We start from the raw sequence: 57,671 nt of genomic DNA on the forward strand, positions 1-57,671 counted from the left end.
TTGGTGAAAGTCGCCTATACCATGCAGAACCACTGGGACGGCATTCTACGTTGGTTCGAGAGCCATCTGAGTAACGGCACTCTGGAAGGTTTCAACAGTCTGCTCCAGTCCGCCAAATCCAGGGCACGGGGCTATCGCACCCACAAGAATTTTATTAACATGGCTTACCTCGTACTGGGTAAGCTGGATCTCAAGCTACCCACTTAAAACAGCGAGGAACCCATATATCGTCCTTCGCGCCCGATTGTATCTTTGGATGAAGCTTTGATGCGAATCGGTCTGCAGGTGGTAGTTCGCATGGCGCTGGGCCTTACCCTGATCACTGAAAAACTTCCTGACGCTCCTGATTTTGATTTGAATCGTTTCTGGTCAGCCAGCTTGTTACGGGCGATTGCTATGCAGGCCCTGGCAAAAGAAATCGGGAACTGGCCCGCCGGTGAGATTTTTATTTTTGGCTTATTAAGTGAAATCGGCACTTTGATGATGGTCTGTACTGCTCCAGAAAAAAGCATCATATTTAACAATAAAGGCCTAAGTTTTGCTGAGCAGAAAATTCTGGAAAAAAATGAATTCGGATTTAGTCGTCATGATTTGACTGCCGCTCTGATGCGGCAGTGGCGACTCCCGGAAACCATGGTTATGGCTATTGAAAACTGCAGTTCCGGCACTGATTTCGAACTTGAGCACGCATCCAATAGCGCGCCAGATCGACTGCAAACCCTTATTCGCATTCTCGGTGCCGGACGTAGTATCACTGAATGGGCCATGTCTCCAGCGTCTGATCGCAGCCTGGAAGTCCTGCAGGAAAACATCCAAAGCTGGTGGATGAATACGCCGCACTTCGTAACCATGATTCACCATATACTCGCTGAGTGGAGAGATATCGCCGAAATTTTTGAATTGCCGCATTCTCCCCCGGGACTTGAAAACCTGGAGTCTATACGTAATACGTTGATGCGTTTACGAGAGGATCACCAAGATATTCGCAACAAACCACTACTTCTGGTAGATGACCAGGCCGGAGACCGAGCATTGTTACAGCGCACTCTCGAGCCTGCCGGTTATCAAACCCTTCAGGCTTCCACTGCAGACGAAGCCTTCACCATTATTTATAAAAATTCTCCTCGGATTATTCTGTTGGATTGGGTGATGCCCGAAATCGACGGTCTGGATTTATGTCGTCGGCTGCGCCGCGAGTTTGGCCCCCGACTGTACATTATTATTTTGACGGCTCATTACGATCAGAGCTATGCCGTGGAAGCTTTGCAAGCCGGTGCCAACGATTATTTGAGCAAGACTATATCCCGGAGTGTTCTATTAGCTAAACTTGCTGTAGCCCAACAGATAGTAGAATTCATTTCTTCACTTGAAAGTAACTGCGAAAAACTCATTCATCAAAATAACTCGTTACAATCCATGGCTATGAAAGATGCATTAACCGGTCTTGCCAATCGTCGCGGAGCGGATGAGTTTCTGAAGCAGCACTGGTCGAATGCCCTGCGCAGTCAAAGCATTTTAAGCTGTATCATGATAGATATTGATTATTTCAAACAAATCAATGATCAACATGGCCATGATCAAGGAGACCTGGTACTGGAAGCCATGGGAAAACTGCTTCTGGAAACGTCACGAGTGGGTGATCTTACGGCACGGGTGGGAGGAGAAGAATTCATGATTGTCTGCCTCCAATGCCAATTGACAGACGCAGCCGCCTTGGCCGAACGTATCCGTCGCAAAGCCATGAGTCTGTCTGACAAGCTGCCGCCCATTACCATTAGTGCCGGTGTTGCCGAATTAACTGAAGACATAACTGACAGCGAGACATTAATGCGTGCTGCGGATCAGGCTTTGCTTGAAGCCAAGCGAAATGGTCGAAATCAGGTGATTTGTGCGCCCAAAGCTACTGGGAGTGCTGCATAATGATCGGCCTGATTCAAAAACTGGTTTTGCAGAGGGTCGAGGGACCATAGCCCTATTGGCAGGTCTTCAAGTTGCGGATCATTGGCAATTAGGTGGTTTTCACCCAGGGCTTTTAGCGGGCGCGGCCAATGGCAATGGAAGCACTCCTGGAGTGGCTGCGGGCATACTCCCGGCAATAGTTGGCTTTTCGGCGGCGGCCCCACCGATGATTTGTTGAGCAGCACTGCTATTATCCACACTTTTTTCCATTTTCTGATTATTAACAATCCGCAATGCCGCTTTTTGACTTAATACTACGATGCTTACTCGTCTATTCAAGGGAGAGTCCGGCTCTTTAGGCACGTACAACACCGCCGATCCCATGCCGACTACTCTCAGTATTTTACTTTCATCCAGACCATTCTGAACCAGCACCTGGCGAACAGCGTTGGCACGTCCCGCCGACAGATTGAAATTACTGTAGCCTTTGCCGCCATTAGCATAACGTACGGCATCCGTATGCCCGGTAATACTGATCTGATTGGGTAATTGATTCAAGGTTGGTGCAATAGCCTTGAAAATCGTCTGAGCATAAGGCTCCAGAACAGTGCTGCCATTCGGGAACATGGAACGTTTGGCGCTATCCACCACCTGGATTCGCAATCCTTCCGGAGTAATATTGATCAATAACTGGTGACGAAAAGCCGCCAGCGCAGGGTTGCTGGCAATTTGTGCTTCCAGGGCTTTTTTCAAATGGTCCAGATTCTTACGATCCACTGCTTCTACAGCCGCAGTGAGGGTCGGATTACTGGCAAGATTTTGCCGCTTTTCGCCGCGCTGAATTTCGCCAACAGTTTTCGTCAGATTCTTGCCACCGCCGGGCAAAATGGAATTGGAAGATCCACTACCGGGTCCCCCCATCAATGAAACCCTCTCAGGATTTTTAAACCACTGGGCAATCCCTTGTAATTGTGCTTTGGTAGTGGACCCCAGTAACCACATCAACAAAAAGAAGGCCATCATGGCGGTGATGAAATCCGCATAAGCGATTTTCCAGGCACCACCGTGGCCTCCGCCGCCTCCTTTTTTGATGCGTTTTATGACAATAGGCTTATTTTTTCCCTCTTCAGCCATGATCTGTCATTTCCCCTTGAGCTCCCGCAAATGATTGTCCAACTCTTGAAAGCTTGGACGTTCTGTCGAATATAAAACCTTACGGCCAAATTCCACAGCCACCTGGGGCGGATAAGCATTCATAGTCGCCAGTAACGCCACTTTGATACATTCAAAAATTTTACTTCCTTCTGCTGCCCGATCTTCCATTCGCGAAGCCAAGGGCGACAAAACGGCATAACCCAGAAGAATACCCAGAAAAGTCCCTACCAAGGCTGCAGCAATCAACTCACCCAGCACGGAAGGCGGCTTATCTACGGAACCCATGGTATTTACCACGCCCATTACCGCAGCAACAATACCGAAGGCAGGCATTCCGTCGGCGGTACGAACCAGGGCATGAATGGGAATTTCCATCTCCCGATGATGGGTATCAATATCCACATCCATGAGATTTTCCATTTCAAATGCGCCAAGATTTCCGCCAATCATCAGGCGTAAGTAGTCGGTCAAGAACTCCATCACATGATGATCCGCAACAATACGTGGATATTTTTTAAATAATTCACTAGCCGTTGGATCATCAACATCGCCCTCGATAGACATGAGCCCACCCTGGCGAATCTTAATAAAAAGCTCATTAAGCAAACTGAGTAGTTCCATATAAACGGCTTTGTTGTACTTTGACCCTTTGAAGGCGAGTGGAAGGGCTTTAATGACGGCCTTGAAGGTTCGGGGAAATGTCGCAGCAAAAAAAGCACCGAAAGCACCGCCGCCAATCATGAGCAGTTCATAGGGTTGGATCAGTGCAGTGATGGCACCACCTTCCAGCATGAAACCACCAAAAATGGCACCCAGTGCAACCACATAGCCGATGATCAGAAACATGTGCTAAATCCCACTATTGTACAACAAAACTGGCAAAATACACGGCCGCTATAGGCGGGCTTTTCTCTGGTGTCGGTTTAGCCAGGGCGCCGCCATCTGTTTCCAGCACCTTGTTAACCAACTCTTTGATTTTTTGCAGGAGCTGATCACGCACTGTTGGCTGGCTGACCGTATCGGCATTCTGGGCACTCAATAATAGCAAAATGCCATTGCGAATTTCCGGCATATACGATTTGACTGAGGCTTCCACCGAAGGGTCATAAGTTTTCAGCTGAATCTGAACCTGTATGTAGTGGGTATTGCCATCTGTACTCTGCAAATTGGTTACCAGGGAGCCAAGATCAATGAACTTGGTGTTCTGGAGTTTTTGTTTAGCCTGTTGTTGGGCGATTTGTGCAGGGGTCGGAGCGACAGTGGATCGCATCATGAACCACCAGACAGCAGCACCACCAACTATCACCAGCAAAACAATGACTGCAATCAAGATGATAATGAGTTTATTTTTTCCTGCTTTTTCTGCCATGGCGTCCTTGCCTATATGTATTATTCAAAAATATAGATTTAACCAGCGAGCATATCATCAAAGTCTATTAATCTGGAAAACCGGACATTTTCATCTCTCTGATCACCGTGCACAATAGACCACTCCAGTCGCAAATCCGCAATGATCGGCTCACAACCGTAAAGTGCCTCCAGATCATTGAACATATTACAGTGGGCCAATTTGAGCAGCAGGTAACGATACAAGCGGTCCAGGCGCAGAATCACTGCTTTTTGGGTTTCTTCTCCTAAATGCAGAAGCAGATGTTGTACGAGTTGCTCGGCGCGTTCTACTGCCACACGTTTGGCCGTATAATCACGGTGCTCGAGGGCGTTCTGGATGCGCAATAAATAGGCTACAACGCCTTCCAGACCGAGCTGCACCAGTGAAAAATCGGTTTGCTCAATGGAATCCAGACGCTGGTCACGCGCAGATCGCTTTGATGTATGGTGCATAATGGATCTCCCCACCCCCGTAATAAACAGGATAACGGCACATCGCGGGGAAAACTTAAGGATGCCTCTTCCACAAAGACCAGAACTGGAAAAGTCGAAAAGTGGCATGGCTTTTGCTTTTAAATCTCCAACGGAGGTGAGTCATGACAGCACAATCACAAACTGAAACATACGCGCATCAAAATGATGCTTCTCAAGTTGACACTAGCCCCTATCTGGCTGACCTCGTTAATTTTTATGAAGCATGGAAATCATTCTGGCAGCTTTGGCTACGCGAGCACCTGCAAGGACGCCCATTACCTCGACAAGCTGAGCAGGACGTACTGCAATCCTTACATACACCGGAATCGCGGATCCCGGAAGCACGTCGAGTGTTTTGGCAGGACCTCCAGAAAAGCTACCACAACATTCTGCAAAGACTGCAAGATCTCAATTTCAATGAGGAACCTGCCAATAATTTATTTGCAGTGATGAATGCTGCCGAGGCTCTTGAGCGCCAATGTTTTGACGAAATCGTGGCTTTTAGTAGAAACCTGGGGGAAGTGGATCCACTCACCGGCCTGCTTAATCGTCGCCGTATGGAGGAAGACCTCTGTCGCGAACAGGCTTTGGTTGACCGTGGTGCTTCTGCATTTATTGCCATGCTGGATGTGGATCATTTCAAGAGCTTCAATGACCGCTTTGGACATCTGAATGGTGATCTTGTCCTGAAGGAACTTTCCCGCCGTTTGTACTCTGCTCTGCGCCCTTACGATGGATTGTATCGCTACGGTGGCGAAGAGTTTTTGACTATATTTCCGCAAATGCATAAAAGCTGCGCCCTACTAACTGCGCAGAGATTGTGTCAAAAAATCGCCTCCGCTCCCTTTCCGCTGGAACAACACGCCCCTGTTCAGGTAACCATTTCCATCGGGATAACCTCCTTGCTGCCTAATGTGCCATCCCATGAACGGATTGCCATTGCCGATGCCGCACTGTATCAGGCCAAACATGAAGGGCGAAACCAGGCGCGCCTGCTGCCTTGATCTTTCCTTTTTTCTGTTAAGTCATTACGATATTCGGCGAGCGTAGCAAGCATCAAAGGCACTATCAGCATGACCCACAAAACTCCCACAGAAATTGCCCGGGAAGCCCTCAAACGCCTTATGGAGCTTGGTTTATCACCGATCCCCGAAAATTATACGCAGTACTATCATGAAATTTCTGGAGCACACAGCACCCCCGAAATAAATTGGCAACATCTTATGCGCCGCTTCTGTACGGAATGGGAAAGATCGCAAGCGGGTTTATCGCATCTTCAAAAAATATTAGCTAAAAATCAGCTTCTGGACGAAAAAAATACCGGCACTTTAGCCATAAAAATGGAACAACTTCTCCAAAAATGGGAAAAACTTCCCACACGTCAGGTAAAAACCAGTCTCGAAGAAACCAATCATGGTGCTTCTGAAGAGGTGAATTGTGAAGGCTGGCAGAAATTATTCAAAACGGTTATCCGCCATTCTATACGGGACCAAGACCCGCCTGGCGCACTTCTTCTGGAGCAACTGGATGGGCTTCTCAACGAAAAAGAAATCCAAGCGGATGCTCTGTTTCCTTTAGCCAGAGATATTTTACAACACCAGCAGGAGCTGGATGAAAAAGAAATAAAAATACGCAAAGGATTACAGGAACTTTTGCAATTACTGCTGAGAAACGTTGCCGACCTACTTGATAATGATGCATTTTTGTCCGGGCAAATGGATGTGGTGCGCCAGGCCGTGCAATTGGCTGATAATCATGAAGAGCTGGATTTGGCAATCCATCGGGTAAAAGAAGTCATTTTTCAGCAAGGAAAACTCAAATCTGAAGTCAGAGAAGCCCGCGAGGCCATTCGTGATCTCGTGAATCTGGTGCTGATGTCTGTCGAAAGCATGGCCGGTGAAAACGGACGCAATCACCAGCAACTGGAGAGCCTGGTCAATGAACTGGACAGCACGACAGATTGGCAGCAAATACGAAAAATTGTCAGTAAGGTCTTAAATACCAGCAAGAACATCACCAAACAATCCATTGAAGCAAGAAACACCTTGATCCAGGCAAAAAATCGTCTGAGCGCTGCCCAGGAAAAAATTCGCAAGTTGGAAGAAGAAATGGAATCCATCAGCCAGCTCGTCCACGTGGATCCCTTGACGGGAACACTGAATCGAAGGGGGCTGAATGCGGCCTTCTTGCGGGAATCCGCTCGAGCCCAACGTCTCAATCAGCCACTGACCGTCGCCATTGTCGATATTGATCACTTCAAAAAAGTCAATGATCAGTATGGACACGATCTGGGTGATCAGGTGTTACGGGGAATGGCCAAGGTTTTACAGGACACCTTGCGCGCCAATGACGTCATCACGCGTTACGGAGGTGAAGAATTTGTCATTTTGATGCCCGATACAACGCCGGAAAATGCATTGGATATTCTGGAGCGTGTGCAACTCCAACTGGGGCGGCAGTTATTTCAAGCTCAAGACCGGCCACTGAAAATCAGTTTCAGCGGAGGAATCAGTGTCTGGCAAAATTCCTGTAGTCAGGAACAAAGTATAGCTGCCGCTGACAAGGCCATGTATCGCGCTAAAAAAGATGGGCGCAAGCGTATTTACCTGGCTGATCAGGCAAACTCATCCACTTGATGCCCAGGCTCGCCCTTCTTGCGCTTCGGGGTTTTGGGCGACTTTGGATTTTGCTTTTGATCCTGACTGACAGGACGCAAAGGTTGGACGGGTTGAGTGCCGGTTTCTACTGGACGAAAAGGAATATCAGCCATTTGGGTGCTCCTTATTCCGCATAAAAGCTTTGAAGTCGTCCTTCAATAAGTTTTGGATTTTCTCCTTCCGCAATGCCGACCAGACCTTCAATGATCATCTCCCGCAAATAATTCTGCTGGTGAACAATACCCTTAAGCTTGTTGGAAATGGGCAGAAACAGCAAATTGGCAGAGCCCACCCCATATATCGTGGCAACGAAGGCTGTGGCGATACCCGCTCCCAACTTAGCCGGATCGGCAAGGTTTTCCATCACGTGTATCAAACCCAAAACCGCACCGAGGATACCTATGGTCGGTGAGTATCCGCCCGCTGACTCAAATACCCGCGCCGCCTGACGTTCAATTTCCGAGCGGGAATCCATATCCACTTCGAGGGTAGCACGGATTTTGGCAGGCTCTGAACCATCTACCAGCATCTGCAGCCCTTTACGCATAAATGGATCGGTGACGCTCTCCAATAATCCTTCCAAAGCCAGCAGGCCATTTTTGCGCGCTGTATTACTCCATTCCAGAAGCTCTTGAATAATCGGTTGAGGATCTGTTTTGGGGGGCAAAATAATCCACGGCACCATTTTCAAAGAACGTACAAAAACCGGGAGCCGATACTGCACCATCACGGCACCCATGGTGCCGCCAATGACTATGATAAAAGCCGTAAGCTGCAAAACAGAACTCAGCTTACCGCCCTCCAGCAATTGTCCTAAAAATATCCCGCCAAAGGCCACCACCAGCCCTATGATTGTCAAAAAATCCATGTAGCACCCATTTTACGGAGCATCATTCCAATCACCAAGATTACTGCGCAAACGCAAAATCGCCTGACGCATAATCTGGCTAACCCGGGACTCCGTGACTTCAAGCACAATGCCGATTTCTTTCAGGGTCAACTCTTCCTGATAGTACAGGGCTAATACCTGCTGCTCCCGTTCGGGGAGGCATTTTATGCTACCTTGAAGATCTCGAGCGAATTCCGCAGAACCCAATATGGTGGTCATGTCAGGGGTTTTGTCGCGCAAATAACGTCCCGCAAAAACATCCTGATCCGCGCTTAAATCTTCCAGATAAACAATTTGTCCACCCGTATCCTGCAAAGCCGATTGATAGGTTTTGAGATTCCACCCCAAAGCAGCGGCAATTTCTTCTTCTTCAGGCGCGCGCCCCAGTTGCTGTTCAAGGCGCGTAATGGCTTTGCGTATAGATTGCTCCTTGGCCCGCGCACGCCGGGGAAGCCAATCCTGATTACGCAGCTCATCCATGATACTGCCACGGATACGCAAACTGGCATAAGCTACAAAAGCTTCACCCGGATTATTTTCCTGGCCGGAAAGCGCATCCATCAAACCAATCAAGCCCGCCTGAACCAGATCCGCCAATTCAATATTGGCCGGCAATCGGGCCCACACCCGCTGGGCAATGCGCTGCACCAGTGGCGTGAAACGCGCCACCTCTGCACTCATTGCAACGGATGGTTCCACGGCCCGCCGAGCGCTCATCAGATGGATATCTCAGGATGTTTCATCAGTAGACGCTCCATGAAAAAAGCCATATGTCCTGAAGCATTATAGGCGTGTGGCCAACGTTCAACCGCCATAGCCAAATCCTGCAGTGCGCGCGAAACCGGGGCATCCGGATACATTTCCACCACCGCTTTCTGGGAACGAACCGCCGCGCGCAGGGCAGGATCCAGCGGAACACTGCCAATCTGTTCCAAGGTCACATCCAGAAATCCGTCGGCTACTTTGGCAATACGCTGGAACAAGGCATCCCCTTCTCTTCGATCCCTGACCATGTTGGGCAACACCTTGAAACGACGCACTCCGTGATTACGGCTAAGCACCTTGATCAACGCATAGGCATCTGTAATGGAAGCAGGCTCATTGGACAGCACTACCAGAACCTCCTGTGCTGCCTGACTGAATGTCAGCACATCACCGGCGATACCGGCTGGCAGGTCTATCAACAGATAATCCATATCCAGACTCAGATCACCAATACCCTGAATCAAATTGGCCTGAGACTGTGTATCCAGATTGGCCATCTGTGCCACTCCACTGGCAGCGGGCAGGATGCGGATATTCCAGGGGCCGGTAATGAGCACTTCTTCCATGCTTTTTTCGCCGGAAATGACATGCGACAGGTTATAGCGTGGACTGAGCCCCAACAGCACATCGACATTGCCGAGACCAAGGTCCGCATCAAAAAGCAGGGGCTTGGCCCCCTGTTGCGCCAAAGCCACCGCCAGATTAACGGCGATATTGGTTTTGCCCACCCCGCCCTTGCCACTGGCAATGGCGATCACCTTGATTGGTTTTCTTGCCCGCATTCGGCGCAAGCCTTCTGCTTGATCTACTCTGTATTCGTCCTGAACCATTGGATTTAATCCGGATTCATTCATAACTGGGTGCCATGGTAACGGCTCCCCGGATCATCTGCCAGTCTCTCCTTATGGAGCGCGCCATTCATTTTGAGCAAGTTCATTATTTGCTCCCACGGCGCCTCATGCATATCTTCCGGGACTTTCTGGCCGTCGCTATACCAGGCAACGGGCAAATGCTGTGCGGCAAGCCATTCCAGCACTGCCGCAAAGGCCGGAGTTTCATCGATCTTGGAAATGATGGCTCCACTGAGAGGAATATCCGTATAAGGTTGCAGGACAGTAGCCAGATTTCGCCCACTGAGACTGGCAGGAATCAGTAAAAATCTTTGCGCATCAGCGCCCAGCGCCGCAAACCACTGGAGTTGTTCATTCAGGCGGGGATCCCTGGGTCCCATGCCGATGGTATCAATGAATATCCATGAGCGGTCACGATGCTTTTCCAGGGATTTCAACAGATCCTCGGGACCTTTGATCACATCAAGGGGAACACCGAGAATCCGCGCATAGATTTCGAGCTGTTCAACACCGGCAATCCGGTAAGTATCGGTAGTCAGAAGGGCCACCGAGTGAGGTCCATGACGGAGAACCTGAGCAGCAGCCAACTTGGCGATGCTGGTGGTTTTACCCGAGCCTGTTGGTCCCAACAAAACAAACAAACCTGGTTTTTCCAGAGATGTCTGGCTAATCCCGACTTTTTCCTGGAGAGTGTTGAGCAATTTCAGCTCCCACTCCCGGCATTCGCCCTGCTCCAGAAACTCCGAAATCCATTCCTCCGAAAAGCCCATCTCCCTCAAGGCTTCCTGAGCAGATTGCTGCACGGGTTGCGGCCCCCAACGTCTTTCCACCAGCTGTTTGAGGGCTTGCAGTTCATCTCGCAATGGTGCGGATGCCAGTGGCTGAGACATGGCACGTGGCGAGGCATTTGTCGAAGATTGTGACGGTGCTATTGTAGCCCCTTGCGCCGGTAGCTGTGCTGGCTGGAATGCTTCCGTTTTTTCCGGATGGGTACGCAAAGGCTCCGGCCAGGCCGGGATGGATTGGGTTTCATTCCATTGTTTTTCATCAAAATCAATGGCGGCAACTATTTCTACCGCTCCGTCAGACTCGCGATTGGAGAGTATTACGGCTTCAGGACCCAAAGTGCCCCGAATCTGCTGGAGAATTTCTCGGGTGTTGGCACCACTAAATCGTTTGATTTTCATAAAAACTGACTCCTGTTAGACGTTCAGGCACCATCCTGAAAAATCAGGCACCCAGGGTAGCCACCACCCTGATTTTTTTACTTTCGGGTATTTCCGCATAAGAAAGAACCCGCATCCGGGGCGCACTGCGCGCCAGAAAACGCGCCAAAAACGTGCGCATGGGGGCCATGGCCAACAATACCGGCTGCATCCCCCCTGCCTCCATTTGCTGCATCAAGTCCCCTGCCTTTTCCAGTACGCGTTGAGCCAAACCCGGCTCCAAAGCTTCGCCGTTACTATTGCGCAGACTCTCTTGCAATAAGTGTTCCAACTGCCCGTCCAGCACGGCAACAGGTAGTTCGGACTGCCCGGGAAACAGCCCCTGAACAATGTAGGGACCCAGAGCGGTGCGCACGGCTGCCGTCAATTCGTCAACATCCTGGCTTTGGAGTGCATGCTCCGCCAAAATTTCGACGATAGTGCGCATATCGCGAATCGGGACGCCCTCATTCAGGAGGTTTTGCAAAACTTTTTTCAGCTTGTCCGGGGAAAGCATTTTGGGAATGACATCTTCTACCAGTTTGGGAGAACGGCTGGCCAAATGAGAAAGCAAGCCTTCCACTTCTTCCCGACCCAGCAAGTCCGCACCATGGCTTTGGAGAATCTGGTGCAACTGGGTGGCAATGACGGTGGCCGGGTCCACCACGGTATAGCCTAAAGCCACGCTTTTATCGCGTTCATCCTTATCAATCCAAACAGCGGGCAATCCAAAAGAGGGATCAGTGGTCGGGGTGCCCGCGATTTTTCCGAGAACATTTCCGGGATCAATCGCCAGCAGCAAATCCGGAAACACCTCCCCACCCCCCACCTCCACGCCTTTGACGTTAATACGGTAGGCCGTCGGCCTCAATTCCAGATTGTCCCGAACATGGACTGCCGGTACCAGAAATCCAAAATCCTGGGCAAATTTTTTGCGAACCCCGCGAATTCGAGCCAGTAATTCTCCACCCTGGCCTTTGTCCACCAGCGGAATCAAACGATACCCGACCTCCAGTCCCAAAGGATCCAATGGCTCCACACTCGCCCAGGTCACCTCCTCCGGCTCTGTAGCACCAACAGGGGGCTCGACAACTTTTTCCGGCGCTTTAACCTGTTTGCCATACCAGACGATTGCGCCCAGCAAGGCTGCCGCACCCAGGAAAGGCAAATGAGGCATCCCTGGAATCAGACCCAGAATGGCCAAAATAACAGCCACAATAGTCATCACTTCTCTATTTTGAAATACCTGGCCGATCAGCTGCTTGCCCAAATCCTGACCGGTATTGACGGTGCTGACCACAATACCGGCCGCTATGGATATGACCAAAGCCGGAATCTGTGCAACCAGGGCATCACCAATACTCAACAAGGTATAATCGTGGGCGGCTGTACTCAAACTCAGACCATGCTGCCAAATGCCAATAATCAGACCACCAATCAGGTTGATAAACAGAATCAAAATGGCCGCTACCGCATCACCGCGTACAAATTTGCTGGCACCATCCATCGATCCGAAAAAGTCGGCTTCCTGCGCAATTTCGCTGCGCCGCCGATGAGCCTCTTCCTGATCGATAATTCCTGCATTTAAATCGGCATCAATGGCCATTTGTTTGCCGGGCATGGCATCCAGGGTAAAACGGGCGCTGACTTCGGCAATACGACCAGCCCCTTTGGTAATCACCACAAAATTGATGATCACCAGAATGGCGAAAACAATAATGCCAACGACGTAATCTCCACCCACCACAAACTGACCGAAAGATTCAATCACCTGCCCTGCGGCGCCCGGACCATTCTGTCCATGCAGGAGAATAATTCGCGCAGCAGCCACGTTCAGGGACAAGCGCAGCAGAGTCGTCAGCAATAAGGCCGTAGGAAAGGCGGCAAATTCGAGGGGCCGCTTCATGTAAAGGCTGACCAACAGAATAATCAACCCCAGGGTAATATTGAACGTAAACAGAATATCCAGCAGAAAAGTGGGTAGCGGGATAATCAGCATGGCCAGCACCATAATCACCAGTATGGGCGCGGCCAGGGTATGCCAGTTGAGTTTTTGCAAGAGACGGCTGATAAAATTCATCGCTTAATCCCGTTTGTCCAGTTCTGCCGGAACAGACCAGGTCTCCGGCAATGGCGGATACTGCTGCGGAGCAGCCACCCGTAATTGATATAAATAGGCGAGAAGTTCTGCCACTGCCCGATACAAGCTCAAGGGAATTTCCTGCTCCAGTTCGACATGATGAAACAGAGCGCGCGCCAATGGTGGTGCTTCGACAATAGGAATGTGGTGTTCGGCGGCAATTTCACGAATCTTAGCAGCCACCAGATCGGCACCTTTGGCGAGTAACATGGGGGCACGTTGTTCCCCTTCTTTATATCGCAGGGCAACGGCATAGTGGGTTGGGTTGGTCACAATGACATCGGCTTTAGGAATGGCTGCCATCATCCGCCGGCGCGCCATTTCCCGCTGCATGGCGCGCACTTTGGATTTGATTTCAGGATTACCATCCGACTCTTTCATTTCATCCTTGATTTCCTGACGGGACATTTTCAACTTCTGATTCAGGGTCCAGATCTGGAAAGGTACGTCAAAAAGCACGATCAACAGTGTGGTGGCGGAGAGGATCAAAAAAACCAGTCCGCTCATTCGCATCAGATGTAAAAGAGCATGATCGGGGGTTTGCGCTACCAGGCCGAACAGTGCGTTACGCTGCGCCCAAAGCAGGGTCACCCCGAAGCCACCGATCACCAGGGTTTTCAAAACCGCTTTCACCAGTTCCAGAGCACCATGTTTGGAGATGATTTTCTGGGCACCGCTGATTGGATCCAGCTTGGTAAAATCCGGTATTAAGGATTGGGTACTGAAAACCCAACCGCCGACCATCAGTCCCGACGCAATAACTGCCACCAGCAAAATCAGGAAGTAAGGCAAGGTCATCCAGGTAGCCATCATTAACATACGTGCAAAATGTCTGAGCAAATCACCAGAATCCGTCATTTCGGGAGTAGACAAATGTAGGCCGGCATATAAAAAAGTAGAAAGATTTTGATAAATATGGTCCGCAAACACATAAAACAAACTCGCAGAAACCAGTAACAGAGCACTGGTAGACAGCTCCCGGGAGCGCGCCACCTGGCCTTTTTTGCGGGCGTCCTCCTGACGTTTCGGCGTCGCCGCTTCAGTGCGTTCCTGCGCGTTTTCTTCCGCCATCAGACGGCCTCTCTAATGAGGTGTGGCTGAATAGTCATGGCTGTGCCGCCGTCAACATGGTTTTACCGGCAAAGCTCATGGACATGCTCAGCAAATGTTCAACCAGCATCTGCATGGCGGGCATGAATATATAAATGGCCAGCAGCCCAAGTCCCAACAATAGCGGAAAGCCAATTACGAAGATGTTCAGTTGAGGTGCCAGCTTTCCCAATATCCCCAAGGCAATATTGACCAGTATTAATGTACCCAATACCGGCGTGGAAATGGCCAGGCCCAGGGAAAATATCACGGCACCTTCGCTGACCAGCAAATGCCAGGTTGAGGGGTTAAGGCTGAGGCTGGCGCTGACCGGCAACAAGGTAAAGCTGCGCATCAAGGTTGCGAGTACCAGCAATTGTCCATTCATCCCCATGAACAGCAGCAGCACCAGCAAATTCAGAAAATTGGACAAGGTCGGGACTTGCACACCGGTAACAGGGTCAAAAAAGCTGCTGAAACCAAGCCCCATCTGCAAACTGATCACCGAACCAGAAAACTGGATCACGCTGAAAATCAGGGTAACGGCAAAACCCAGTCCAAAACCAATCAATAATTGCTGAATCAGGAGAACCACCCCTTCGCCGCTCAGGAAATGCACGGCGGGCATGGCCGGCAATGCCGGGGCAATAGCCACGCTGATCAGCAGCGCCAAGCCTACCCGAACCTGCACAGGTACTTGCGTCGCACTGAATACCGGGGCAGTGGAAAGTAACGCAAGCACCCGTACGAAAGGCCAGAAGACCAGGCCGATCCAGTGCTCTAATTGCAGACTGGTAAAGTGAATCATTGATCAATAAGATGAGGAATATTATGAAAAAGCTGGATGGTATAATCCATCATCAAATGCAACATCCAGGGTCCGAGAATAACCATGACCAAGCCCATGGCAATCACCTTGGGCACAAAACTCAGGGTCATTTCGTTGATTTGCGTAGCCGCCTGGAAAATGCTGACCAGCACCCCGACCACCAGAGCAATACCCAAGAGCGGAGCAGAAAGCAGGAGCGTCGTCCAGATAGCCTGTTGCCCCACATCAATAACACTTTCAGGAGTCATAATTAGGTTCTCCTCAATGCACAAAACTTTGTACCAGCGAACCAATTACCAGATCCCAGCCATTGACCAGCACAAAAAGCATCAGCTTGAAAGGAAAAGAGATGGTGACGGGTGACAACATCATCATGCCCATGGACATCAGCACCGCTGCCACGACCAGATCAATGATGACAAAAGGAATAAATATCAGAAAACCGATCTGAAACCCGGTTTTCAGTTCGGAAGTCACAAAAGCTGGAACAAGCAAAGTCATGGGCGTATCGACAGGGGCCTGCAACTGCTTATGTCCGGATAATTTGACAAAAAGCGCCAGGTCATCCGGTCTGGTCTGGGAAAGCATAAATGTTCGCAGGGGCCCTTCGGCACGAGACATGGCCTCGGTGAGGTTGATCTGGTTTTTGGTTAATGGCTGCAGGGCCTGAGTATTGAGCTGCTGAAAAACTGGCGCCATCACAAAAAACGTCAAAAACAGGGAAAGCCCGACAATAATTTGACTCGGAGGCATCTGGGTAGAACCAAGGGCTTGCTTGAGCAGGGATAACACAATGATGATGCGGGTAAATGCGGTCATCATCAGTAACATGGCTGGCAGGAAAACCAGCACGGTCATGAAAATCAGGGTTTGGATGCTGAGGCTGTACTCGGTAGCGCCCCCAGCCTGTGGCGTTGCGGTCAGGGCCGGGAGCCCTCCTGCCAGAGCAATCCCCGGCAGGAAAAAAACCATCAGTCCGGTAAAGAATCTCCTGAAGGCGGATGTTGATCGCCGGTTTTTACATTTCCCTTGGGGGCTGGGGTGTTTGGGCTCCATGTTCCTTGCTTACGCCTCTCCATCGCAGTACGTAACCAGCTGGCAAAAGCCGTTGCTGAATTACTGGTCGTATCCGGCAGCGCTATCTCCAGGGTATGCAACAGATGAATGCCTGTTGGTGTTACCCCGATTAGCAATTGCTGCTCTCCGACCTGTACTAGCAAAAGACGTTCCCGCGTACCCAAAGGCAGGGATGTCACTACTTTGAGCCCGGCAACCGGGTTATTCATTGCGCCCGGCTGGAAATGTTTGAGCATCCAGATCACCACAAAAAATATAGCCAATACAAACAACAAAGCTGCAAACAACTGCAATATGGACATCCAGGAAAAGGGGCTACCCGTGTCCATCACGGCGGGAGTACTGGCTTGGGCCAAGGGACTGAACCCGGACAATACCCAGAAGATCAGCCAAAATTTTGGCGCTTCAAAAAGACGTTTCATCGCAATTTTTTGGCGCGCTCTGCCGGGCTGACAATATCGGTCAAGCGGATACCAAATTTGTCATTCACCAGCACGACCTCGCCCTGGGCGATCAGATAACCGTTGACCAACACATCCATGGGTTCACCGGCAAGCCGCTCCAACTCGACCACAGAACCTTGGGCAAGCTGCAACAAATTACGAATCTGAATTTTGGTTTTCCCCAATTCCACCGAAAGGGTTACTGGAATATCCAGTATCATATCGAGATTTTGTGCCTGGGTTCCGGTCGATCGGGAAGCTTGTAATTCCGGCATGGGCACGGGTGTTGCTGTTTTTGCAGATGCGGCAGAAGAAGGAACACTCTGCTCTGCAGTGGCCCCTGCCTCTCCGGAAACAGATCTGGAAGGATTCTCAGCAGTTGTTTCTGCAGCCTCCTGTTCGCTCATTGCTGCCGCCCAATCAGCCATAATATCGTCAGCCTGAGCATTGTCAGCAGACTCTGTTGCAGACGCCGCCGGGGTATTCTGTTCTTCAGCCATCTTTTAGTTCTCCATAGCGGCCATAGCTGCCTGCCCGGCAATCATTTCCGGACATAAATGTTTTTCCAACTGCACAGCAATTTTTCCGTTAGAAACCCCATAACGCCCGGAAAAAATCGGGATTCCATCCACCTGAGCAAAAACCTCCTCGGGCATTTCTACAGGAATAATGTCTCCATCACGGAGCGCCAATAATTGCCGAAGAGTCAGTTGCGTTTGCAGAAAGTGTACTTCCAGTTCCAGAGAGGCCTCCTGCATTTCGTCCTGCATGGATTGTACCCAGCGTCGGTCAATTTCCGAGCGGTCGGCCGTCGTTCCGGCGGTCAACTGATCGCGGACGGGTTCTACCATGCCATAAGGCAGACAGATCTCAAACGTACCACTCCCCGACTCCAGCTCAACATTGAATGTACTGACAATCACTACTTCCGTGGGTGTGGCAATGCTGACAAATTGCGGGTTCACCTCGGAACGGGTTAATTCTGGATTTAATTCGGTTACGGGTGTCCAGGCATTTTTAAAGTCCTTAAATGCCAGGTCCAGTAGCCGTTTAATAATTCTTTGTTCCAGAGGCGTGAATTCACGGCCTTCAATACGCGCATGAAAACGTCCATCACCGCCGAAATAATTATCTACCACGGCGAAAATCAGGCGCGGATCAAAAACAAACAATGCCGAACCACGCAAGGGTTTGATTTGCACAATATTGATATTACTGGGAACGACCAGTCTGCGTATAAATTCACTGTATTTAATTAAGCGCACCGGACCCACAGAAATTTCAGCGGTGCGGCGGAGAAAATTAAACAGACTGACCCGCCATAGTCGTGCAAAGCGTTCATTGACCACTTCCAGAGTGGGCATGCGGCCACGCACAATCCGATCCTGATTCGCCAGATCATAGGGACGAATACCGCCCGGATCAGGCTCAGGTTCAGCGTGTATTTCGACATCACCATCTGACATGCCCTTAAATAGGGCATCCACTTCATCCTGAGAAAGAATATCCTGTACCATGGCGTCACCGTATATGGAGTGTCAGGACATTGCAAGATTCATGCAAAAGCATTGATCAGACCCAAATGCACTTTAAGAACAGTGGAAGGCGCCGTACTCTCCAGCGGCTCTGTCATGGATTTGACAGTGTCCGCCGGGGTTGATCTGTTTTTAGAAAAAAACCGTCCACCGCTATCTGCACCTACATTGGCTTGACCAAGACTCATCCCCGCAGCGGCAAAGCTTTGTTGTAACTGCGGGATGGCCGTACTAATGGCCTGCAGAACCTCCGGATGGGGCGATATAAAAGTCGCATTTGCCTGTCCATTGGCCTGAATATCCAAATGCACTTCCAGAGGACCTAAATGCGGCGGATTGAGTTGTAATGTTGCCTGCTGAATCCCCTGCCCCAACAGGAACTGAACCTGCTGCCCCAGAGCTTCGCCCCACTGCGGATTCGCACCGACCGGGGCGGCCACAACCTGCGCAGTAGGCGTAGATGCAGCGGGTGGTAACATAATCGTGCTGGCAAGTAACGGCGCTGCGCTATTACCCACAAGACCGACTCCCGAATCAGAAACGGTCTTCAATAATTGCGTGGAAGGATCGACCCAGGAATTGCTGAAAGCACTTGATGCGATAGATTGTGGGCCGGTAGTGGAACTCGCAGCGAATGCCTGGGCGAGATTCTGCAGAAAATGTCCGACAATTTGTGATGCTGACCCATCTTGGATGGCCGAACGCGCTACTGAAGCAGTCAATTTTCCGTCCGTAACCGGGTGATCAGCATCTGCCACCTGTAAAAGACCCGGTTGCGAAGACCGGGGCAAGACAGACTTTTCTGATACTTGTGCTGACTGATTCCCGCTACCACCCATATGGGTGGCAGCGTTATCCTCTCCAGAAAAGTCAACAGACGAAAGCGTCTGACTGGAATCCGGCGGTATGACGACAGGTAATGGCAGCAACCCGCTTGGCAAATTTTCTGTCATTACAATAGATGAATTGGCTGGTTGATCTTTCGATTTTTTAGGGTCACTGTCTTTGCTAACCGTCCCATTTTGAGCTCTAATATTTGACTGTGGCTGCGGCAAACTTTTGCCGCTTACAGGTTGCAGTGAATTTGCCGCGTCCGCCTGTGTTGTTTCAGCAGAGGATTGAGAATGTCCACTCGGGTTCGCACCGATATCGTGCTGAGGGTGCTCTGTTGACTTTTGCGGCGGCGGCGTTTCCCGTGATTGCTGTTTTGCCATGACCGCAGCAAATTTTGTACTGTCAGACTTTTCCTTGCCTGCTGGCGCGCTGCCCTTACCCACGGGGTTTGAGGCAAGACTTGATGAAGACACGAGGTTGACGATGCTTACGGCTGCCATCCGGATAAATCCTCAGCTTAAAATTATCAGACAGTACCCAAGCAAATTTCACACCAGCTCATTGACAGCCAGGGCGACGATTCGCCCACTCATCCAGTTCTTTCTGAATTTTGCGTAATTCCAGCTCATGTTGTTCAATCTCGATACGGCGTGCCAAAGCGGCAAAGCCTTTTTCCTGGACACGGGCAGAAGCCCATTCAGACTGGATTTGCGCCACGCTTTGCTGTTGACGTAGAGCATTTTCCTTCTGAATCTGCAGGACCTGCTCCAGTTGATGAATAAAATTGCGGGTATCCAGAGCCTGCGCACCGAGGATTCCTGAAGTCTCAGCTGCAATCGCCTGATTTCGATACTGCTGCAGATAATTTTCCAGGAGTTGCAACTTCTGCTGCACTTCACTCAGTAAACTTCGCTGCTTTCCTAGACGAACAGCTATTTCTTTCTGTCTTTTATCAGCATCCTCCCGCAAAAATAACAAGACGTTCTGGCGACTCATCATCTATAACTAACCCTCTTCCAGATATGTTGCCATGATCTGCGCCAATTGCTCCTGACTGCTCTGCAAAGACACGGACTGCTGCTGATTCTGGCGGAGAAATCCCAGAATGGCCGGATAAGCACGTACTGCCTGATCCAGCAATGGATCCATGCCCGGCGTATACGCACCCACCGCAATCAGATCCTGATGTTCCCGATAACGGCTATAGAGACGTTTTAGACGGTGCAACTGATTGATCTGAGCAGAAGACACGATGTTGGGCATGACCCGACTGATGGATGCTTCCAGATCAATGGCCGGATAATGGCCCTGCTCCGCCAGACTGCGTGACAAAACCAGATGCCCGTCAAGAACTGCCCGGGCATTATCAGCAATAGGGTCTTGTTGATCATCCCCTTCCATCAAAACGGTATAAAAAGCCGTAATACTCCCGCCGCCCACCGGACCGTTGCCCGCCCGTTCCACCAGCGCTGGCAGCCGCGCAAAAACCGAAGGTGGATAACCCCGAACAGCAGGTGGTTCGCCCACGGCCAGGGCGATTTCTCTTTGGGCCATGGCATAGCGGGTGAGTGAATCCATGAGCAGCAAAACATGCTTACCCTGGCTACGATAATATTCGGCGATGGCTGTGGCCAGATGGGCCCCACGAATCCGGGTCAAAGCCGGAACGTCAGCAGGGGCTGCGACTACGACAGCGCGACGCAGCCCCTGCGCACCAAGAATATCTTCTATAAATTCCTTGACTTCACGACCACGTTCACCAATCAGCCCCACCACAATCACGTCAGCATCGGTGTTTCGCGCCATCATACCCAATAAAACACTTTTGCCGACGCCACTCCCGGCAAAAAGCCCCATGCGCGCGCCGCGACCAATGGTAAACAAGGCATTGATGGCGCGCACCCCAACATCCAGGGGGCGCTTAACCGGGGCACGCTGCATGGGATTGATGTTGACACCCAACAGAGGCACGCGGATGAGTCCTGACACCGGGCCAAGACCATCCAGAAACTGACCCTGTCCATCCATTACGCGACCCAGAAGACGTTCGCTGACACTCGCCTGTGCTTCCCCGGACAAGGGCTGTACCCGGGCACCGGGCCTGACTCCGTGCAAATCACCGGCAGCCATCAACTGCAGTTTTTCGTTGTGAAAACCGACCACTTCGGCATCAATACCGCGTTGATTGCCGGCTTCCACCCGGCAGCGGGTGCCGACACTCACATCAAACCCTTCGGCTTCCAGAACCAACCCCACCATGCGCACCAGGCGGCCGCTGGGCAGCAAGGCGGGGAATGTTTCAGGTAATCTTTGCGTATAATGATTCAGGGTATCTCCCCACAATTTTTGCCGATCAGCAAAGCGCAACATCATACCGAAAGCTCACCAAACAAGCGTTCGAGAACGGCACGCCAGCGATTTTCCAGGCGCAAATCAAGCTGAGTGGCCGCATGATCAATATCCCGATCCTGCCAACGGCGGTCGGGTCTGGCCGCATTATCATCCAGACCCGCAGAAACCAGGACGCCTCCCCGTTCGATTTGGGGATCAGCAAGCAAATCCACTCCCTGGTCGGCAAGCTCAGGCATAAGACGCTGCAGCATATCCACATCATCAGGATGCAAACGAATAACCGGGTTCACACTCCGCAGAGGTACCGCGCGCAATGCTTCCTTCAACAAGGGCAGCAAGACTTGCGGGCGGAGCCGCAATTCGTGACGAATAACCTGGCGGGCGATTTCCAGAGACAGCGCCAGCAAAGATTGCTCAACACTGGCATCCAGGGCTTGTAAGGGCGAAAAAAGACCGGAAAGAATATCCTGCAAAGAACGTCTTTCAGCTTCTGCGCGGGCCAGCCCCTCTTGATAGCCTTCGGCCTGCCCTTCTTTAAAACCTTGCTGATAACCCTGCTCATGCCCTTTCTGCTCACTTTCCGCATAAATGGCCTGGAGTTGTTCAGCGGTTGGTAAAGCGACGGCGGCAGCAGAAAGGGTTTCGCCCTCTTCCAGTGACGAGCCCGTGGCACCTTGGGAATCAGGTGAAAAATTTTTGACCTCCGGCAATTGCCAGCGCTGTACCTGAGCACTGCTGTCTCTGGAGATGATCTCCGCACCCTTGTTCACAGGGGCTGCCCAATCACAACATGGCCTCGCTGCTGCCACCACCCAGACTGAGCTGACCGGCGGCATCCAGTCGCGTAGCTATCTGCAAAATCGCCTTCTGACTGCTTTCCACCTCACTGACCCGTACCGGACCTTTGGCCTCAAGATCATCGCGCATCATTTCTGCCGCACGTTTGGACATGTTGGCAAAGAATTTTTCGCGCAGTGCGGCATTGGCACCCTTCAGCGCCGTCACAAAACCATCCGAGGGTATTTCACGCAGTAACACCTGCATGCTGCGGTCATCCAGCTTGATCAGGTCGTCAAAGACAAACATTTTTTCCTGAACCTTGTCGGCCAACTCATCGTCGGTCTCACGCATGTTGTCGAGAATGCTGGATGAAAGACTGGTTTCCAGGCGGTTCAGAACATCAGCGGCGGCTTTTGGTCCGCCCAGGCTGGCAACCTGCAGGCTTTGCGCTTCACCGGAAATTTGTTCCTCCAGAATTTCATTCAACTCGCGAATGGCCGCAGGCTGCACCGTTTCCAGGCTGGCCAGACGCATCATGGCTTCACTGACCAGGCGATCAGGAAGATGATGAATGACCTCTCCCGCCTGCTCCGGCTCCATATAGGCAAAAATCATGGCAACCACCTGGGGATGCTCCAGTTTGATCAAGTCGGCTATGGAACGGGCGTCCATCCATTTCAGATTCTCCAGACCACTGGCATCACCACCATGAAGAATCCGATCAATCAGATTACCCGCTTTATCCGCGCCCAGAGCCTTGGTCAACATGGCCCGAATATACTGGTCGCTGCCCACGCCCAGAGAAGTCTGGCGCTCCAGTCGGGAGCGAAAATCCGAAAGAACCACCTGTACCTGGTCCGTGGAGATATGCGACATCCGGGCCATTGCCGCACCAAGCTTCTGCACTTCTCGCGGTCCCAGGTGGCGCATGACTTCAGCAGCTTCATCCTCACCGAGACTCAACAAAAGAATGGCACTACGATCCATGCCACTGAGATCTTCACTCGTGCTCATTAGACAACCATTCTTTGACAACCTGGGCTGCTCTGGCCGGGTCTTGCATGACCAGCTGCCGGGAGACATACAAATCGGTTTCCAGGGGATTACCGGGAATGTTGACCTGCTCGCGAATGGCTTCAGCATTAGCCATTGCTGCTGCTGATTCTGGAGAGGCAGCCCGCGCCTCATTCACGGATTTTTCTCCAGATTCTATATCCGCACTCTCCATGCCGGGTTCCTGGCGCGCACGACGTTTTAAAAGCGGGCGGACAACACCAAAATAGAGGAGCAAAGCCACAAAAAGAATGACCAGATAACGCAGCCCGCTGTTCAGGAGATTCAGGAACCAGGACTGCTGCCACCAGGGCAATGCGCTTGCTGCTGACTGGGTAGTGAAAGGCATATTGACGACCTTGACCGTATCGCCCCGCTTGGCATTATAGCCAATGGCATCTTCCACCAGCTGCTGGATTTGCGCCAATTGCGCCGTCGATAAAGGTTTTGCCTTGACGGCACCCAGAGAACTTTCGGAAACCTGGTCATCGACGAGCACGGCCACTGACAGGCGCTTGACGGTTCCTACCGGCTGAACCGTGTGCACAATGGTCTTGTCCACATCGTAGTTGGTGGTTGAATCCGCACTGCTTTCAGTAGGCGCCAGCATTTTCAGCGTGGGGGCCAGAGCAATAAGCGCTCCAGGTGACAAATCGGAAGCCACCGGCGCAACCAGGGGAGCTACCGCCACTCCGGGAGGCGTGTTGGAGAGTGCTCCAGGAACCCCGTAAGGCCCGGAACCACCGGTTCCAGAAGTGCTATGGGTCTGCTGGCTGAGAATCTGACCTTTACCATAACTCACCGAACTGCTTTCACTTTTGGCGAAATCAATATCTGCCGATACGGCTACGCGCACGCCTTTGGCACCGACAATAGGGGTCAGAATAGCCTGAATACGTTTTTCGTATTGCTGGTCCACGCTACGCTGGTAAGCCAGCTGGGAAGGTTGTAATCCATTATCCGCATTGCCACGGGTGCTCAGTATATTGCCATGCTGATCCACTACCGTAACATTTTTGTCCATCAGCCCCGGCACGCTGGCAGCAACCAGATGAACAATGCCTGCCACCTGGGCACCGCTGAGTTCGCGACCGGGATACAGGTTCAGCATCACCGAAGCCGTGGGTTTTTCCTGCTCGCTCAGGAATACCGAGGGCTTGGGCATGGCCAGATGTACTTTGGCTCCCTCCACAGAACTAAGGGAGGCGATGGTTCTCTCCAGAGAACCTTCCAAAGCACGCTGGTAATTCACGTGCTCCACAAAATCACTGGTCCCCATGGGTTCATGGTCAAGAATGGCAAAACCCACACCGGCACCTTTGGGTAACCCGTCTGCGGCCAATTTCATGCGGGTCGCATAAACCTGATTGGCGGGTACGGAAATCACTGCACCGCCATCACCGATTTGGTAGGGCACATTCAGCTTCTGTAACTCGGCAATAACCTGCCCACCATCACGATCCGAAAGATTGGTGTACAAAACCTTGTAGGAAGGACTTCCGTTCATGAAAATCACGGCAATCAGAACGGCAAGCACGGCAGCCAGAGCCACCAATACGCCCAGACGGCGATTCGGCGGCAGCTCCTGCCAGCGTCGCTGCACTTGTGCAGCTCCGCCCGCCAGGTTGAGATTCGTCGCGGCTTCAGTCGCCATCAGCAGAATCTACGCAAGTGCCCGAAACGCAAGGAATCATGCCTGGATGTTCATGATGTCCTGATACGCAGAAACCAGCTTGTTGCGCACCTGAAGCATGGTCTGAAAGGAAAGATCCGCTTTTTGCGAAGCAACCATCACCTGACTGAGACTGACCGACTTGTCGCCACTGGAAAAATCCGACTGCAGTGCATTCGCCTGACTTTGTTGATGATTGACCGACCCAACCATGCTTTTCAGGGTGTTGGCAAAGTCGTCGGGACCGGTAGTGGATTTATCCGGCACTTTGACACCCTGTGCCTGATCGGCCAGAGCGCGCAACTGCGTCATCAAGGAATCCAGGGAATCTACACTACTCATGGTCGCACCTATCGTTTATTTTTCCTGAAACTTACAAGCAATATCCGAGCCAGTTTTATCCCAACTCATAACCGGCTTCCCGAAAGCGCTGGATTTTGTGACGCAAAGTCCTGGGACTAATGCCCAAACGCTCTGCGGCCTGAGCCCTTGAACCGCGACTTTGGCTCAAGGCCAAGGCGATGGCTTCACGTTCATGGTGGGCACGCAGATCATCCAGGGCCACAACGGGGTCTGCAGTTTCTACCGCCAATGTAGGACTCACCCCAGGTAAAGGTATGCTTGCAGACGATCCCTGTAAACCCAGATCATCTACCTGAATGTCATTTTCTACCGAGAGAATGAGCGCACGTTGCAGGGCATTTTCCAGTTCGCGCACGTTGCCGGGCCATTCATAAAAGTAGAGCTGCTGTTTTGCTGCCATACTGAGCCCTTTTACGGAAAGCCCCATCTGCTGACAGTGCCGCCTCAACAAGTGCTCGGAAAGCGGCAAAATATCCGCCTGGCGTTCGCGCAATGGCGGAATCTGTATAGGAAAAACCTGTAAACGATAATACAGATCTTCCCGCAGAACTCCTTCCGCTACGGCCTGACGCAAATCCCGATTACTGGTGGCAATCAGCCGAATATCGAGGGTAATGGTCTGCTTGCCGCCGACCCGCTCCAGCTCACGTTCCTGCAGCACCCGCAGTAACTTGGCCTGTAATTGAACAGGCATTTCTGTCACTTCATCCAGCAGCAGCGTACCGCCTTGAGCCTGCTCGAACTTTCCAGCACTACTTTGCGCCGCACCCGTAAATGCCCCTTTTTCATGCCCAAACAAAGTGGCTTCGAGAAGGGTTTCAGGAATGGCCGCACAATTAACAGCAATAAATGGCCCCGCCTGACGGCGGCTTTGCTGGTGGATATAACGTGCCAACACTTCTTTCCCCACACCACTTTCGCCCATCAGCAATACGGTGGCATCCGTGGAAGCTACCTTTTTGGCCATTTCCAGCATCGCCAACATGGCCGGAGACTGCGCTACAGGTCCTTGGCTATCGGCTGGCAAATGTGGAAGCGCGAACTTGCGCAACTTTTCCAGCAGAACATCCACCGTAAAAGGTTTCACCACATAATCTACCGCACCATTTTGCAAAGCCTGCACCGCCTCGGAAATCGTACCCCAGGCGGTCATCATCAATACCGGCGGTGCGTCATGTTGTACGCTCAAGGTTTTCAAAAGGGTATAACCATCCATAGGACGCATCTGCACATCACTGACCACCAGATCAAAAGACTTAGCCGCCAACAGGCGTAATGCCGCCGTTCCATCTTCGGCCCATTGCACGCGATAGCCCTGATCCTCCAGCGCCTCCTGCAAGGCTTCAGCCAGATATTCATCATCTTCGACCAGTAAAATACGGGCCTGGTATTGCTCCATGCTTCCTACTCCTGACTCATTGAACCGCTGGGCAATGGCTGAGCAACCTGCCATAACGGCAGAAGCAGCACCAAGCAGGTACCAGGAGATACCTTTTCCAGCTCCATACTCCCCCCCATGGCTACCACAAAATTACGGGTAATAGCCAAACCCAATCCGGTGCCATCCCGGCGAGTGGTATAAAATGGGATGAAAATCTTTTCCTGATCCGCTTCAGCAATACCCGGGCCAAAATCCCGAATGCTCAAGCGCAGGGTGCCTTGAGTAACTTCTTCAAGCCTGATGCTGACTGACTGTCCAGCGTTGCTGAAAAGCAGCGCATTATGCAGGACATTGGCCAAGACGCTGACCCAGGCAGCCAGGGTTCCCGTCAAAAACCAGTCATCCCGTGCATCGCCAATTTCCAGAGTGACATTTTTTTGACGAAATTGTGCTTCCCATTCCCGCTGCAAGGCTTGAAGAATTTCGATCAATGCCACAGAGCCACTTTCCTGCTCCGCACCGCGCAAAAAACGCAGCATGGCATCAATGGTCGCATCCAGATGATGCAATCTTTCCAGCGCGCGCTGCTGTTGCCGAGCAAAATGTTCGGGACCACGTTCAAATTGCAGGTGTGAAACAGAGAGCAGCGCCGTGGCCAAAGGGGTACGCAATTGATGCGCCAGTCCTGCCATCGTTTCTCCCATGGCAGCCAGACGTTCCCGTCGCTGGGCAGCCTCCTCACGAGCGCGCGCCGCTGTCACATCCTGCAATAAAATCACCTGTCCACCCTCGCCCGGCAACGCATTGACAGCAAGTGTCACCTGTACGGACTGATCCCTGGAAGGCCCGCGCAGCAACAACCATTCATTCCCGGAACCTGACATGGGTCTGGGTTGCAAGGCCTGCCAGTCCGAACCTCGCAAATCCGCTCCCAGCAAACGAATTGCTTCCGGATTCATTTCCACAATCAGCGCCGCATGATCCACCACCAATACCGCGCCGGGGAGTATTTCCAGAAGGAGGGCAAGGCGTTCGCGCATTTGTTCCTTGGCTTGCAGTTCGGCGCGAAGACGCACGTTCGCCTCTGCCAGTTCTGCGGAAAGGCGTTGGACTTCCTGCTGCAGGGCTCCGTAGGCTTCCGTCAGTTCTTGTGAAGTTTGGTTGAAGAGTTTGAACGCTTCGATAAGACTCGAAGCATCAGGCAAGGGCGGAGAGCCTGCATCAGACATTAATGATCCATGTCCCTGATCGTGCTCAGTCCGTATTTTTTCAGTTTCTCGACCATGGTCGTCCGGCGCAGTCCCAAACGTTCTGCAGCACGGGCAACCACCTGATCGCACTTAGCCAGCGCTTGCAGCAGGAATTCCTTTTCTATTTCTTCCAGATGCAATTTGAGATCAAAGGGCGGCTCCGGCAATCTCACCGAAGGCTCTGCCCACACGGCGGCAAGACTTTGCCGTTCATCCTGCAACTCCAAATTTTCCACACTGCGCATGCGGGCGGGCAGGTCTGCACAGGAAAGTGTCTCACCACCATGCAAAATTACCAGCCTTTCTGCCAGATTGCGGAGTTCCCGGACATTCCCGGGCCAGTGGTAGGCATCCATGGCCCGCAGGGAATCCCCCTCAAGCTTAACGGCTAAATGACCTTCCGTGATCAACTTATCCATAAAATAAGCAAACAACAAATGAATATCGCCCGGGCGATCGCGCAGGGGGGGGCACGTGCACCGGAAAAACATTCAGACGATAATACAGGTCCTCTCTGAAGCTGCCTTCCTGAATCCGTTCCTCCAGATTACGATGCGTAGCGGCCAGTATCCGCACATGGCTCTCCATCACCCGCGCACCGCCCACCCGTTCAAATTGTTTTTCCTGAAGCACACGCAGCAGTTTCACCTGCATTTGCGGACTCATTTCGGCAATTTCATCCAGAAAAAGGGTGCCGCCCTCGGCCAGCTCAAAACGGCCTTTACGCGCGGCCAAAGCCCCCGTAAAAGCCCCTTTCTCATGCCCGAAAAGCTCGCTTTCCATCAATTCTTCTGGAATAGCTCCACAATTAACTGCCACAAAAGGTCCCTGACTACGTAAGGAGTGCTGATGCAGACAGCGGGCTATCACTTCCTTGCCCGTACCCGATTCACCCAGAATCAAGACGGTACTGTCCGTTTTCGCCACCTTGGCCAGCATCGCCGTCATGCGCTGAATAGGCACACTGTTTCCAACCAGTCCGCAACTTTCGCGCGACAGGCTGCGCCTCTCCAGAGTTGATCCGTTTTCCGTGCTTACTTCAGTGTACATAACAAACGCCTGTCATTCTGCGGACAAATGATGATCCTTTTGCCGCGCTATGGAACGCCGATGGTGACGGAATATTAGTCGATCCAGTGATTCTTGCACGCGCGCGTCTAGCTGAAAGTGCAAATGATAACGAGATAGCGTTTCTGCGCTACCCTCCGGCTGAGTCACTGACATCTGGAGGGTACCCGGAAGAAACAGCGGCATGGCAATCCTGGGGCGCAAAAAAAGGGCCACGCAGACCGGGCCATGCTCATGGGGAAACTCTGCCGAAGATGTAGTCTCCCAATACAGATCTTCTGCACCCAGCGCGCAGGAATAAGATGTTGGCAAAGGTTCCAGCCCTTGTATGCCCTTACCTACCAACAGCAGCAGCAAATCAATTTTGGTTTCCAGGCTGCTGATGGCTTCCCGGTTGTCATCCTCCATCAGCAAGTGATCATCCATCACCAGCAATGCCTTGAGAAGCGCCAAATTATCCAACATCAGACGACCGCGTCGCGCAGGATCTACTTGACCCTTCTCCAGGCTCAGGGGAAGCACATCTTCCAGTACCACGGCATGCTGCTCCAGCATCAGTCACTCCTTCAGATGCGGAAAGTTATGCCTCAGGAATGACCCAGCAGTCCCCTCCACGCGTCGCGCAGATCCACCAGCACCGGCTGGCAGGCATCCAGCGCCTGCAAATCATCAAAAATATTGGCTTGTGCCAACTGATTTAACAGGAAACGATAAAGACTGTCGAGATTTTTGGCAATTTCACCGCCCTGCTCGAAGTTCACACTGGCCAAAAGGTGGGCGGTCAGCTGGTAGGCTTTGTCCATGGAATCCGCCTTGACGCTCAGGTCCTTAGTCTGAATCGCCAGACGGGCACGCCGGATATATTCCAGAATTCCTTCCAGCCCCAGCAACACCAGACGATCACTGGAAATCCCCTGATTGCCGACCTGCTTATAAGCCTGCATGGCCGCCGCTGTCGCTACACTCATAGCTTAAAACCTCCCTTAACTACTGGAGCTCGAACTGGAACTGGACGAGCTGGAACTATTGGAAGAATAAAATGCATTCAGATACTGACTGGTAGACTGCAGAGAAGACAGTTGTGACTGCATGGCAGCAAACTGCTGGGTAAGCAACGCGGTCTGATTGGAGGCTGACTGCTGCAATGTTGTAATCTGCGCCCCCAAGCCATTGATGGAAGAAGTGATACCGTTCTGGGCGGCGCTCACAAAACCACTTTGGGTGTTCAGCGCCGAGCTCAGAAGCGCACTCATCTGTTGATACAAACCCTGACTGAGGGTTACCGAACCAAGATTGCCGGTGCTGTTTCCGGTAATGCTGACCTGCAAACCCGAAGCATTCCCCGGTCCGGTGACGGTCATGGTTTGACCGGAACCGCTGGTACTTTGGCCATTAATCGTCCCCGCTACATCGGTTCCGGTAGCTGTCAACAAGCTCGTACCAATTCCGGTACCGCCGGAACCTGCCGCCACGTTGGATTTTACGGTGAAAGACTGGGCGCTCCCGTAAGCATTGGACTGCAATTCGAGATAACCATTATTGGCGCTGGCGGTAATCCCCGTCATACCCGACTGCTGCAAGGTATCATTAATAGTACTCACAATATCATTGAGGGTGCTGCCCGAACTCAAGGACACCACCACCGAACTGGCCCCCGACCCAAAAGTCAGGCTTTCGCTCTGAAGAATGCCACCGGAAGGAATGGCGGCACTCCCCGAAGTGCTGGCCTGGGTCGCGGCCTGACTCACATTAATGGCATAAGTCCCTGCCTGCGTTGCGCTGGTCGCGTTCAGATACTGAACATTGGCGTTGCTGGTACTACCCGCCTGCCCGAAGAGGCCCGCTACCGTATTGAAATCAGCAGAGAGCGCCGTAGTCAAAGTGCCGGTATTCAAACTGATCGTACCACTGCTGGTGAGTCCCAAACCCACACTGCCCAGGGAGTTATACGAACTACCCGAAGAGATCCCGATGCCCTGTCCGGAAATCATATCCAGCAACTGGGTCCGCAAACCCTGCACCGAAGCATCACCCAACAGAGGACCACCGGAACCAGCCTGAGCATTATAAGCGGTCAACTGGTTGATAGTGCCCATGGTCTTATTGAAAGCACTCACAAAGCTCTGCACACCCGTCACAAAACCGCTATTGCTGCTGGAAACCTGCAAGGTTGCACTACCGCTGGCCTGCAGCAAATTGAGCGTTACTCCGGGAATAGCTCCGGAAATCGTATTGGTCGTACTGGTAACCGGCAAACCGTTAATGCTGACACCGGCATTTTGAGCCTGTTGGCTCAAGGTCATGGAACCAGATGCGCCATTACCATTACTGTAGCTGAGCGAAGATAAGCTGCCCGTTGCACCACTGGTACTGACCGAGAAAGCACTATTCACCCCTGTACCCTTTCCGGTCAAAGTCAGGCGATAGCCGGTGCCATCATAGACAACGGCGGCATTCACTCCGGTGTTGGCCTGATTAATGGCACTGGCAATGCCATCCAGACTGTCATTGGAAGCATTGATAGCCACATTCTGGACAGCACCACTACCCACCTGAATTTGCAGGGTACCGGTACCCACTGAATTATTGGTGGCGCTGGTAAAATTGCTGGAATAAATACTCTGGGACTGCGCCAGAACCATATTACTCAGACTGTAACTTCCCTGCGGCGCATTGGCAGAAGCCGTAGCCGAGGCCGCATTATCATTGGAAAGAGTCACGCTGCGATTATTGGTATTACCCAGATTCTGCAAACTGCTCATGGCCGACTGCAAACCGGATAGACTACTCTGCAGGGTACCCCAGGCACTTAAAGTCGTTTGATAAGATTGTTGCTGATTTTGCAGGATAGTAATAGGGGCCTGATAAGCCGCACTTAAATTCGTAATAAGTGACTGGACATCAATGCCACTGACCAAACCAGATAGTGAAGCGGTCATAATCTTTACTCCTGCATAATAAATTTAAAAAATTCAGGCCTTGGTATTCATCAGGCTGCCGGGTTGCAATGCGTCTCCGGTTTCAGCACTTTTCACGACCTGTTCGGCCGGGACGTAATATTCAAAAAATGTTTGTTTGGTGACTTTATCACTGAGTTTCACCAGAACCTGTCCGGGATGCGTTCCGTCCGGGTCCAGACCAGCTTGTAAGGTAACAGAAGCACTTGCTGGTAAATTATTTTGTAATTTCTGAATAGCCTGTTGCACTTTTTCAGGATGCAATGTTTTGTTTTTGGGTGTTGTTGAAGTGCTTTCTAAAGTATTTGGCTGCGCTGTTGGCGGCCGGGTTGGAGGAACATTCGCCTCACTCCCTTGCTGCGTATCAGACGCTGCACTTCCGGGTATAGATAACGAACTCGTTGCCATAGAGAGAGCATCCATATTGATTCTCCGCTGATAAAACTCTCCCACCCTGCAGAAGTGGGAGAGAAACTGATTAAAGCATCATTACCTTAGGGCAGAAGCTTGAGGTAGCTCTGCTGCAAGGAGTTTTCCTGCGCCAGGGTAGAAATACCTGCCTGCTGCAGAATCTGATACTTGGTCAACTGCGAAGTCGCCTGCGCGATATTCGCATCCTGAACCACCGATTGCGCAGACTGCAGGTTGGTAGCCGTAGTCTGATCATTGGAAACCGAAGCCTGAATCCGGTTCTGGATAGCACCAAGACTACCGTTTTGCTGGTTCAGATAGTTGATGGCCTGATCAACAATACCGATGGCCTGCTGGGCACCGGCGGCGGTGGTAACATTGATGTTTGACACCTCTGATCCACTCAAGCTGGTTGCCTGAGCGCTAAACCCAATATTACCCCCATTGCCAATGGCGTAGGAGCTAGCAGACTCAAATTGCACCGCCCCCTGAATCAGGGCGTTTGCAGAACCAGAAGTAATGGCTGAACCGACAGTAGATGGTGTACTTCCGCTAACAGCGGTTAATGAACCTGTTGACCCAGAAGCAAGTCCGGATCCAATCAAAGCCCCGCCAGATGTAATACCAGCCGAAATGTTGATGTTATTACCGTTCGCATTGGTCAGCACTAATTCCGTTGAACCATTGACGGTCTGAGTACTTGCCGATACCCCAGTAACAGCCGCTTGATTATTGATGGCCGTGACCAGCGAACTAATATTAGCCTGACCATTGGAACCCTCAGTGACATCGGCAGATACATTAACTGCATTAGTCGCAGCACCACTGCTACCGTTACTAAGAGTAAAGGTGTACGTACCTGTTGTAGCTGTGAAAGCCACACTGGTATAAGCCTTAGCCGTAACCCCTGTCTGAGCAGAAACACCGTTCACCGCAGCGGCAAGATTGGCTGCGGACTCAGTCGAAGAATTCACACTCACTGAAGCGTTACCGACGCTCCCCTGGATGATCAAACCACTTGCCCCTGAACCGGCAGTAAAATTACCCGTGCCACTGGCACTGATCGTAAATGATCCACCAGGGGTATAACCACCATTCTGAAAAGATCCACTGCTCGTATATGTACTCCCAGAAGCAGTCGCTGAATAATTTCCCATCGCATTCGTTTTGGTATCGCCAACCGCAACGTTAATGATTTGGTTAGAGTTGGCACCTACCTGAAACGACGCACCCGCAAAAGTGCCATCCAGCAGGTTTTGACCATTGAACTGGGTCTGGGTGGCAATGGTTTGTACCTGCGCCAACAATTGGCTGACCACACCCTGCAGAGCCTGGCGGTCTGATGTGGTGTTGGAAGCGTTAGCTGCCTGGACCGCTGTAGTCCGAATCTGCTGCAAAAGGCTGGTCTGGTTCTGAATGGCACCTGTAGCAGTCTGCACCAGAGAAACGCCCTGGTTACCGTTGGAAACCGCCTGATTCAACCCGTTGATCTGGGTCTGAAAACGCTGGGCGATGGCGTAACCCGCAGGGTTATCCGCCGGGCCATTGATACTCTTGCCCGTGGACAACTGCTGAAGGTATGTATTGAGACTTCCTTGCGTACCATTTAATGCATTCAGCGTACTCAATGCTGAGGTATTGGTATTGATAATTCCTGAAATTGCCATGATCGTGCTCCTTTCTTAGGGTTGAAATGGCATCCTTGCCAAGCTGTACTTACTTCGTACATTCCTTATAACGACACTCCAGCGAAAAAACTTGAATCGACTCAGTTAGTGGGGAAGCGATGATGTTTATCGCTTTGAACATCTCAGCCTGATGGCAGAAGCTTGAGATAGGCCTGCTGAAGTGCGTTTTCCTGAGCCAGGGTCGAGATGCCTGCCTGTTGTAAAATCTGGTATTTGGTCAACTGTGAGGTTGCCTGGGCAATACTGGCATCCTGGACAGTCGATTGGGCCGACTGCATATTGGTGGCCGAGCTCTGGTCATTGACTACTGAAACCTGAATCCGGGTTTGGGTGGCACCCAGCTCACTGGCTTGCTGGTTCAAATAGTTCAAGGCTTGATCCACAATGGTAATGGTCCGTTGCGCCCCCTCTTGGGTGCTCACATCAATATCGGCCAGAGCCGAACCACTCTGCAGTCTGCTGACCTGGCTGCTGAATCCGATCATATCGCCATTATTGATCCGATAGGCGCTGGCCGAAGCAAATTGCACCGCCCCCTGGATTAACGCGGCATGAGATCCACTGTTGATGGGGTAACCGATAAGGGCCTGAGTGCTGCCACTTACGGCTTGCAAACTGCCGGTGGAGCCTGCGGCAAGGGCCGTGGATGCCAACTGACCATTGGCTAACCCAGCTGAAATATTGATATTCTCGCCATTGGCATTGGTGAGAATCAGCTCGGGTTTACCATTGATTACCCGGCTACTGGCAGCAATGCCGGTTACTGCCGTGTGCTGGTTGACGGCCGTCAACAAGGCATTCAAATTGGGCTGGCCGTTGGCTGCATTGTTCACACTGGCAGAGATGTTCACGGCATTTCTGGGTAAACCACTACTCCCATTACTGAGGGTAAAAGTATAGCTTCCCGTAGCCACCAGAAAAGAGGCACTGGTATAGGCCCGGGCCTTGACCCCCGTCTGCTGGGATACGGCATTGACCGCCGTAGTGATGCTTGCTGCTGATTCTGTCTCGGTGTTGACATCCACTTGCGCGCTACCGAATGGACCTTGGATGCTCAGTCCGCTACTCCCCGTTCCGGAACTGAAGGAGCCATAATAGGTGTTGGGGGGGATAATCGCCTCTGAGGCAGGCGTATTACTGGTGATCAGCGTTCCTCTGGAACTGAAGGCATCATTCTCTATGTGAACCTCCTGAAACATTCCGGTTGAGTCTGGAGCCATAGCCGACCCGCCATTATTCTGGGTGTACGTTATACTGCCGCTGCTACTATTTATAATTGGCGGATTCTGGGTAATGTTAGAATCTTCTATGAAAGCATATCGTTGCCCACTGGCAGGATATGTCAGCTGGGTAGATGAACCGGTTTTAGTTACGGAAACCACATTTTGGTTCACGGCGCTGAGCAGTGAATTCAGATGCGGCGCGCTATCAGGCAATGTTACGGTGATTTCATTTGTTTGACTGTTATAATCATAACTTCCACTGGTTACATAGGGTGGGCCGCTAAAGGAAATGCCCTTGTCGTTGGCAGGATAGGTCAATTTCAGTACAGGTGTGCCATTAACCAATTGCGTTGTGCCAGATATTTTGATTCCTGCGCTACTGATGGCTGCAGCCATTTTATTCAGTTCCTGCGTATCCGGCGGGTTTCCCGTCAATGTCACTTTGATTTTGCTACCGATTTCTCCACCATTCTGCAGACCGCGAAATATGTAGAAATCATAAGAACCACCGCTAAAAGTAAAGTAAGCACTGGTCTGGGCAGGAGTGATGGTAAAGGCACCTCCGGGCGCAAAACCGCCGCTCACAAAGGAGCCATTACATCCGTAGCTATCGCTGTACGGAGAAACTGCGGGTATATGATCGCCCATGGCTGAAGTCTGCGCATTTCCCACCGCCGCATTGATTATCTGGTTGGAGTTGGCACCCACCTGAAAGGCAGTACCCGCAAAAGTGCCATCCAGCAAGTTCTGACCGTTGAACTGGGTCTGGGTCGCAATGGTCTGCACCTGGGCCAGCAACTGACTGACCACGCCCTGCAGAGCCTGGCGATCTGAAGTGGTATTGGAAGCATTGGCAGCCTGCACTGCCGTGGTCCGAATCTGCTGCAATAAATTGATCTGATTCTGGACGGCTCCAGTAGCGGTCTGTACCAGGGAAACGCCTTGATTGCCGTTGGCAATCGCCTGGTTCAGCCCATTGATTTGGGTTTGAAAACGCTGGGCGATGGCGTAGTCTGCCGGATTATCAGCCGGGCTATTGATACGCTTACCCGTAGATAGCTGTTGCAAATAAGTATCAAGGCCACCCTGGGTGCCATTGAGTGCGTCCAGCGTGTTCAAAGTCGAAGTATTTGTATTGATCACACCTGATATAGCCATTGCCTGTCCGTCTGTTTGCAGCACCAACACTCAAGACTGGAAGCAAAATCAGTACCATATTTATTTAATACCGGAATATCAGCAGGATAAAGCTGATCAAGGCATATTTGATGGTAGTTGCGCCAAGATATGACATTAAGCCGACTCAAAAGTGGCAATATGTTGCCGCTCTTCTTTCCGGGCAAACCGGCCATTTCCAGAGCTTGAGGATCCAGTCCCTACAAGCTACATTCATCGCCAATGGCCCCCTTCATCACCGAGGTAACCCATGAGCGCCTGTACCGAGCATCGAAGCCTGAGCGAAACAGAGTACCTTGATGCCGAAGCACTGGCTGATGTTAAAAGCGAGTATCTGGCTGGCGAAGTGTTTGCCATGGCCGGTGCCAGCGAGCGACACAACCGTATTGCGGGTAATATTTTTTTTCATCTACGCGCAGTCAGCCGTGGTCACCCATGCCGTGCCTTCATGGCGGACTTGAAGCTGCGCATCTCCACCCATCAGGCCTATTATTATCCTGATGCCATGCTGGTCTGTGATCCAGAAGACAATTATCCCTTGTACAAAAGCGCGCCCTGCTTTCTGGCCGAGGTCTTATCTCCGGCTACCGCCGCCATCGACCAGCGGGAAAAATGGCTCGCCTACCGGGATACCCATGCTTTACGGTACTATCTTCTGGTAGATTCTGAGCGGGTTTACGCCCGCCTGTTCAGTCGCGAAGGGAGCACTTGGGGCGAGCAGATTCTCGACCCCGGCGATATCCTCCAGTTGGACTGTGGAGGGTTATCCATCAGCCTATCTCTGGATGATCTTTATGAAGATAGCGGGCTTTGAGCCTCAGGGCAGCCAAGCCGCCAGCCAGTCGTCCAGATGCTCCTCCAGTAGCCAGTGGGCGCGCACATGTTCCCGCAAGCAGTCGCCCGCCGCTTCCAGCGCCTGCCGATCGGCAATCTGCTCACGGATGGCCCGTACCCAGTCGCGATAGCGGTTGGCAACCCGGGTGACGGGGAAATCTCCCTGATAGGGGAAAATGTCTGAACAAATCACCGGATAGCCGAGAATCCCGTATTCCAGAATCCGCAGGTGGCTTTTGGCTTCATTGAACGAATTATTCTCTAAGGGCGCCAAAGCCAGATCCAGGTCCAGACTAGCCAATTTGTTGGGATACTGGGGTAAGGGTACCCCAGTATGAAACTCGCGGACATAAGGACGCAGGGCATCGGGACAGAGGCCGAAAAACACCCAGTCCACTTCGTCGGCCAGATCGCGCACCACATCGGCGATCATTTCCAGATCACCCGTGTGCCCTACACCACCGGCCCAGCCTACTCTGGGCTTGGCCTCAGCACGTCGGCGGGGCTGCAAGGACCCCCAAATGGCGTCTTCAATACAGTTGGGTTGAACGCGCAGCTCATCGGCGAATCCTTTATAGGCTTTGGCGAGGGGCTCCGTCGCGACCACCAGACGGTTACACAAACCCGCTGCCTTGCGGAACCGCTTGGCGATATCCTTGTGTATCTGGGCCTTGTGCAGGCTTTTCACCGGCAAATTGGTGATTAAGTCATCAATTTCAAATACCCGGAAGGTTTTCAGCAGTTTTTTATGCCGTTCCAGGGCATCGATTTGCGGCCATTCCATCTGCCGCTGCAACACAATACTTTCCGGAGAAAAACGTTCCATTTCTGCCGGTTCAAATATCCGCATGGTTTCCCAGCCCTGTGCCCTCCCCGCCTTTTGCAGGGCGCGCATAGGGGAGATGATCCGGTACTCTCCACAACCCTCCCGGTCCGCCGGATGCACCAGAATGCGCGGACGCGGACGCCATTCCGGGTCCCAGGTCAGGGCGGCCTGATCTTCAAGCAAGAAATCCGTACTCGCCAGACTCAAATGGCGATTATAGGCGGGATCAAAAGCCAGTTGCGGCAGCCATTTCTGATAAAAAGCCATTTTTTCGCCGGCAAAGCGTTTTTCTTTTTCGGGGCTGGGTTTTTTCTCGACTTCACCGCGCTGACTGGCGGAACCTTCATGGAGGAGCATCGCCCAAGGGGTGAACACAATTTTATGTCCGGCTTCGCGTGCTTTCAGGCAGAGATCAATGTCGTTGTAGGAAACCTGAAACTGTTTTTCATCCAGCCCACCCAACTCTTGATAGAGGGACTTCCCGATCAACAGACAGGCTCCTGTTACTGCCGATAAATTCTGGGTCAGCATGGCCCGGCCGAAATAGCCCCGATATTCGGGTGGCTGAGCAATGAAGGGATGTTCTGCCGGCCCGCGCATTCCCAGAATCACGCCGGCATGCTGAATTTTGCCATCGGGAAAGAGCAACTTTGCGCCAACTATACCCACCTCCGGACGCAAAATCTGGCTGACCATTTCATCCAGCCAGTCGTCATGCAGTGCAGCCGTGTCGTTATTGAGCAAAAGGACGTAATCGCCCCGCGCCTGTTCAACTGCCCGGTTATTCATGGCTGAAAAATTGAATGGACCGGGATGCCTGAGTACGCGCAACCGACCACCCAGTTGCTCCTCCTGGGCCGCAAGCATATCCAGATAAGTGCGCGCCTCGGCATCATCGCTGTCATTATCGACAATGAGCATTTCATAATGCGCATACCTGGTTTTTTCGATCAGAGATTCCACGCAGCGCTGCAAATAGCCCAGTTGATTGCGTGTGGGGATAATGATGGAAACCAGAGGCGTGCCAGTCAGGGGATAACGCACCCGAGTGGCTGGCGGGAAAGGTCCGGGCAATACTTCCGCCGCAATATTCAGGCGCTGTAAATGCCTCTGCAAAGCAGCCTGACTGACCTGGAGGATTTCCTCAACGGACTTGTTGCAGTGCCCACCACCCTGCAAGCGATGATAAAGCACTTCAGGAATATGACCGATACCAGCGTCGCCGATTTTTTCCCAGGCTCGCAGGACGAAATCATAGTCTTCTGCACCATCAGCTTGCAGATCAAAACCGCCCAGCGTCTCAAAAAGTTCTTTTTTGATGACCAGCAAGCCACCTATGTAGGGGAGGCTTCGCAGGTAGTCGATGTTGAAATCGGGCTTGCAGTGAGGATTGAGGTGCTGGCCATCGGCCGTGAGAGAGTCCTCGTCGGTATAGATGAGTTGCCATTCGGGATGATTCTGGATAGCCATCTGAATGCGGAATATGGCATCGGGGGCTAGTTGGTCGCCGGCGTCCATGAAGGCGAGCCAACCTGCATTCATCTCAGCAAAGGTAGTGTTTATAGTAATCACCGGGTCATTCCCGGCAATTCCAGTCCCTACTCGCGCCAGCGACCATTGCTGCGACAGGCTGGCTTGCGTGGCCTGCAAGTAATACTCCCGACCATTTTCTATCATTAGCACAGAAACAACCAAAGACGAAATTCCATTCACCAGCGCTTGTTGAGCCCACAAGCTTTCTTGCGGGGAACAGCGCTGTGCGGCCAACCACGGCAGCAGCGGACCCAACGGCCTGAGACATTCATGGCCTGTCGTATCTTCCACCACAAAACCAGCACGCTCCGCAACCACCGCGAATATTCTCTCTATGGCATGGGCCAGCGTGCCATCAACCTGGCCGCATTCTTCCTCAAAATCGTCAGGCTTCAGATCCAGGGCCAGCAGTGGTGCAAGCGCTTGTGCACGTGCCCAGAACATACTACCCGCGAAAAAACCGTAGCGACGTGGATCTATCATAATCCCCAAACTGTCCAACAGCGGGCCGACTTGCGGACGATTCGCATCCACCCCCATATCCAAGGGTAACCAGAATCCTGCTGGCCCGATCATCCCAACCCACTGCGCACGGTTGAACCGTTCGCGAACGTGGTCCACCACCGAAGGTGACAATAAATTATCCAACAATTCGCGACGCCAGCGATCACCATCTCCATGGGACAGGAAGTCAACATGAATCTGCTCCGGCTTCATTTTCTGCAAATGCGGGGACTTTTTGCTATGAATAAACAGCAAGAATTCGTGTCCAGCAGCTACTGCTGCCTTGGCCAGCGCCAGTCTCGGCGCGATGTCGCGGCCCCGGTTAGGATGGCGAATCACTACCGCGTCCGGGCGATCTTGAAGTATCTGAGCAAGCCCATCCTCACGCCCCTCGCTTAATGATATGTAGAGAGCGCACGAACTGGGAATACGGGCGATGGCTTCCCGAAACTCCGGCCAAAGATCAGGATAATACAAGTGCAGAAGGACGGCGTAACTCGTCCGCTGAGGATCACCTGCGTGCAGAAGGGACTTTCCGACCAGAGATTGATGTAAATGTCCCTGAAATGGGCTTTGTGGCGAGACTTTCGAATCTGCCATAGGCCGCAGAGCGGCTGACTTAATCGGAGTAGCACGATAGAAGATTTGCAGACTAATCAGTTGTTGGTAGCTGTCATAGTCGATATTTTTGAATACAAGATGTTCCATCTCGATATTGGCTGGAAATTTCTTTGGATGCGGGGTATTAATGAAACGACTATCGGCTCCATAGCCTATGGCTTCAACCGAATAGCCCGTTTCTTCAAGCATACGTAACCCTTCTTCTTGGGTAAAGAATCGGAGATGGGTAATATCGAGAATACCAGAAGACTCATAGGTAAAACGGCCGGCTGAAAGCTCATTAATGAGCCAGAGATTCCGCGCATTTGGCAAACTCACAAGCACCTGAGCATCGGAGGTCAACAACGACCTGAGACGCACCAAAGTTCGCCATGGATTAAAAACATGTTCTAATACGTCAGCTAAAACTAGCGTATCAAAACTTTCATTCCTAAGCCCACATTCGGAAAAATCAACTTCCTGTATATCTCCAACAATAACATTCTCATAAACAGCATGTGCAACTTGCGCCACTTTTTTATTGGATTCGATACCCCATAATTCAACTTCCGGATATATGCTTTTCATCCAAGCCCCCAGGGCACCGGATGCGCAGCCCACATCCAGAAACCGACGCGGCGACCGACTAAGTAACGCCATCAGATCGGAACGAGGATTGCTGTGGTAAGCTCCTATTTCTGAATCATTATCCACAGTATCAAGGGATTCCCATACGTAAGAATTCCGAGTCATATAGGATTAGCCTCGCTCCCAGTTTTCATGCCAGAAAGCTCAGCGTCATTAAAGTCCCTAAGCCGTTTTTTACAGTACCAGCGGTTTCTATCATTCTCTACCCTATTAGCATGATTATTTCAAACTCACGAAATATAATTAAACAAACTCAACCCCTGCACCTGCACAAAGGCCTTCTGTGCAGCCTGCAACGCCGTTGAGCTTTCCTGAAACTGGGTAATCACCTGAGGATAACTCACATCGGCAATATTACCCCGGTCGGTCTGGAATTGCTGGGTCAGGTTAGCATTCAGCGATTGCACACTTTGGGCCTGCTGGATGTTCGAACCAATTTGCGCCTGGGTACTCAGGAGCGTGGTCTGGAACTGGTTGAGATTTGCCAGAGCATTGCTAATGTCTTGCGAACGACGTGTGTTAGCGCCGGGAGATCCAGAACCGCCGGTAAAGGCGGCAATCAGATCACTGAACGTCTGAAAAATGCTTTGGGGCTTTGCAGCAGCCAGAGTAAATTGGGCGGTATGTCCCGATACCGGCTGCCCATTGGTCGAGACCGTCATAAAGGGGCTGCCGCCCAAGGTGCTGGGTATGTTAATACTTTGCCCGGGCGTATAAGTGCCGCTGACAACGGTTCCGGAGCTGGCTGACCATCCTGTACTGTCAACCGCACCTGTGCCACTGCTGACCGTATATGTCAGGCCGCTGGAAGTATTACTGATACTGACTTCGTATTGAGCATTATCGGCCACAAACTGGCTATCCGCCGTCGCCTGATTCAGCACACTGCCCGGCCCTAAAGTGGTATTGCCTACATCCGTGGCCGTTGCTCCGGAAGTTGCCGGTATCAAATAATTACTGCCGGACGCCGTTACCGTAAAAGTGCCATTTCCTGCCGGAACATTCATGAAAATCGCATTACCCGCCTGAGAAACAGGCGTTGTCAGTCCCGGGCCGATTTGCAGGGTTTTCTGACTGGAATCGCCCATGTATTGAACAGTGCCATCACTCTGTAGCTGAAACGGCGGCGTCTGGGCATTGGACCCACCATAGATGTAAGTACCATTGGCATCCTGCGTATTGGCCAGTTGCACCAGTTGCTGCAGGTTTCCCTGCATGGTCGTTACAGCATTTTGCAGGTCATTGGAATTGACTGTGGCATTATTCATCTGCACCGCCAGTTGCTGTACCTGATTCATCAGGGTACCGACACTTTGCAAGGTACTGGAACTCATACTGAGTCCCTGTTGAGCATAAGTATTACTTTGTTGATAGCTACCCAGATTGGCAATTTTGGTATTGAGATCCAAAACCTGAGCATTACCCACAGGATCGTTGGTAGGGTTGATCAGCGCATTGCCGGTGGACAGCTGCTGCGAAAGATTATTCAGCGTACTTTGTTGGTTCAACAAGGAATACAGGCTGCTTTGGTAAAATTCCTGGGTACTGACGCGCATGCTGTTCTCCTTATAGAGCCTGTATCAATGACTGAAACAAAGTGCTGCCGACCGAAATGGCTTTTGCCGCCGCCTGATAGGCCTGCTGATACTGAATCAGACTGGCTGCTTCCTGATCCAGATTCACCCCGGAAACCGCTTGCTGCGAGGCTTGGGCCGACTGCAAAACCGTGAGCTGGGCCTGAGCATTATTCTGGGCCTGAGCGGCCTGATTGGTCACCTGAGTCAGTAATTGCGCGGCATTATCATTAAAAGTTGCCGTTCCATTGTTCAAAACCTTGCTGGTGGCCAACGCGGCCATCGCCTGGGCATTGCCGTTACTCCCCGCCCCGCCGGGACTCAAGGTAAACGCATCGCCGGAAGCCGCCAGGGTGCCACTGAGATTCACTTGCCAATATCCTCCTGGTGGATTGGGATACGGGATGTCGATGAGCGTACCGGAACCACCCAGGCTGACAGTTCCAGTAGTTATCACCGAGGCCGTAGTACCTGAACCAGAAGTAATCTGGAAAGTCGCCGAACCTCCCTGACTAGCACCGCTGGTCATGGTGATCTGCAAATTAGTCGGAAATGACGATATGTCGCTAGGGGAGACTGCCACGCCGGCGGCACCGCTGACATATTGTCCGGCAGAAAGGGTCATATTACCCAGATTATTATTCTGCAGACTGCCGCTGACTAACACGCCGGGGCTGCTTACAAAAGGACTGGCAGCGGCGATGCCCGCAGGATCAGTCAGCACCGTTTGCATACCTACGGCACCCTGACGCGTCGGCTCTACCAGAAAGCTGTCCCCTGCTGCCGCAGTTCCGGACACCTGCAACTGGAATCCTACCCCGGAAAAATTCAGGCTCGTCGTACTCGCACCCGAAGATACAGAACCAGAAGTGCTTGCCACCGTTGCTCCCGTACTGCGGTCCTGCAAAGTCCATACGGAACCTGAGCTTTTGGTCAAAATATAATCATTGCCACTCAGATTTCCGACGTTGGTAATAGTGCCCAGCACCGAAGCAGCGCCACTACTGTTATGTGTATTTGCGAATACCTGCACCGCACCTGTGCTGAACAAGGCTGAACCGCTGCTACCGTTCAAATTCAAGCCCTGCGCCTGCTGGGCATTCAAGGCAGAGGCAATACCATCTGCCAAAAGTCCCAAGCCATTTTCGGCAGGGTTCAACGATTGACTGCGAAATTGCAATAATCCGCCCAGGGTTCCACCAGTGAGGCTTTTGGAGATGTCCGCGCCGTTGTTGGCATAACCTACATCCAGAGTTTGCTGGTTATATGGGCTACTCTGGGTCTGCAGGGCAAACGATTGACCACCCGCCACCAACACCTGTCCATTACTCAGAAAAACACTGAGCTGGGAATTCTGCTGTTTAAGAACCTGCACACCCACCTGACCATTTAATTCGGTAATCAGATGATCGCGCTGATCCAGTAAATCATTGGGTGACCCGTTGGGATTACCCTGCGCGGCAGAAATCTGAACATTCAATTGTGCAATCTGCTTGCTGATGCTGTTGATCTGGTCAACGGACTGGGTAATCTGCTGATTAACCCCGCTGCCAACACTGGCCAACTGCTGACCCAATGACTGAAATGTCTGGCTGAGGGTCTGTGCATTACTGAGCATACTCTGGCGGGCGGGAATGTCATCCGGGCTGGCAGCCACTTGCGCGACCCCGGAAAAAAACTGGCTGACCTGGGAGCTGACGCCGCCATTATTGAGCATACCCAGAATATTCTGGAGGGAACTGGATAAACTGGCCTGCCCGCTGGCGCTGGCACTGGCCGTCCAGACCTGACCCTGCAAAAAGCTGCTGTAACTGCGTTGCACGGAATCGATCTGAGTGCCGTTTCCGTAATAAAGGCCGCCAATGGCGGTAGGGATAGCCGTTGACTGCAAAGCACTTTGTTGACTGTATCCGGGCGTATTTACATTGGCAATATTGTCCCCAACCACCTGCAAGGCGGATTGGGCAGCCTGCAAACCGGTCAACGCATTATTCACCAACCCACTGATTCCAGACATGATTATGCACTCCCCAATGAACGACCCGTATATTCCCCGCTACCATAAACAATGCCGGCTTGTTGACGCAGCACAACCAGAGCCTCCCCTAAACCTGAACCGGCAACCCGCAAAGCATGATCCAAGGCGCTGTAACTTTCCTGAAGTGCCAATACCGCCTCACCAAGCTCTACTGAAGTCACAACCTTTTGATTACTGGCGCGAAGCGCCAATAGACGCTTTCCCAAACGTTCGGGGGCATCGGCCTTGGGCATGGGCCGGGTCCAGTCACCTCGGACAAGCCACTGTCTTTGCTCTTCAAAGACCATCGTCAGCTGGATAACGGTTTCCAATTCTTGCCCCAACGATTGACTATCCATTTTCTGACCCGGTCCCCGCACTATTCTATATTCTTGTAACGACACAAAAAGGCATAAAGTTTAGCCACTGGCCTTAGCCAGCGACACGTCTCCCATCACTTCTTGCATGAGCGGGCTGTCTGCCACTGCCACCAGCTTGTTCGCATATTGCGGATCGGTCGCATAACCGCCCTGCTGCAAGGCTTCGGCAAATCCGGCAATATTGTCACCCTGCCCTAATGCCCCGCGATAACGGGGATTATTCATCAACAAGCTGGCGTAATTGCGCACACTGTCCCCGACCGACTGGTAAGCGCGGAAAGCAGCATTTTCCACTTCATTCACGCCGTTTTCGAATTCATGCGTCAGACTATCCACCGAACTGCCCAGCCAGGAACCGCCCCCCTTGATGCCGAAAAGATTGTTACCGGCCACATGACTCCCCCAACCGGTTTCCAGGGCAGCCTGGGCAATAATGGCAGTAGGTGCCACGCCCAACTTCTGTGCCGCAGCCTGCACGGCAGGCATTATGGATTGCACAAAGGACTTGGCTTGTTCCAGGAGCGTCTGTGAAGGTTTGGCCCAGCTTGCCGAAGTCATGACCGGAGCCGATAAGGCCGCATTACGGGCGGGCATAGTCATCGCCTTGTCCCCGGCCGGTGATGCGTTCTGCTTACCCCAATGGAGGTTGTAACGCGTAGCAATTTCCTTGGCCAGGGTCTGGGCAATACCTATGCCCTGCCCCTGACTGACGGTTTGCGCAATCTGCTGGTTAAACAGAGACTTCAGCATCGGCCCGGAATTTTTTCCAGTTAAATCCGAACCGAAGGAAGTGGCCGACATGGAAGAGAGCATCTCCTGCAGCAAAACGGCCTCAAACTGTTTGGCGACGGCCAGAATGGTTTGGGGATTGTGGGCTTGGGCCTCACTACGCAACTGGTTCAGTCCGGAAAAGTTGAGGGCGTCACTGGCAGTAGCTGCCGCAGCCTGTGGACCAACCTCCGCAGAGCGCGTTGTAGCGGTCAGATTGATGGCAGCACTCATATGACTTCCAGTTGCGCGTGCAAGGCACCCGCCGCTTTCATGGCCTGCAAAATGGCAATCAAGTCTGTAGGCGTTGCTCCCACTGCATTCAGGGCACGTACCACAGCTTCCAGACTGACTCCCGGTTCAAACATCAACAACTTCGCCTGGGGTTGCTGAACTTTCACATTGGCCTGCGGCGCCACCACCGTCTGCCCCGCGCCCAGGGGATTGGGCTGACTGACCAGATACTTTTGGGAAATGGTCACCGATAAATTGCCATGTGCAACCGCACAGGCACCCAGCGTGACATTTTGTCCTAACACGACCGTACCGCTGCGGGCATCAATAACTACCTTGGCCAGTGGTGTTTCGGGACTGACATCCAGATTTTCAATCTGTGAAAGAAAATTGACCCGCGCTCCGGGCGAACCGGGTGCATTGACCCGAACATCTCCGGCGTTCAGTGCTTCTGCCACCCCATATCCCAGCTGCTGATTGATGACATTGGCAATACGTGCCGCCGTCGTAAAACTCGGATTATGCAATTCGAGCATCATCGGCCCCGCCTGATCAAAACCCGACGAAACAGACCGCTCCACATTGGCCCCGTTGGGAATAGTTCCAGCCGTCGTGATATTTACCTGTGCCGAGGAGCCGTTACTGCTGGCCCCAAAACCGCTGACAATCAGGTTTCCCTGAGCTACTGCATAGGTTTGGCCATCGGCGCCCTTCAATGGCGTCATCAGCAAGGTACCACCCGCCAGACTGCTGGCATTACCCACAGCAGAAACTGTTACGTTAATAGTTTGTCCCGGTTGCGCAAAAGGCGGCAGATGTGCGGTCACAATCACTGCAGCCACATCTTTGGGTTGCAGGTTGGTGGCAACAGAGGCGGGTAAATTGATCCCCAAACGCTGAAACATATTGAGCAGGGACTGGGTGGTGTAGGGCACCTGCGTAGCCTGATCACCCGTTCCATTCAGCCCGACTACCAAACCATAACCGACCAGCTGGTTGCTGCGCACCCCGCCTACCGAAACCAGATTGCGGATTGTTTCGGCCTGGGCGGAAAACAATCCGGTAAATGTCATCAGTACCAGCATCAGGATGATTGCAGAAGATGATCGCAAGAGCTTGGGCATCTGTTTTTTCCTCAGAAAGGCCATAGCGACAGGAAAAAGCGCGCCAGCCAGGGCATCCGTGCGGCTGAGTAAATGCTGCCATTGCCGCTATATTCCACACGCGCATCGGCAATTTGCGTGGATAAAATGGTATTTTGTGGCGTCACATCAGCCGGCCGCACCACTCCCGCGACCCGGATATACTCATGCCCACCATTGAGCAGCACTTCTTTGGAACCCTCAATGACCAGATTCCCATTGCCCTGCACTCTCACTACCGTTACTTCCAGAGTGGCGGTAAAAGTATTGCTTTGGGTAGTTGCACCGGAGCCCCCAAATTTCTGGGCACTGTTTGCCCCCATACTGGGACTGAAGGCCTTACCAGCCACGCTACCAAAAGCAGGGGTGATCCCAAAAAAGTTGGTAAGCGCTGCACTCAAGGAATCTGAAGAGTTAATGGCGGTGTTGGTGTTGTTGCTGGCACTGGAGTTTTCCTGAATCAACACGGTAATCAGGTCGCCCACCCGATTGGCCCGGTTATCACTGAACAAAGATACATTGGTACCCGCCTGCCAGATGGACCCGTTGGGGGCATGGGCCGCCAGTGATTCCGGTTCTGCGGGAATGGGTAAAGGTTTGAGCGGCTTGAGATCATGATGCCCCTGCAAGGTGGCACAAGCCGTCAAGCCCAACACCAGCATCATCAAGAAACCCAGACGCAGCAAAACCATCCAGACTTTTCCGAAGGATACTGGAAAATGCATGGGAACCTTGTGGATGGCTTGCGCAGTCATGTTATCAGCCTCACAAATTCTGGGTGAGATACCCGAGCATGGAATCCGAAGTGGATACCGCCTTGCTGTTGATTTCGTAGGCACGCTGCGTGGCGATCATATCCACCAATTCCGACACCACATTGACATTGGAAGATTCCAGGTAGCCCTGCTGCACAGAACCCAAACCATTGAGGGTGGGCTGTCCCGTTTGCGGCGCGCCGGAAGATCCCGTCTGCAAATACAGGTTGTCGCCAATACTTTGCAGGCCGGTGGGATTGATAAAATTGGCGAGCTGGATGCTACCCACCTGCTGAGGTTGGGCCTGCCCCGGCAGCACCACCGAAACAGTCCCGTCACTACCAATCGTAATGCTTTGGGCATTGGGTGGAATGGTTACCGGTGGCTGCAACAGATAACCGTTGGAGGTGACCAGTTGCCCCTGATTATTCATCTGAAAAGTACCATCCCTGCTGTAAGCAATGGTCCCGTTGGGCTGCATGATCTGGAAAAAGCCCTGGCCATTGATCCCCACATCCAGCGCATTGCCGGTCTGGGTCAAGTTGCCCTGGGTCATCAGGCGTTCCGTGGAAACGACGCGCACCCCGGTGCCAAGCTGAAGTCCTGAGGGATATTGGGTAGTCTGCGAAGACTGCGCACCCGGTTGCCGCAGATTCTGGTAGAGCAAATCCTGAAAAACTGCGCGGGACTGCTTGAATCCGGTGGTGTTGACGTTCGCCAGATTGTTGGCAATAACGTCCATTTTGGTCTGTTCACCTTCCAGGCCAGTCGCTGCTACATAAAGAGAACGCATCATGATTTATTGCTCCTGATTGTTCATGACAACACCAGCAATTGATTGGCACTTTGCCGATCCTGGGAAATGGTTTGCATCAACTTGGTCTGCATATCAAACTGGCGGGTATCTTCGAGCATCTGAATCATCGCATTGACCGGATTCACATTACTGCCTTCCAACGCTCCAGGCTCAAGCACCACATTGCCATCTTCAGCTGCCGGTTTGCCATCACTATTCTGAAATAGTCCATCGGGATTTTTCTGCAAGCCTTTTTCCGAAGGATTCACCAGCTTGATCTGGTTGATTGTGACAACAGCATTGGGTTGACTGCCTACCGGCACCCCGGAAATCACCCCGTCACTGCCAATGACCAGAGACTGCATCGGCGGCAGGGAAATAGGCGAGCCATTCACACCCAGCACCGGATGCCCGGTCGCGGTCATGAGGATACCCTGGCCGTTGAGTTGCAGATTCCCGTCCCGGGTGTAAGCTTCCTTGCCATCAGGCCCCTGAACAGTCAGCCAGCCCTGGCCATTCACCGCCACGTCCAGAGGCCGTCCGGTGCGTACTACGGGGCCTGACTGAAAATTCACACTGGGGGTTTCCGTAGCCGTATAGGCGCGGGTCGGTAAACCTTGCCCATACACCGGCAAGGCACTGAACTGGGCTTCATCCGCACGATATCCGGTGGTATTGGCATTAGCCAGATTATTCGCCGTAACCGTCTGCTTTTGCAGAATGGCATTGGCGCCACTCATGGCAATGTAAAGGGTATCCATGACTTATCCTCTTACAAACTCAAGAGCGTCTGTACTACCGTATTCTGGGTTTTAATAGTCTGGGCATTGGCCTGATAAGCCTGCTGCGCCACAATCAGATTCACCAGATCCTTGGAAATATCCACATTGGACTGTTCCACCGCCCCGGCCTGTAAAACGCCCAGATTGGAACTGCCAGGGCCACCGGAAAGGGGTTGTCCCGAAACATAGGTTTCTGCCCAATAGTTATTGCCGAGATTTTGCAAACCATTATTATCGGGGAATCGGGTCAGGCTGATTTGTCCCATGAGTTGGGATTCACCATTGCTATAACGCCCGAAAATATTGCCCCCAGAGTCAATGGAAAGTCCGGATAATTGCCCGGCACTATAACCGTTACTGTTGTTGGTGATCACGGAATTGGGAGAATTATAATTGGTGCTGCCACTGAAATTGACAGCAATGCTACTCGGAGCTGCGCCATCAGCCCAAGAAATAGAAATAGGTGTAGAAGTTGAGCTGGTTTCCTGACCATAAGCATTAAATTGCAAGGTTCCAACGCCACTAGTAGTAATGCCACTGGCACCAGTAGTTCCCGTTACCGAGTAATCCACATTCCAGGTTTGCCCGGATGTTGTCGTACCTGAACCGCTTTGCAATTGATAATAAGTGGTCAACAACTGCGGAGTACCCAGACTATCGTAAACCGTCGTTGTGGTCGAATAATTATAGGTACTTGGATCATTAATATTGATATTACCGCTGATGGGGGTATTGGTTGAATCCAGGTTCAAGCCCAAGCTCAAGGTAGATGTTGCCTGTGGGGCTATGGCATTCTGATTGATGGTCAAGGGGCCGCTGGCACCGGTCAGTTTACCATTTTGCGCCTGAATCCCGATCAGTTCTCCACCGTTGGCGTCCACAATAACGCCGTTTTTATTCAGTTGAAACTGTCCATTACGGCCATAAACTGTTGAACCATTATAGTTGAACTGAAAAAAACCATTGCCGTTAATGGCAACATCCAGAGGATTACTGGTTGTTTCAATATTACCCTGAGTAAACTGTTGGGCGATGGTTTGCACGGTAGTACCAATACCTACCTGCCCGTCAGTTGGTGCTGTATTGGCCATGGCTGAAGCATAGGCATCAGCAAACTCGGCATTGGAGCTTTTAAATCCTACCGTATTGGCATTGGATATGTTATTACCCAGAGTCTGCAAATCCGTATTAGCTGCCTGTAATCCACTTAACGCTGTATTGAATGCACCCATTTTGCAAACTCCTTAAATAATATTCTGTACAGAGCTGAACGGCACCGAGCCTTGTTGCCCCTGTAACTGCAGGGTAGGACCGGAACTTCCCAAAGTAACGCCATTCACCACGCCAAACATGTAGGGTGTAGTCGTGACTGCATCCCCATTGGCATCGGCGGCCTGTACCGAAAACTGATAATTTCCTGACGGCAAAGCGCTCCCATTGGCGCCTTCTCCATTCCAGCTAAAAGTCTGCATTCCCGAAGACTGTGCACCCTGAGGTAAAACCGCCAGCGTCTGACCGGCGCTGTTTTGTACCAGCACGTCCACTGCACTGGCGGCGCTGCCCAGATTATAAGCCCCATTGGCACTGCCGCTGCTCAAGGTCAACTGATTCCCTGAAGTAGTGACCGACTTGCCAATCAGGGAAGCAGCCTGCAATCCCTGGTTCTGATTGATTTGATCCATGAGAGAACTCAGCGAACCCTGAATGGCCTGGACGCCATTGGCCATGCTGAATTGTGCCAGCTGTGAAGATAAATCCTGATTACTGAGTGGGTTCAGGGGGTCCTGATTGGTGAGCTGGGTAACCAGAAGATTGTAAAAGGTGCTTTCGCTGGCAAGGCCACTGGCTCCGCTGCTGGCTGTACCTGAGCTACTTGCCGAACTGGTCTGCAACGACTGATAAAAAGGATTGACGCTGGATGTCAGAGAATTGACGCTCATGTTCAGGCTCCAAGGCTAAGGGTTTTCTGCAAAAGGGATTTCGTGGTGTTCATCACATTCACATTGGCCTGATAGGCCCGCGAAGCCGAAATCATGTTGACCATTTCATCGACGGGATTCACGTTGGGCATTTTGACGTAGCCTTCTTTATCCGCCAGCGGATTCCCCGGTTGATAGACCATTTTGAATGGCCCGGGTTTACTGATGACCCCGGCCACCCGTACGCCATTGACTCCGGCGGGAGCGCCAGCATTGGCAAAAGGTTGCGCGGCAAAAATCACTTCCCGGGCCCGGTAGGGTTGACCATCTGAACTGGTTGCCGAATTGGCATTGGCCATATTACTGGCGACCACATTAAGCCGATAACTTTGGGCAGTCAGGGCCGAGCTCGCTACATCCAAAACTGAAAACAATGACATAAGTCTTACTCCTGCATGTTTAAGCGGTTGTTCCCGTAATGGCCGAGGTCAAGGTTTTAATTTTTCCGGTCAAAAAGGTCAGGTCGGCCTGGTAACGCACGCTGTTTTGCAAAAAATCTGCCTGTTCTCGATTCATATCCACCGAATTATTATCCAGTCCTACCTGGCTGCCACGTTGATATTGCACAAAAGCAGCCATGCTCGCGTTATTGCCGGTTTCAGAAAATTGCCGGTTACTGTCAGTCGTCAATGGTAAACTGCCTTTATCACCCGCCTGAACGGCTTGCATCACCTGAGCAAACGGAATATCTACGGCCCGATAATTGGGCGTGTTGGCATTGGCGATATTGGCTGACACCAGTTGCTGCCGGTAACCCGTAACCTTAAGCGCCGCAGCCAAAGGATCCAGAGCCTGATCTAACAATCCCGACATTGTCGTGAGCCCCTTAAAATTATTCACAATCACCTTAAAGCAACATACATGCCAAAAATTATCCCGTGATTACCCCTTCATTACGCATGCTACACGGCAGAATAAAGCCGCCCCGCTTCAGTCCTCAGGACACAACCGGCAAAAAAATGCCGCTCAACCATTCTCGCTGCGCGCATTCAGAAACCACTGGACGAAATAACCTCCTTAAAAGTCTGGCGCATTATTTGCTTTGCTTGTTGACTAACACCCTATTTACATGAGGTGCCTTGGGGTTATGAAGCTCAGTTTCACAAACAGCATAAAATCTATGGTTGCCAGCTTGCTGCTCGCGGCGATATCCGCCATGGTCAGCCCCTGCGCTCAGGCTGCTGTAGAAAACCCCGCAACTATTCGTGAGGTGGTTCGGAATTTTGTGCGGGCGCATTTACCTGATCAATCAGCGGATGTTCATATTCAATTGGACGGACCGGCCCCGGGTATTCATTTTCCTGCCTGCAGCAAGTTGAAAGTGGCGTATTTTGGTTATAGCAACCCCTATGGCAACCAAACCGTACAAGTCCACTGTCAGTCGCCTTCCCCCTGGCAGTTATATTTACCCGTACAAATCCAAATGGATCAGAGTGTCGTCATTGCCTCCCGGCCACTATCTGCCGGATCCATTCTGCAGGCTGGAGATCTGGCTGTCGTACGCAGGGATACCAGTGGTTTGGGGGGCAACACCTTAAATTCGCCCCAGGAAGCCATCGGTAAAATTCTGCGATTCGGAACATTAGCCGGACAACCTATTACTACGAGCATGCTGAATGCCCCTGATGTGGTCCATGCAGGGGAGCAGGTCACTCTTTATGCCGAAGGCAATGGGATTCGTATTGCCACCATTGCCGACGCCATTGAAAGCGGTCGCCCCGGACAAAGCATCATGGTCAGAAACCTGCAGTCAGGTCGCGTAATCCGGGGGACAGTAACCGCACAAGGGCATGTCGTGGTAGACTTTTAGGCCAGTTCAGAGTAGTTCATTGACCGTTTCGCTTTAGTTTTTAATCTGATGTGTCGTAGTAGTGACTATGGCAGCAGATACGTTAGGAGATAAGCGCATGAATCCCATCAATCCATATTCTGGATCACTTGCAGGAATACCGACTGCAGACACGCGGAGTAACACCGACAAAGCAGTGAGTGGGTCCACCCCAGACTCCGGTAAATCTTCCGGACAAGCTCTTGCCGCGAGCTCTGTTGCACAGGATCATCTCACGCTTTCACCGCAGGCGCGGCAATTGATGGCTGCTCAGGATACGCACATTGGTCATACGGATCAGCTCGCTCACATCAAGGCCGCCATATCCAACGGAACCTATCAGATTTCTCCCCTCAAAATTGGCCAGGGCCTGACTCAGGATAATCAGCAGTTCATGCCTGCAAGTACCAACAAGTCAGCCTGAGCCGATCATGGATCTCGACGATTCGACTGATTCTCAGGAAAGCTTGCTGCTCGAACAATTGCAGGCCTTACTGGATAACGAGACTGAGTGCCTGAAATCAGGTCAGATGGCAGAACTCCAGCGGATTGCCACTGAAAAAATGCGCTGTTTTGCCGACATTCAGAGTTGCATGACAGCAGCAAGCCAACCTTCAAAAAATTCATCCGCTGATGCGCATTTACGCAATTTATTAAACGAAATCATGTGTAAAAATCAGCTAAATGGTCAGATTATCAGCGCATTGCAACGCTTTAATCAGGGCGCCTGGGAAATTTTTTTCGGTGTACAGCCCGCCACATACTCAGGCCTGGGTACTGCAAAATCATCAGCTGAACGCCATTTGATCGGGAGCGCCTGAATCGTGCTGGTTCTTACCAGACGACGCGGTCAGGCCATATGTATTGGTGACAATATTCGTATTGTAGTGACCCGTATTGAGGACGGGCAGGTCCGCCTGGGCATAGAAAGCAGTGACAATGTCACCATTTTACGTGAAGAATTACTGGAAACCGTCAAACAGGCCAACCAGTCCGCTCTAAGCTCGGCCCCGGAAGCATTCAATCACTGGCTGAATCAACAGCCCAAAGCCGTTGATGATGCTGGCAATACAAAGGACAAAGCCTGATGAAAACCTATGATACCCGGTTCGGCCCATTTTCTATTGCCGACGAGGAAGTATGGCACTGTATTGCGCCCATGCCAGGCTTTACCGACTTGCAACGCTTTGCTTTACTGCATCTTCCCAGTCAAGGACCATTTGTCTGGTTACAGTCACTGGATGAAGCGTTGATCACTTTTTTACTGGTTGCTCCCGAACACTTCAATATACGGTATTCCCAGGTTCCGCATTTTGCCAAAACGTCAGGGGTACCCATGGTAATGGTGATACTACCCCAAACGGAAAACGGCACACTCCAAAGTAACTCGCTGGCCCCGCTTTATTTCCTCCCGGAAACCAGACAGTTTGGACAATGGATTGTAGAACATCACGAAATGCCTACTGAACCATTAAGTGCTGCACATCTACCACCGGCTGAACTTCAAGCTCAGATTATTGTTCCCAATCAGGATCAATCCCTAGCGACTGGCACGGCGTAGGCATTCCCGATCGTAACGTAGCGTGTACTGAATAATTTTATCCTCCAGTGCCACGGGCAAATGGATAAACGCCAAACCTAACTGCTGAACCCCACCTTGGGTGTAGATTCCTGGCCCCAGATGACAGACCTTAGCCTCCACTGAGCAGCCTTGCCCCTGAAACTTAAACTGAACCCGAGCCAGGAGTTCACCCTGAGTCACCGGATAGTCCTGTGGTGCTGTTATGCCGATGCGCATACCACCGGCACCAATATCCACACATTCACCTTCCACATCCCTTGCCCCATAACGTTTCAATATTACAGAAGTTTTATTGGACGAATCGACTACTGCACGCAATGTACTGCGCCTTTGCCATTGAAAAACCATTTCGGGTCGCTGGATACGAATGGCCGCAAACCGCTGCCAGATAAGTTGCTCTACAACCACCGTCTGAAAACCAAGGGGCAATGCATCGTCAGTCCACAGGAGCAGGTCTTCACCGGCGAGCGCATAAGCATTAGCTGCTTCCGGCGTCAGAGCATCCAGAATCAGGCTCTCATGAACCGCATCATCGTACAATAGATCTGCTTGCCCCATGAAAGTGCCGGGTTGACCTACCAGGACCTGCATGTTTTGCTGGTTTTTCACCAGGAACTGGAGTGCGCGATCGCACGCTGCTTTTAACGTCAAACGATTGGCATCTACAAACAGTTTATCCAACCGGGTTTCACCATTGACCATGACTGCTTCCTTCTCACATCTATCCATATGTCAAAAATTTGACAAGTCCAGTAAGGTTGGCCCTGCATTGACGACCTTTCAGCAGAATTCATGCCGCTTCACAGCCAGCCTGATCAGGCATAAATCTCGCTTATTTTTCGAGCGGACGCTGTAAACGTAAAAAACCGACTATTTAATGGCTGAGTTTATTAGAGAACACAGGAGAATATGGGATGGCACGCAAAAAGAAAGCAGAAGAGGAATGGGAAAACCACGAACGGTGGTTGGTCTCCTACGCCGACTTCATTACCCTGCTTTTCGCATTTTTTGTGGTCATGTATGCCATTTCTTCAGTAAATGAAGGTAAATACAAGGTATTATCAAAAACTCTGGTATCCGCCTTTAGTGGTCAACCCTGGTCACCCGTCCCGATACGATCGGATACCAATAGCCTGACCCAAACCCCGGTAGCCCTGCCGGCATTACCGAAAGTAGCCACCCTGGACCCGGTTCCCCATGTGCAGCAAGGTCAGGTATCACCCCGAGCGCATGAACCCAAACCCCAGGCAAATCCGGAAATGCAAAAAATTGAGGCGCAAATGAAGGCCTTACTCAAGCCATTGATTGATCAGGGTAGCGTGGCCATCCATCGCAGCAATTTGGGAGTAGTCATTGACTTGAATGCGAAGATTCTCTTTCCATCAGCGCAGGCACAACTCAGCGGTAATGCGCGCAGCACCTTAGGCAATATCGCCAAAGTTCTGGCGCAGGTACCTTATCAAATCCAGGTGAACGGCTTCACGAACGACCTGCCCATCCGTACCCCACAATTTGCCTCCAACTGGGCACTATCTGCAGCGCGGGCCGTATCCGTCGTCGAACTGTTTATTGAGCATGGCGTCAACCCGCATCATCTGGTTGCTGCCGGATATGGCAAGTACCACCCTGTAGCATCCAATAATACCGCCAAGGGTCTGGTCATGAATCGTCGTGTGAGTATCGTGGTGGTCGCTCCTCAAAACCCCAGCAAGGCAGGAACAGACCCGATCATGGCAGGCAACATCAGCCAGCGCGGCTGATTGCCTATGTAAGCATTCTTTAACCTAAAAACGGCAGTTGCCGTGGGTGCTTTTTGCTCCCTTGTTCTTCGCCTGTTGTTCTACAGCTCATCCTGCTGTCAGGAGAGAACTCGCCCTGCGGGCTCAAACAGCTCTCCTGACGGACGCAGGATTTCGCCAAGAACAACAACGGCTCGAAACAAAAGTCGCTACAAAGCACCCACGGCAACTGCCATTTTTAGATTTGGATTTAACCAACCGGCTTTAGTTTTCCTGGAGATGTGCCGTATTGAAAAGCAGAACATCTGCACTACTCCATCCAGACAGGTGGTACAGGAATTGCTTTTCCGTATGCAACGGATGGAGTACGACTCAAGGAGGAGATCAGCATTTATGGGTATTGATCAGGTCGACAAGGGCATCCACATTTTAGTGGTGGATGACTTCTCTACGATGCGGCGCATTGTACGCAATTTGTTACGCGAACTCGGTTTCAGCAATTTTGATGAAGCTGAGGACGGCGTTCAGGCACTACAGAAACTGCA

Annotated in this window: 60 protein-coding genes (1 of these 60 running past the window's edge); 12 read left to right on the top strand and 48 right to left on the bottom strand. The window is 51.7% G+C overall.

What is annotated here, in order from left to right; all coding sequences use genetic code 11:
• Positions 1-207 (top strand): transposase (locus H7F08_RS02020; protein WP_193639733.1); only part of this gene is annotated, 207 nt, incomplete at its 5' end.
• Positions 208-222: 15 nt separating this feature from the next.
• Positions 223-1,920, top strand: coding sequence for a diguanylate cyclase (locus tag H7F08_RS15695; protein ID WP_319803957.1), 1,698 nt, complete (start codon positions 223-225; stop codon positions 1,918-1,920).
• A gap of 99 nt (positions 1,921-2,019) precedes the next feature.
• On the opposite strand, the gene motB is transcribed toward H7F08_RS15695, so the two are convergent.
• Genes motB through H7F08_RS02045 form a run of 4 tightly spaced genes read right to left on the bottom strand, consistent with a single transcriptional unit; the run spans position 2,020 to position 4,896 of the window.
• Positions 2,020-3,033, bottom strand: coding sequence for a flagellar motor protein MotB (motB, locus tag H7F08_RS02030; protein WP_010639913.1), 1,014 nt, complete (start codon positions 3,031-3,033; stop codon positions 2,020-2,022).
• A 6-nt stretch (positions 3,034-3,039) separates the two neighbouring features.
• Positions 3,040-3,900: a flagellar motor stator protein MotA gene (gene motA, locus H7F08_RS02035; RefSeq protein WP_024892718.1), complete on the bottom strand. Its 861-nt coding sequence runs from the start codon at positions 3,898-3,900 to the stop codon at positions 3,040-3,042.
• A 13-nt stretch (positions 3,901-3,913) separates the two neighbouring features.
• Positions 3,914-4,423 (bottom strand): flagellar basal body-associated protein FliL, encoded by a 510-nt coding sequence (fliL, locus tag H7F08_RS02040; protein WP_193639735.1) that lies wholly within the window; start codon positions 4,421-4,423, stop codon positions 3,914-3,916.
• A gap of 38 nt (positions 4,424-4,461) precedes the next feature.
• A complete protein-coding gene (locus H7F08_RS02045) occupies positions 4,462-4,896 on the bottom strand; it encodes a flagellar protein FliS (RefSeq protein ID WP_010639921.1) in 435 nt (144 codons plus the stop codon).
• Between the two features lie 143 nt (positions 4,897-5,039).
• Here H7F08_RS02045 and H7F08_RS02050 point away from each other — a divergent pair, with 143 nt between their 5' ends.
• Together H7F08_RS02050 and H7F08_RS02055 are read left to right on the top strand one after the other, a co-directional pair.
• Positions 5,040-5,921, top strand: coding sequence for a GGDEF domain-containing protein (locus H7F08_RS02050; protein ID WP_010639923.1), 882 nt, complete (start codon positions 5,040-5,042; stop codon positions 5,919-5,921).
• 69 nt (positions 5,922-5,990) lie between these two features.
• Positions 5,991-7,553, top strand: a complete 1,563-nt coding sequence (locus H7F08_RS02055) for a GGDEF domain-containing protein (RefSeq protein ID WP_193639736.1) — start codon at positions 5,991-5,993, stop codon at positions 7,551-7,553.
• Here H7F08_RS02055 and H7F08_RS02060 read toward each other — a convergent pair.
• The 30 genes from H7F08_RS02060 to H7F08_RS02200 form a co-directional block, all read right to left on the bottom strand.
• Entirely contained in the window at positions 7,532-7,687 is a 156-nt protein-coding gene (locus H7F08_RS02060) for a hypothetical protein (protein WP_157999039.1), read from the bottom strand. The two genes, H7F08_RS02055 and H7F08_RS02060, sit on opposite strands and share 22 nt — an antisense overlap.
• An 11-nt stretch (positions 7,688-7,698) precedes the next feature.
• The gene (locus tag H7F08_RS02065; protein ID WP_010639927.1) at positions 7,699-8,442 is read right to left on the bottom strand and encodes a flagellar motor protein; all 744 of its coding nucleotides are present in this window, start codon (positions 8,440-8,442) and stop codon (positions 7,699-7,701) included.
• A 12-nt stretch (positions 8,443-8,454) separates the two neighbouring features.
• Positions 8,455-9,144, bottom strand: coding sequence for an RNA polymerase sigma factor FliA (gene fliA, locus H7F08_RS02070; protein ID WP_226831072.1), 690 nt, complete (start codon positions 9,142-9,144; stop codon positions 8,455-8,457).
• 35 nt (positions 9,145-9,179) lie between these two features.
• Positions 9,180-10,058, bottom strand: coding sequence for a MinD/ParA family protein (locus H7F08_RS02075; RefSeq protein ID WP_029316181.1), 879 nt, complete (start codon positions 10,056-10,058; stop codon positions 9,180-9,182).
• 20 nt (positions 10,059-10,078) lie between these two features.
• Complete coding sequence (flhF, locus tag H7F08_RS02080; protein WP_193639738.1) at positions 10,079-11,266, bottom strand: flagellar biosynthesis protein FlhF; 1,188 nt, start codon at positions 11,264-11,266, stop codon at positions 10,079-10,081.
• Positions 11,267-11,309: 43 nt separating this feature from the next.
• A complete protein-coding gene (gene flhA, locus H7F08_RS02085; RefSeq protein WP_193639739.1) occupies positions 11,310-13,364 on the bottom strand; it encodes a flagellar biosynthesis protein FlhA in 2,055 nt (684 codons plus the stop codon).
• A 3-nt stretch (positions 13,365-13,367) separates the two neighbouring features.
• The gene (gene flhB, locus H7F08_RS02090) at positions 13,368-14,495 is read right to left on the bottom strand and encodes a flagellar biosynthesis protein FlhB (RefSeq protein WP_193639740.1); all 1,128 of its coding nucleotides are present in this window, start codon (positions 14,493-14,495) and stop codon (positions 13,368-13,370) included.
• Between the two features lie 34 nt (positions 14,496-14,529).
• Positions 14,530-15,321, bottom strand: coding sequence for a flagellar biosynthetic protein FliR (gene fliR / locus H7F08_RS02095; protein ID WP_193639741.1), 792 nt, complete (start codon positions 15,319-15,321; stop codon positions 14,530-14,532).
• The gene (gene fliQ / locus H7F08_RS02100) at positions 15,318-15,590 is read right to left on the bottom strand and encodes a flagellar biosynthesis protein FliQ (RefSeq protein WP_010639942.1); all 273 of its coding nucleotides are present in this window, start codon (positions 15,588-15,590) and stop codon (positions 15,318-15,320) included. Before fliQ ends, fliR begins: the two co-directional genes overlap by 4 nt.
• A gap of 13 nt (positions 15,591-15,603) precedes the next feature.
• Positions 15,604-16,314: a flagellar type III secretion system pore protein FliP gene (gene fliP, locus H7F08_RS02105; RefSeq protein ID WP_075322636.1), complete on the bottom strand. Its 711-nt coding sequence runs from the start codon at positions 16,312-16,314 to the stop codon at positions 15,604-15,606.
• Positions 16,314-16,841, bottom strand: coding sequence for a flagellar biosynthetic protein FliO (fliO, locus tag H7F08_RS02110; protein WP_193639742.1), 528 nt, complete (start codon positions 16,839-16,841; stop codon positions 16,314-16,316). The genes fliP and fliO overlap by 1 nt, the downstream gene beginning before the upstream one ends.
• Positions 16,838-17,362 carry a flagellar motor switch protein FliN gene (gene fliN, locus H7F08_RS15700; protein ID WP_024892707.1) on the bottom strand — a complete coding sequence of 175 codons (525 nt, stop codon included), beginning with the start codon at positions 17,360-17,362 and terminating at the stop codon, positions 16,838-16,840. The genes fliO and fliN overlap by 4 nt, the downstream gene beginning before the upstream one ends.
• 3 nt (positions 17,363-17,365) lie before the next feature.
• Positions 17,366-18,379, bottom strand: a complete 1,014-nt coding sequence (gene fliM / locus H7F08_RS02120) for a flagellar motor switch protein FliM (protein WP_024892706.1) — start codon at positions 18,377-18,379, stop codon at positions 17,366-17,368.
• A 38-nt stretch (positions 18,380-18,417) separates the two neighbouring features.
• Positions 18,418-19,338, bottom strand: coding sequence for a flagellar hook-length control protein FliK (locus H7F08_RS02125; RefSeq protein ID WP_193639743.1), 921 nt, complete (start codon positions 19,336-19,338; stop codon positions 18,418-18,420).
• A 451-nt stretch (positions 19,339-19,789) separates the two neighbouring features.
• On the bottom strand, positions 19,790-20,230 hold the full coding sequence (gene fliJ / locus H7F08_RS02130; protein ID WP_024892704.1) for a flagellar export protein FliJ: 441 nt from the start codon (positions 20,228-20,230) through the stop codon (positions 19,790-19,792).
• A gap of 6 nt (positions 20,231-20,236) precedes the next feature.
• Positions 20,237-21,604 (bottom strand): flagellar protein export ATPase FliI, encoded by a 1,368-nt coding sequence (gene fliI / locus H7F08_RS02135; RefSeq protein WP_024892703.1) that lies wholly within the window; start codon positions 21,602-21,604, stop codon positions 20,237-20,239.
• Positions 21,601-22,353, bottom strand: a complete 753-nt coding sequence (locus H7F08_RS02140) for a flagellar assembly protein FliH (protein WP_024892702.1) — start codon at positions 22,351-22,353, stop codon at positions 21,601-21,603. The genes fliI and H7F08_RS02140 overlap by 4 nt, the downstream gene beginning before the upstream one ends.
• A 13-nt stretch (positions 22,354-22,366) precedes the next feature.
• Complete coding sequence (gene fliG, locus H7F08_RS02145) at positions 22,367-23,377, bottom strand: flagellar motor switch protein FliG (protein WP_024892701.1); 1,011 nt, start codon at positions 23,375-23,377, stop codon at positions 22,367-22,369.
• Positions 23,364-25,070 carry a flagellar basal-body MS-ring/collar protein FliF gene (fliF, locus tag H7F08_RS02150; protein ID WP_031569759.1) on the bottom strand — a complete coding sequence of 569 codons (1,707 nt, stop codon included), beginning with the start codon at positions 25,068-25,070 and terminating at the stop codon, positions 23,364-23,366. The genes fliG and fliF overlap by 14 nt, the downstream gene beginning before the upstream one ends.
• Before the next feature lie 36 nt (positions 25,071-25,106).
• Entirely contained in the window at positions 25,107-25,430 is a 324-nt protein-coding gene (gene fliE, locus H7F08_RS02155) for a flagellar hook-basal body complex protein FliE (RefSeq protein ID WP_024892699.1), read from the bottom strand.
• Between the two features lie 55 nt (positions 25,431-25,485).
• The gene (locus H7F08_RS02160) at positions 25,486-26,850 is read right to left on the bottom strand and encodes a sigma-54-dependent transcriptional regulator (protein ID WP_024892698.1); all 1,365 of its coding nucleotides are present in this window, start codon (positions 26,848-26,850) and stop codon (positions 25,486-25,488) included.
• 5 nt (positions 26,851-26,855) lie between these two features.
• The gene (locus tag H7F08_RS02165) at positions 26,856-28,061 is read right to left on the bottom strand and encodes a sensor histidine kinase (RefSeq protein ID WP_024892697.1); all 1,206 of its coding nucleotides are present in this window, start codon (positions 28,059-28,061) and stop codon (positions 26,856-26,858) included.
• On the bottom strand, positions 28,061-28,501 hold the full coding sequence (locus tag H7F08_RS15330) for a helix-turn-helix domain-containing protein (protein WP_051690462.1): 441 nt from the start codon (positions 28,499-28,501) through the stop codon (positions 28,061-28,063). The genes H7F08_RS02165 and H7F08_RS15330 overlap by 1 nt, the downstream gene beginning before the upstream one ends.
• Positions 28,494-29,132 (bottom strand): sigma 54-interacting transcriptional regulator, encoded by a 639-nt coding sequence (locus tag H7F08_RS15335; protein ID WP_227487790.1) that lies wholly within the window; start codon positions 29,130-29,132, stop codon positions 28,494-28,496. The genes H7F08_RS15330 and H7F08_RS15335 overlap by 8 nt, the downstream gene beginning before the upstream one ends.
• A 12-nt stretch (positions 29,133-29,144) precedes the next feature.
• The gene (locus H7F08_RS02175; protein ID WP_051690464.1) at positions 29,145-29,705 is read right to left on the bottom strand and encodes a PilZ domain-containing protein; all 561 of its coding nucleotides are present in this window, start codon (positions 29,703-29,705) and stop codon (positions 29,145-29,147) included.
• Between the two features lie 32 nt (positions 29,706-29,737).
• Positions 29,738-30,118: a flagellar export chaperone FliS gene (fliS, locus tag H7F08_RS02180; RefSeq protein WP_024892694.1), complete on the bottom strand. Its 381-nt coding sequence runs from the start codon at positions 30,116-30,118 to the stop codon at positions 29,738-29,740.
• A 15-nt stretch (positions 30,119-30,133) separates the two neighbouring features.
• On the bottom strand, positions 30,134-32,089 hold the full coding sequence (gene fliD, locus H7F08_RS02185) for a flagellar filament capping protein FliD (RefSeq protein ID WP_024892693.1): 1,956 nt from the start codon (positions 32,087-32,089) through the stop codon (positions 30,134-30,136).
• A 33-nt stretch (positions 32,090-32,122) separates the two neighbouring features.
• Entirely contained in the window at positions 32,123-32,530 is a 408-nt protein-coding gene (locus H7F08_RS15340; protein ID WP_024892692.1) for a hypothetical protein, read from the bottom strand.
• Between the two features lie 71 nt (positions 32,531-32,601).
• Entirely contained in the window at positions 32,602-34,185 is a 1,584-nt protein-coding gene (locus tag H7F08_RS02195) for a flagellin (protein WP_024892691.1), read from the bottom strand.
• A 143-nt stretch (positions 34,186-34,328) separates the two neighbouring features.
• Positions 34,329-36,587, bottom strand: coding sequence for a flagellin (locus H7F08_RS02200; RefSeq protein WP_193639744.1), 2,259 nt, complete (start codon positions 36,585-36,587; stop codon positions 34,329-34,331).
• 268 nt (positions 36,588-36,855) lie between these two features.
• Between H7F08_RS02200 and H7F08_RS02205 the strand changes: the two genes are divergently transcribed.
• Positions 36,856-37,419 (top strand): Uma2 family endonuclease, encoded by a 564-nt coding sequence (locus H7F08_RS02205; RefSeq protein WP_024892689.1) that lies wholly within the window; start codon positions 36,856-36,858, stop codon positions 37,417-37,419.
• Positions 37,420-37,422: 3 nt separating this feature from the next.
• Here H7F08_RS02205 and H7F08_RS02210 read toward each other — a convergent pair whose 3' ends face one another.
• The 13 genes from H7F08_RS02210 to flgB form a co-directional block, all read right to left on the bottom strand.
• Positions 37,423-41,655: a rhamnan synthesis F family protein gene (locus H7F08_RS02210; protein ID WP_024892688.1), complete on the bottom strand. Its 4,233-nt coding sequence runs from the start codon at positions 41,653-41,655 to the stop codon at positions 37,423-37,425.
• Positions 41,656-41,780: 125 nt separating this feature from the next.
• On the bottom strand, positions 41,781-43,106 hold the full coding sequence (gene flgL / locus H7F08_RS02215; protein ID WP_024892687.1) for a flagellar hook-associated protein FlgL: 1,326 nt from the start codon (positions 43,104-43,106) through the stop codon (positions 41,781-41,783).
• Positions 43,107-43,116: 10 nt separating this feature from the next.
• Complete coding sequence (gene flgK, locus H7F08_RS02220) at positions 43,117-45,141, bottom strand: flagellar hook-associated protein FlgK (protein ID WP_024892686.1); 2,025 nt, start codon at positions 45,139-45,141, stop codon at positions 43,117-43,119.
• A 2-nt stretch (positions 45,142-45,143) separates the two neighbouring features.
• Entirely contained in the window at positions 45,144-45,500 is a 357-nt protein-coding gene (locus H7F08_RS02225; RefSeq protein WP_193639745.1) for a hypothetical protein, read from the bottom strand.
• Between the two features lie 60 nt (positions 45,501-45,560).
• Positions 45,561-46,523, bottom strand: coding sequence for a flagellar assembly peptidoglycan hydrolase FlgJ (flgJ, locus tag H7F08_RS02230; RefSeq protein ID WP_193639746.1), 963 nt, complete (start codon positions 46,521-46,523; stop codon positions 45,561-45,563).
• Positions 46,520-47,647, bottom strand: coding sequence for a flagellar basal body P-ring protein FlgI (locus H7F08_RS02235; protein ID WP_024892683.1), 1,128 nt, complete (start codon positions 47,645-47,647; stop codon positions 46,520-46,522). The genes flgJ and H7F08_RS02235 overlap by 4 nt, the downstream gene beginning before the upstream one ends.
• A gap of 11 nt (positions 47,648-47,658) precedes the next feature.
• Positions 47,659-48,420 carry a flagellar basal body L-ring protein FlgH gene (locus H7F08_RS02240; RefSeq protein ID WP_175438569.1) on the bottom strand — a complete coding sequence of 254 codons (762 nt, stop codon included), beginning with the start codon at positions 48,418-48,420 and terminating at the stop codon, positions 47,659-47,661.
• A gap of 10 nt (positions 48,421-48,430) precedes the next feature.
• Entirely contained in the window at positions 48,431-49,216 is a 786-nt protein-coding gene (gene flgG / locus H7F08_RS02245; protein ID WP_024892681.1) for a flagellar basal-body rod protein FlgG, read from the bottom strand.
• A 20-nt stretch (positions 49,217-49,236) separates the two neighbouring features.
• Positions 49,237-49,977 (bottom strand): flagellar basal-body rod protein FlgF, encoded by a 741-nt coding sequence (gene flgF / locus H7F08_RS02250; RefSeq protein WP_010640013.1) that lies wholly within the window; start codon positions 49,975-49,977, stop codon positions 49,237-49,239.
• A gap of 11 nt (positions 49,978-49,988) precedes the next feature.
• Complete coding sequence (gene flgE, locus H7F08_RS02255; protein WP_010640015.1) at positions 49,989-51,230, bottom strand: flagellar hook protein FlgE; 1,242 nt, start codon at positions 51,228-51,230, stop codon at positions 49,989-49,991.
• Positions 51,231-51,242: 12 nt separating this feature from the next.
• Positions 51,243-51,938, bottom strand: coding sequence for a flagellar hook assembly protein FlgD (locus H7F08_RS02260; protein WP_010640017.1), 696 nt, complete (start codon positions 51,936-51,938; stop codon positions 51,243-51,245).
• A 2-nt stretch (positions 51,939-51,940) separates the two neighbouring features.
• Positions 51,941-52,357, bottom strand: coding sequence for a flagellar basal body rod protein FlgC (flgC, locus tag H7F08_RS02265; protein ID WP_193639747.1), 417 nt, complete (start codon positions 52,355-52,357; stop codon positions 51,941-51,943).
• 19 nt (positions 52,358-52,376) lie between these two features.
• Entirely contained in the window at positions 52,377-52,790 is a 414-nt protein-coding gene (gene flgB, locus H7F08_RS02270) for a flagellar basal body rod protein FlgB (RefSeq protein ID WP_031569781.1), read from the bottom strand.
• Positions 52,791-53,064: 274 nt separating this feature from the next.
• On the opposite strand from flgB, the gene flgA reads away from it, so the two are divergent.
• From flgA to fliW, 5 genes are all read left to right on the top strand, one after another.
• A complete protein-coding gene (gene flgA / locus H7F08_RS02275; protein ID WP_031569783.1) occupies positions 53,065-53,787 on the top strand; it encodes a flagellar basal body P-ring formation chaperone FlgA in 723 nt (240 codons plus the stop codon).
• Between the two features lie 97 nt (positions 53,788-53,884).
• Positions 53,885-54,229: a flagellar biosynthesis anti-sigma factor FlgM gene (gene flgM / locus H7F08_RS02280; RefSeq protein WP_193639748.1), complete on the top strand. Its 345-nt coding sequence runs from the start codon at positions 53,885-53,887 to the stop codon at positions 54,227-54,229.
• Positions 54,230-54,236: 7 nt separating this feature from the next.
• Positions 54,237-54,626, top strand: a complete 390-nt coding sequence (locus H7F08_RS02285) for a hypothetical protein (protein ID WP_193639749.1) — start codon at positions 54,237-54,239, stop codon at positions 54,624-54,626.
• Between the two features lie 3 nt (positions 54,627-54,629).
• Positions 54,630-54,893: a carbon storage regulator gene (locus H7F08_RS02290; protein ID WP_075322612.1), complete on the top strand. Its 264-nt coding sequence runs from the start codon at positions 54,630-54,632 to the stop codon at positions 54,891-54,893.
• Positions 54,893-55,366 (top strand): flagellar assembly protein FliW, encoded by a 474-nt coding sequence (fliW, locus tag H7F08_RS02295; RefSeq protein ID WP_193639750.1) that lies wholly within the window; start codon positions 54,893-54,895, stop codon positions 55,364-55,366. The genes H7F08_RS02290 and fliW overlap by 1 nt, the downstream gene beginning before the upstream one ends.
• Here fliW and H7F08_RS02300 read toward each other — a convergent pair.
• A complete protein-coding gene (locus H7F08_RS02300; protein ID WP_193639751.1) occupies positions 55,346-56,089 on the bottom strand; it encodes a flagellar brake protein in 744 nt (247 codons plus the stop codon). The two genes, fliW and H7F08_RS02300, sit on opposite strands and share 21 nt — an antisense overlap.
• Before the next feature lie 212 nt (positions 56,090-56,301).
• Between H7F08_RS02300 and motD the strand changes: the two genes are divergently transcribed.
• Complete coding sequence (gene motD, locus H7F08_RS02305) at positions 56,302-57,147, top strand: flagellar motor protein MotD (protein ID WP_031569790.1); 846 nt, start codon at positions 56,302-56,304, stop codon at positions 57,145-57,147.
• Between the two features lie 372 nt (positions 57,148-57,519).
• On the top strand, positions 57,520-57,671 hold the beginning of the coding sequence (gene cheY, locus H7F08_RS02310) for a chemotaxis response regulator CheY (RefSeq protein WP_010640349.1). The gene runs 265 nt beyond the window's last position; the window shows 152 of its 417 coding nt (coding positions 1-152); its start codon is at positions 57,520-57,522; its stop codon lies off the right edge, out of view.

Origin of the sequence: Acidithiobacillus sp. HP-11 (genome assembly GCF_015100075.1) — a bacterium.
Classification (GTDB): domain Bacteria; phylum Pseudomonadota; class Gammaproteobacteria; order Acidithiobacillales; family Acidithiobacillaceae; genus Acidithiobacillus; species Acidithiobacillus thiooxidans.

Coding starts and splice junctions, on each gene's coding strand:
- motB (WP_010639913.1), bottom strand. CDS start 3,033: ATGGCTGAAGAGGGAAAAAATAAGCCTATTGTCATAAAACGCATCAAA.
- motA (WP_024892718.1), bottom strand. CDS start 3,900: ATGTTTCTGATCATCGGCTATGTGGTTGCACTGGGTGCCATTTTTGGT.
- fliL (WP_193639735.1), bottom strand. CDS start 4,423: ATGGCAGAAAAAGCAGGAAAAAATAAACTCATTATCATCTTGATTGCA.
- H7F08_RS02045 (WP_010639921.1), bottom strand. CDS start 4,896: ATGCACCATACATCAAAGCGATCTGCGCGTGACCAGCGTCTGGATTCC.
- H7F08_RS02050 (WP_010639923.1), top strand. CDS start 5,040: ATGACAGCACAATCACAAACTGAAACATACGCGCATCAAAATGATGCT.
- H7F08_RS02055 (WP_193639736.1), top strand. CDS start 5,991: ATGACCCACAAAACTCCCACAGAAATTGCCCGGGAAGCCCTCAAACGC.
- H7F08_RS02060 (WP_157999039.1), bottom strand. CDS start 7,687: ATGGCTGATATTCCTTTTCGTCCAGTAGAAACCGGCACTCAACCCGTC.
- H7F08_RS02065 (WP_010639927.1), bottom strand. CDS start 8,442: ATGGATTTTTTGACAATCATAGGGCTGGTGGTGGCCTTTGGCGGGATA.
- fliA (WP_226831072.1), bottom strand. CDS start 9,144: ATGAGTGCAGAGGTGGCGCGTTTCACGCCACTGGTGCAGCGCATTGCC.
- H7F08_RS02075 (WP_029316181.1), bottom strand. CDS start 10,058: ATGGTTCAGGACGAATACAGAGTAGATCAAGCAGAAGGCTTGCGCCGA.
- flhF (WP_193639738.1), bottom strand. CDS start 11,266: ATGAAAATCAAACGATTTAGTGGTGCCAACACCCGAGAAATTCTCCAG.
- flhA (WP_193639739.1), bottom strand. CDS start 13,364: ATGAATTTTATCAGCCGTCTCTTGCAAAAACTCAACTGGCATACCCTG.
- flhB (WP_193639740.1), bottom strand. CDS start 14,495: ATGGCGGAAGAAAACGCGCAGGAACGCACTGAAGCGGCGACGCCGAAA.
- fliR (WP_193639741.1), bottom strand. CDS start 15,321: ATGATTCACTTTACCAGTCTGCAATTAGAGCACTGGATCGGCCTGGTC.
- fliQ (WP_010639942.1), bottom strand. CDS start 15,590: ATGACTCCTGAAAGTGTTATTGATGTGGGGCAACAGGCTATCTGGACG.
- fliP (WP_075322636.1), bottom strand. CDS start 16,314: ATGGTTTTTTTCCTGCCGGGGATTGCTCTGGCAGGAGGGCTCCCGGCC.
- fliO (WP_193639742.1), bottom strand. CDS start 16,841: ATGAAACGTCTTTTTGAAGCGCCAAAATTTTGGCTGATCTTCTGGGTA.
- fliN (WP_024892707.1), bottom strand. CDS start 17,362: ATGGCTGAAGAACAGAATACCCCGGCGGCGTCTGCAACAGAGTCTGCT.
- fliM (WP_024892706.1), bottom strand. CDS start 18,379: ATGGTACAGGATATTCTTTCTCAGGATGAAGTGGATGCCCTATTTAAG.
- fliJ (WP_024892704.1), bottom strand. CDS start 20,230: ATGATGAGTCGCCAGAACGTCTTGTTATTTTTGCGGGAGGATGCTGAT.
- fliI (WP_024892703.1), bottom strand. CDS start 21,604: ATGATGTTGCGCTTTGCTGATCGGCAAAAATTGTGGGGAGATACCCTG.
- fliG (WP_024892701.1), bottom strand. CDS start 23,377: ATGAGCACGAGTGAAGATCTCAGTGGCATGGATCGTAGTGCCATTCTT.
- fliF (WP_031569759.1), bottom strand. CDS start 25,070: ATGGCGACTGAAGCCGCGACGAATCTCAACCTGGCGGGCGGAGCTGCA.
- fliE (WP_024892699.1), bottom strand. CDS start 25,430: ATGAGTAGTGTAGATTCCCTGGATTCCTTGATGACGCAGTTGCGCGCT.
- H7F08_RS02160 (WP_024892698.1), bottom strand. CDS start 26,850: ATGGAGCAATACCAGGCCCGTATTTTACTGGTCGAAGATGATGAATAT.
- H7F08_RS02165 (WP_024892697.1), bottom strand. CDS start 28,061: ATGTCTGATGCAGGCTCTCCGCCCTTGCCTGATGCTTCGAGTCTTATC.
- H7F08_RS15330 (WP_051690462.1), bottom strand. CDS start 28,501: ATGGATAAGTTGATCACGGAAGGTCATTTAGCCGTTAAGCTTGAGGGG.
- H7F08_RS15335 (WP_227487790.1), bottom strand. CDS start 29,132: ATGTACACTGAAGTAAGCACGGAAAACGGATCAACTCTGGAGAGGCGC.
- H7F08_RS02175 (WP_051690464.1), bottom strand. CDS start 29,705: ATGCTGGAGCAGCATGCCGTGGTACTGGAAGATGTGCTTCCCCTGAGC.
- fliS (WP_024892694.1), bottom strand. CDS start 30,118: ATGAGTGTAGCGACAGCGGCGGCCATGCAGGCTTATAAGCAGGTCGGC.
- fliD (WP_024892693.1), bottom strand. CDS start 32,089: ATGACCGCTTCACTATCTGGTTTGGTCAGTGGCATTGATGTCCAGTCA.
- H7F08_RS15340 (WP_024892692.1), bottom strand. CDS start 32,530: ATGGATGCTCTCTCTATGGCAACGAGTTCGTTATCTATACCCGGAAGT.
- H7F08_RS02195 (WP_024892691.1), bottom strand. CDS start 34,185: ATGGCAATTTCAGGAATTATCAATACCAATACCTCAGCATTGAGTACG.
- H7F08_RS02200 (WP_193639744.1), bottom strand. CDS start 36,587: ATGGCTATATCAGGTGTGATCAATACAAATACTTCGACTTTGAACACG.
- H7F08_RS02205 (WP_024892689.1), top strand. CDS start 36,856: ATGAGCGCCTGTACCGAGCATCGAAGCCTGAGCGAAACAGAGTACCTT.
- H7F08_RS02210 (WP_024892688.1), bottom strand. CDS start 41,655: ATGACTCGGAATTCTTACGTATGGGAATCCCTTGATACTGTGGATAAT.
- flgL (WP_024892687.1), bottom strand. CDS start 43,106: ATGCGCGTCAGTACCCAGGAATTTTACCAAAGCAGCCTGTATTCCTTG.
- flgK (WP_024892686.1), bottom strand. CDS start 45,141: ATGTCTGGAATCAGTGGGTTGGTGAATAATGCGTTGACCGGTTTGCAG.
- H7F08_RS02225 (WP_193639745.1), bottom strand. CDS start 45,500: ATGGATAGTCAATCGTTGGGGCAAGAATTGGAAACCGTTATCCAGCTG.
- flgJ (WP_193639746.1), bottom strand. CDS start 46,523: ATGAGTGCTGCCATCAATCTGACCGCTACAACGCGCTCTGCGGAGGTT.
- H7F08_RS02235 (WP_024892683.1), bottom strand. CDS start 47,647: ATGCCCAAGCTCTTGCGATCATCTTCTGCAATCATCCTGATGCTGGTA.
- H7F08_RS02240 (WP_175438569.1), bottom strand. CDS start 48,420: ATGACTGCGCAAGCCATCCACAAGGTTCCCATGCATTTTCCAGTATCC.
- flgG (WP_024892681.1), bottom strand. CDS start 49,216: ATGATGCGTTCTCTTTATGTAGCAGCGACTGGCCTGGAAGGTGAACAG.
- flgF (WP_010640013.1), bottom strand. CDS start 49,977: ATGGATACCCTTTACATTGCCATGAGTGGCGCCAATGCCATTCTGCAA.
- flgE (WP_010640015.1), bottom strand. CDS start 51,230: ATGGGTGCATTCAATACAGCGTTAAGTGGATTACAGGCAGCTAATACG.
- H7F08_RS02260 (WP_010640017.1), bottom strand. CDS start 51,938: ATGAGCGTCAATTCTCTGACATCCAGCGTCAATCCTTTTTATCAGTCG.
- flgC (WP_193639747.1), bottom strand. CDS start 52,357: ATGTCATTGTTTTCAGTTTTGGATGTAGCGAGCTCGGCCCTGACTGCC.
- flgB (WP_031569781.1), bottom strand. CDS start 52,790: ATGTCGGGATTGTTAGATCAGGCTCTGGATCCTTTGGCTGCGGCGCTT.
- flgA (WP_031569783.1), top strand. CDS start 53,065: ATGAAGCTCAGTTTCACAAACAGCATAAAATCTATGGTTGCCAGCTTG.
- flgM (WP_193639748.1), top strand. CDS start 53,885: ATGAATCCCATCAATCCATATTCTGGATCACTTGCAGGAATACCGACT.
- H7F08_RS02285 (WP_193639749.1), top strand. CDS start 54,237: ATGGATCTCGACGATTCGACTGATTCTCAGGAAAGCTTGCTGCTCGAA.
- fliW (WP_193639750.1), top strand. CDS start 54,893: ATGAAAACCTATGATACCCGGTTCGGCCCATTTTCTATTGCCGACGAG.
- H7F08_RS02300 (WP_193639751.1), bottom strand. CDS start 56,089: ATGGTCAATGGTGAAACCCGGTTGGATAAACTGTTTGTAGATGCCAAT.
- motD (WP_031569790.1), top strand. CDS start 56,302: ATGGCACGCAAAAAGAAAGCAGAAGAGGAATGGGAAAACCACGAACGG.